This window comes from Sagittula salina (assembly GCF_017813235.1).
GTDB classification, from domain to species: domain Bacteria; phylum Pseudomonadota; class Alphaproteobacteria; order Rhodobacterales; family Rhodobacteraceae; genus Sagittula; species Sagittula salina.
In genome coordinates, this window is sequence record NZ_JAGISH010000002.1 from 281,665 (window position 1) to 337,457 (window position 55,793).

General features: G+C 65.2%; 58 protein-coding genes and 1 pseudogene (2 of these 59 only partly in view). 48 read left to right on the top strand and 11 right to left on the bottom strand.

Features of this window, described 5'->3' with window-relative positions; genetic code table 11:
- From J5474_RS05290 to hflX, 5 genes are all read left to right on the top strand, one after another.
- On the top strand, positions 1-149 hold the 3' portion of the coding sequence (locus tag J5474_RS05290; RefSeq protein ID WP_209359757.1) for a hypothetical protein. Its footprint begins 466 nt before the window's first position; the window shows 149 of its 615 coding nt (coding positions 467-615); its start codon lies off the left edge, out of view; its stop codon occupies positions 147-149.
- Positions 150-297: 148 nt separating this feature from the next.
- Positions 298-1,674: a Trk system potassium transporter TrkA gene (gene trkA, locus J5474_RS05295; RefSeq protein WP_209359758.1), complete on the top strand. Its 1,377-nt coding sequence runs from the start codon at positions 298-300 to the stop codon at positions 1,672-1,674.
- Positions 1,674-3,182, top strand: coding sequence for a TrkH family potassium uptake protein (locus J5474_RS05300; protein ID WP_209359759.1), 1,509 nt, complete (start codon positions 1,674-1,676; stop codon positions 3,180-3,182). The genes trkA and J5474_RS05300 overlap by 1 nt, the downstream gene beginning before the upstream one ends.
- Positions 3,183-3,331: 149 nt before the next feature.
- The gene (gene hfq / locus J5474_RS05305) at positions 3,332-3,568 is read left to right on the top strand and encodes an RNA chaperone Hfq (RefSeq protein WP_005860899.1); all 237 of its coding nucleotides are present in this window, start codon (positions 3,332-3,334) and stop codon (positions 3,566-3,568) included.
- Positions 3,569-3,585: 17 nt separating this feature from the next.
- The gene (gene hflX / locus J5474_RS05310) at positions 3,586-4,839 is read left to right on the top strand and encodes a GTPase HflX (RefSeq protein WP_342454009.1); all 1,254 of its coding nucleotides are present in this window, start codon (positions 3,586-3,588) and stop codon (positions 4,837-4,839) included.
- A gap of 286 nt (positions 4,840-5,125) precedes the next feature.
- On the opposite strand, the gene J5474_RS05315 is transcribed toward hflX, so the two are convergent.
- Both J5474_RS05315 and J5474_RS05320 read right to left on the bottom strand, forming a co-directional pair.
- Positions 5,126-6,007: a phosphotransferase gene (locus tag J5474_RS05315; protein WP_209359760.1), complete on the bottom strand. Its 882-nt coding sequence runs from the start codon at positions 6,005-6,007 to the stop codon at positions 5,126-5,128.
- Positions 6,004-8,472, bottom strand: a complete 2,469-nt coding sequence (locus J5474_RS05320) for a penicillin acylase family protein (protein ID WP_209359761.1) — start codon at positions 8,470-8,472, stop codon at positions 6,004-6,006. The genes J5474_RS05315 and J5474_RS05320 overlap by 4 nt, the downstream gene beginning before the upstream one ends.
- A 98-nt stretch (positions 8,473-8,570) precedes the next feature.
- On the opposite strand from J5474_RS05320, the gene J5474_RS05325 reads away from it, so the two are divergent.
- Positions 8,571-9,446 carry an NAD(P)-dependent oxidoreductase gene (locus tag J5474_RS05325; RefSeq protein WP_209359762.1) on the top strand — a complete coding sequence of 292 codons (876 nt, stop codon included), beginning with the start codon at positions 8,571-8,573 and terminating at the stop codon, positions 9,444-9,446.
- A 258-nt stretch (positions 9,447-9,704) separates the two neighbouring features.
- On the opposite strand, the gene moaA is transcribed toward J5474_RS05325, so the two are convergent.
- A complete protein-coding gene (moaA, locus tag J5474_RS05330; RefSeq protein WP_209359763.1) occupies positions 9,705-10,712 on the bottom strand; it encodes a GTP 3',8-cyclase MoaA in 1,008 nt (335 codons plus the stop codon).
- Positions 10,713-10,816: 104 nt separating this feature from the next.
- Here moaA and J5474_RS05335 point away from each other — a divergent pair, with 104 nt between their 5' ends.
- Positions 10,817-11,311, top strand: coding sequence for a hypothetical protein (locus J5474_RS05335; protein WP_209359764.1), 495 nt, complete (start codon positions 10,817-10,819; stop codon positions 11,309-11,311).
- Between the two features lie 190 nt (positions 11,312-11,501).
- Here the strand turns inward: J5474_RS05335 and J5474_RS05340 are convergent, their stop codons facing one another.
- The 4 genes from J5474_RS05340 to glmU all read right to left on the bottom strand — a co-directional run bounded on the left by J5474_RS05340 (position 11,502) and on the right by glmU (position 16,055).
- Positions 11,502-12,197 carry a DNA alkylation repair protein gene (locus tag J5474_RS05340; RefSeq protein ID WP_245216249.1) on the bottom strand — a complete coding sequence of 232 codons (696 nt, stop codon included), beginning with the start codon at positions 12,195-12,197 and terminating at the stop codon, positions 11,502-11,504.
- Positions 12,198-12,207: 10 nt separating this feature from the next.
- Positions 12,208-12,705: a DUF2569 family protein gene (locus J5474_RS05345; protein ID WP_209359765.1), complete on the bottom strand. Its 498-nt coding sequence runs from the start codon at positions 12,703-12,705 to the stop codon at positions 12,208-12,210.
- 170 nt (positions 12,706-12,875) lie between these two features.
- On the bottom strand, positions 12,876-14,693 hold the full coding sequence (glmS, locus tag J5474_RS05350) for a glutamine--fructose-6-phosphate transaminase (isomerizing) (RefSeq protein ID WP_209359766.1): 1,818 nt from the start codon (positions 14,691-14,693) through the stop codon (positions 12,876-12,878).
- A gap of 15 nt (positions 14,694-14,708) precedes the next feature.
- Entirely contained in the window at positions 14,709-16,055 is a 1,347-nt protein-coding gene (gene glmU / locus J5474_RS05355) for a bifunctional UDP-N-acetylglucosamine diphosphorylase/glucosamine-1-phosphate N-acetyltransferase GlmU (RefSeq protein WP_209359767.1), read from the bottom strand.
- Between the two features lie 145 nt (positions 16,056-16,200).
- Between glmU and J5474_RS05360 the strand changes: the two genes are divergently transcribed.
- Positions 16,201-16,884: an HAD hydrolase-like protein gene (locus J5474_RS05360; protein WP_209359768.1), complete on the top strand. Its 684-nt coding sequence runs from the start codon at positions 16,201-16,203 to the stop codon at positions 16,882-16,884.
- Between the two features lie 134 nt (positions 16,885-17,018).
- Positions 17,019-18,239, top strand: coding sequence for a DegT/DnrJ/EryC1/StrS family aminotransferase (locus tag J5474_RS05365; protein ID WP_209359769.1), 1,221 nt, complete (start codon positions 17,019-17,021; stop codon positions 18,237-18,239).
- A 3-nt stretch (positions 18,240-18,242) separates the two neighbouring features.
- On the opposite strand, the gene J5474_RS05370 is transcribed toward J5474_RS05365, so the two are convergent.
- From J5474_RS05370 to J5474_RS05380, 3 genes are all read right to left on the bottom strand, one after another.
- Entirely contained in the window at positions 18,243-19,871 is a 1,629-nt protein-coding gene (locus tag J5474_RS05370; RefSeq protein ID WP_209359770.1) for a tetratricopeptide repeat-containing sulfotransferase family protein, read from the bottom strand.
- A 174-nt stretch (positions 19,872-20,045) separates the two neighbouring features.
- Positions 20,046-20,441 carry a response regulator gene (locus J5474_RS05375; RefSeq protein ID WP_209359771.1) on the bottom strand — a complete coding sequence of 132 codons (396 nt, stop codon included), beginning with the start codon at positions 20,439-20,441 and terminating at the stop codon, positions 20,046-20,048.
- 63 nt (positions 20,442-20,504) lie between these two features.
- Complete coding sequence (locus J5474_RS05380) at positions 20,505-21,869, bottom strand: sensor histidine kinase (protein ID WP_209359772.1); 1,365 nt, start codon at positions 21,867-21,869, stop codon at positions 20,505-20,507.
- A 193-nt stretch (positions 21,870-22,062) separates the two neighbouring features.
- Here J5474_RS05380 and J5474_RS05385 point away from each other — a divergent pair, with 193 nt between their 5' ends.
- From J5474_RS05385 to J5474_RS05450, 14 genes are all read left to right on the top strand, one after another.
- Positions 22,063-23,223: an isovaleryl-CoA dehydrogenase gene (locus tag J5474_RS05385; protein WP_209359773.1), complete on the top strand. Its 1,161-nt coding sequence runs from the start codon at positions 22,063-22,065 to the stop codon at positions 23,221-23,223.
- Between the two features lie 124 nt (positions 23,224-23,347).
- Complete coding sequence (locus J5474_RS05390; protein ID WP_209359774.1) at positions 23,348-23,626, top strand: hypothetical protein; 279 nt, start codon at positions 23,348-23,350, stop codon at positions 23,624-23,626.
- A 19-nt stretch (positions 23,627-23,645) separates the two neighbouring features.
- Positions 23,646-24,146 carry a lysozyme inhibitor LprI family protein gene (locus tag J5474_RS05395; protein ID WP_209359775.1) on the top strand — a complete coding sequence of 167 codons (501 nt, stop codon included), beginning with the start codon at positions 23,646-23,648 and terminating at the stop codon, positions 24,144-24,146.
- The gene (locus J5474_RS05400) at positions 24,146-25,717 is read left to right on the top strand and encodes an AMP-binding protein (protein ID WP_209359776.1); all 1,572 of its coding nucleotides are present in this window, start codon (positions 24,146-24,148) and stop codon (positions 25,715-25,717) included. Before J5474_RS05395 ends, J5474_RS05400 begins: the two co-directional genes overlap by 1 nt.
- On the top strand, positions 25,714-26,331 hold the full coding sequence (locus J5474_RS05405; protein WP_209359777.1) for a hypothetical protein: 618 nt from the start codon (positions 25,714-25,716) through the stop codon (positions 26,329-26,331). Before J5474_RS05400 ends, J5474_RS05405 begins: the two co-directional genes overlap by 4 nt.
- 69 nt (positions 26,332-26,400) lie before the next feature.
- A complete protein-coding gene (locus J5474_RS05410; RefSeq protein WP_209359778.1) occupies positions 26,401-26,790 on the top strand; it encodes a hypothetical protein in 390 nt (129 codons plus the stop codon).
- A 34-nt stretch (positions 26,791-26,824) separates the two neighbouring features.
- Positions 26,825-28,438 carry a carboxyl transferase domain-containing protein gene (locus J5474_RS05415; RefSeq protein ID WP_209359779.1) on the top strand — a complete coding sequence of 538 codons (1,614 nt, stop codon included), beginning with the start codon at positions 26,825-26,827 and terminating at the stop codon, positions 28,436-28,438.
- A gap of 297 nt (positions 28,439-28,735) precedes the next feature.
- Complete coding sequence (locus tag J5474_RS05420) at positions 28,736-29,404, top strand: ASCH domain-containing protein (RefSeq protein ID WP_209359780.1); 669 nt, start codon at positions 28,736-28,738, stop codon at positions 29,402-29,404.
- Positions 29,404-31,344 (top strand): ATP-binding protein, encoded by a 1,941-nt coding sequence (locus tag J5474_RS05425; protein ID WP_209359781.1) that lies wholly within the window; start codon positions 29,404-29,406, stop codon positions 31,342-31,344. Before J5474_RS05420 ends, J5474_RS05425 begins: the two co-directional genes overlap by 1 nt.
- Positions 31,341-31,613: a hypothetical protein gene (locus J5474_RS05430; protein ID WP_209359782.1), complete on the top strand. Its 273-nt coding sequence runs from the start codon at positions 31,341-31,343 to the stop codon at positions 31,611-31,613. Before J5474_RS05425 ends, J5474_RS05430 begins: the two co-directional genes overlap by 4 nt.
- On the top strand, positions 31,610-32,290 hold the full coding sequence (locus J5474_RS05435) for a glutathione S-transferase family protein (protein ID WP_209359783.1): 681 nt from the start codon (positions 31,610-31,612) through the stop codon (positions 32,288-32,290). The genes J5474_RS05430 and J5474_RS05435 overlap by 4 nt, the downstream gene beginning before the upstream one ends.
- Positions 32,291-32,503: 213 nt before the next feature.
- Positions 32,504-33,355 (top strand): hydroxymethylglutaryl-CoA lyase, encoded by an 852-nt coding sequence (locus J5474_RS05440; RefSeq protein ID WP_209359784.1) that lies wholly within the window; start codon positions 32,504-32,506, stop codon positions 33,353-33,355.
- Positions 33,352-33,849 (top strand): P-loop nucleotide/nucleoside kinase family protein, encoded by a 498-nt coding sequence (locus tag J5474_RS05445; protein ID WP_209359785.1) that lies wholly within the window; start codon positions 33,352-33,354, stop codon positions 33,847-33,849. Before J5474_RS05440 ends, J5474_RS05445 begins: the two co-directional genes overlap by 4 nt.
- Complete coding sequence (locus J5474_RS05450; RefSeq protein ID WP_209359786.1) at positions 33,849-34,631, top strand: crotonase/enoyl-CoA hydratase family protein; 783 nt, start codon at positions 33,849-33,851, stop codon at positions 34,629-34,631. Before J5474_RS05445 ends, J5474_RS05450 begins: the two co-directional genes overlap by 1 nt.
- Positions 34,632-35,269: 638 nt before the next feature.
- On the opposite strand, the gene J5474_RS05455 is transcribed toward J5474_RS05450, so the two are convergent.
- On the bottom strand, positions 35,270-36,025 hold the full coding sequence (locus J5474_RS05455) for a MauE/DoxX family redox-associated membrane protein (RefSeq protein WP_209359787.1): 756 nt from the start codon (positions 36,023-36,025) through the stop codon (positions 35,270-35,272).
- 370 nt (positions 36,026-36,395) lie between these two features.
- Here J5474_RS05455 and J5474_RS05460 point away from each other — a divergent pair, with 370 nt between their 5' ends.
- From J5474_RS05460 to J5474_RS05580, 25 genes and pseudogenes are all read left to right on the top strand, one after another.
- Positions 36,396-36,761, top strand: coding sequence for an NADH-quinone oxidoreductase subunit A (locus J5474_RS05460; RefSeq protein WP_209359788.1), 366 nt, complete (start codon positions 36,396-36,398; stop codon positions 36,759-36,761).
- A complete protein-coding gene (locus J5474_RS05465) occupies positions 36,752-37,369 on the top strand; it encodes a NuoB/complex I 20 kDa subunit family protein (protein WP_245216250.1) in 618 nt (205 codons plus the stop codon). The genes J5474_RS05460 and J5474_RS05465 overlap by 10 nt, the downstream gene beginning before the upstream one ends.
- A gap of 12 nt (positions 37,370-37,381) precedes the next feature.
- The gene (locus J5474_RS05470) at positions 37,382-37,573 is read left to right on the top strand and encodes a YodC family protein (protein WP_209359789.1); all 192 of its coding nucleotides are present in this window, start codon (positions 37,382-37,384) and stop codon (positions 37,571-37,573) included.
- A complete protein-coding gene (locus J5474_RS05475; protein ID WP_209359790.1) occupies positions 37,570-38,169 on the top strand; it encodes an NADH-quinone oxidoreductase subunit C in 600 nt (199 codons plus the stop codon). Before J5474_RS05470 ends, J5474_RS05475 begins: the two co-directional genes overlap by 4 nt.
- Before the next feature lie 98 nt (positions 38,170-38,267).
- Positions 38,268-38,753: a hypothetical protein gene (locus J5474_RS05480; protein WP_209359791.1), complete on the top strand. Its 486-nt coding sequence runs from the start codon at positions 38,268-38,270 to the stop codon at positions 38,751-38,753.
- 2 nt (positions 38,754-38,755) lie between these two features.
- Entirely contained in the window at positions 38,756-39,976 is a 1,221-nt protein-coding gene (locus tag J5474_RS05485) for an NADH-quinone oxidoreductase subunit D (protein ID WP_209359792.1), read from the top strand.
- Positions 39,977-40,075: 99 nt separating this feature from the next.
- Entirely contained in the window at positions 40,076-40,408 is a 333-nt protein-coding gene (locus J5474_RS05490) for a hypothetical protein (RefSeq protein ID WP_209359793.1), read from the top strand.
- 49 nt (positions 40,409-40,457) lie between these two features.
- Positions 40,458-41,171: pseudogene (gene nuoE, locus J5474_RS05495) on the top strand (NADH-quinone oxidoreductase subunit NuoE); the annotation flags it as partial.
- 207 nt (positions 41,172-41,378) lie between these two features.
- Positions 41,379-42,509 (top strand): hypothetical protein, encoded by a 1,131-nt coding sequence (locus tag J5474_RS05500; protein ID WP_209359795.1) that lies wholly within the window; start codon positions 41,379-41,381, stop codon positions 42,507-42,509.
- 168 nt (positions 42,510-42,677) lie between these two features.
- Positions 42,678-43,328 (top strand): hypothetical protein, encoded by a 651-nt coding sequence (locus J5474_RS05505; protein WP_209359796.1) that lies wholly within the window; start codon positions 42,678-42,680, stop codon positions 43,326-43,328.
- A gap of 20 nt (positions 43,329-43,348) precedes the next feature.
- Positions 43,349-43,567, top strand: a complete 219-nt coding sequence (locus J5474_RS05510; RefSeq protein ID WP_209359797.1) for a DUF5337 domain-containing protein — start codon at positions 43,349-43,351, stop codon at positions 43,565-43,567.
- A gap of 3 nt (positions 43,568-43,570) precedes the next feature.
- Entirely contained in the window at positions 43,571-44,869 is a 1,299-nt protein-coding gene (gene nuoF / locus J5474_RS05515) for an NADH-quinone oxidoreductase subunit NuoF (RefSeq protein ID WP_209359798.1), read from the top strand.
- 259 nt (positions 44,870-45,128) lie between these two features.
- Positions 45,129-45,578, top strand: coding sequence for a hypothetical protein (locus J5474_RS05520; protein WP_245216251.1), 450 nt, complete (start codon positions 45,129-45,131; stop codon positions 45,576-45,578).
- A 132-nt stretch (positions 45,579-45,710) separates the two neighbouring features.
- Positions 45,711-46,103, top strand: coding sequence for a DUF5333 domain-containing protein (locus J5474_RS05525; protein ID WP_209359799.1), 393 nt, complete (start codon positions 45,711-45,713; stop codon positions 46,101-46,103).
- 277 nt (positions 46,104-46,380) lie between these two features.
- Positions 46,381-48,390, top strand: coding sequence for an NADH-quinone oxidoreductase subunit NuoG (gene nuoG / locus J5474_RS05530; RefSeq protein WP_209359800.1), 2,010 nt, complete (start codon positions 46,381-46,383; stop codon positions 48,388-48,390).
- Entirely contained in the window at positions 48,391-48,783 is a 393-nt protein-coding gene (locus tag J5474_RS05535; protein ID WP_425342858.1) for a hypothetical protein, read from the top strand.
- A 7-nt stretch (positions 48,784-48,790) separates the two neighbouring features.
- Positions 48,791-49,828 carry an NADH-quinone oxidoreductase subunit NuoH gene (nuoH, locus tag J5474_RS05540; protein WP_209359801.1) on the top strand — a complete coding sequence of 346 codons (1,038 nt, stop codon included), beginning with the start codon at positions 48,791-48,793 and terminating at the stop codon, positions 49,826-49,828.
- 117 nt (positions 49,829-49,945) lie between these two features.
- Positions 49,946-50,296 carry a hypothetical protein gene (locus J5474_RS05545; protein ID WP_209359802.1) on the top strand — a complete coding sequence of 117 codons (351 nt, stop codon included), beginning with the start codon at positions 49,946-49,948 and terminating at the stop codon, positions 50,294-50,296.
- Positions 50,297-50,791, top strand: a complete 495-nt coding sequence (nuoI, locus tag J5474_RS05550) for an NADH-quinone oxidoreductase subunit NuoI (protein ID WP_209359803.1) — start codon at positions 50,297-50,299, stop codon at positions 50,789-50,791.
- A gap of 133 nt (positions 50,792-50,924) precedes the next feature.
- A complete protein-coding gene (locus J5474_RS05555; protein WP_209359804.1) occupies positions 50,925-51,329 on the top strand; it encodes a carboxymuconolactone decarboxylase family protein in 405 nt (134 codons plus the stop codon).
- Entirely contained in the window at positions 51,326-51,928 is a 603-nt protein-coding gene (locus tag J5474_RS05560) for an NADH-quinone oxidoreductase subunit J (protein ID WP_209359805.1), read from the top strand. Before J5474_RS05555 ends, J5474_RS05560 begins: the two co-directional genes overlap by 4 nt.
- Before the next feature lie 76 nt (positions 51,929-52,004).
- Complete coding sequence (locus tag J5474_RS05565) at positions 52,005-52,199, top strand: hypothetical protein (RefSeq protein WP_209359806.1); 195 nt, start codon at positions 52,005-52,007, stop codon at positions 52,197-52,199.
- Between the two features lie 160 nt (positions 52,200-52,359).
- Complete coding sequence (nuoK, locus tag J5474_RS05570; RefSeq protein WP_209359807.1) at positions 52,360-52,665, top strand: NADH-quinone oxidoreductase subunit NuoK; 306 nt, start codon at positions 52,360-52,362, stop codon at positions 52,663-52,665.
- Positions 52,666-52,669: 4 nt separating this feature from the next.
- Complete coding sequence (nuoL, locus tag J5474_RS05575) at positions 52,670-54,790, top strand: NADH-quinone oxidoreductase subunit L (protein WP_209359808.1); 2,121 nt, start codon at positions 52,670-52,672, stop codon at positions 54,788-54,790.
- On the top strand, positions 54,790-55,793 hold the 5' portion of the coding sequence (locus tag J5474_RS05580) for an NADH-quinone oxidoreductase subunit M (RefSeq protein ID WP_209359809.1). Its footprint extends 568 nt past the window's final position; 1,004 of the gene's 1,572 nt are visible here — the first part of the coding sequence; it begins with the start codon at positions 54,790-54,792; its stop codon lies off the right edge, out of view. Before nuoL ends, J5474_RS05580 begins: the two co-directional genes overlap by 1 nt.

Below are 55,793 nucleotides of genomic sequence, written 5' to 3' on the forward strand. Positions count from 1 at the left end.
ACGGCATCGTGTTGGATCCGTGGCGGCAGGGGATGGGGCGGCTGTGGTGGTCCGGAACAATGGACGACCCGCGCTACAGTTGGGACGCGCGCGAGGATGTCTTTGCCTGGAAACGAGAGTGGAAGGTGCGGGTGGCAGAAGACCGGTGACGCCGCGCGCCTCACGATTTTTCTGCGAAAAATCGGACGCCGACGGCGGGGCCTAGCGGGGACCGATCGAGGCGCTTTGCGTTGACGGCACCGGGTCCGCGTGCCATGCCGGTGGCACGATCCGCGGGCAGGTCTGGGAAAGGCATCCATGAAGGTCATCATCTGTGGGGCAGGGCAGGTCGGCTGGCAGATCGCGCGCCACCTGTCGGGCGAACGCAACGACGTCACGGTCGTGGACAACAATCCCGATCTGGTGCGGCGCGCCACCGACACGCTGGACGTGCAGGGCATCGCGGGCTTTGCCTCCTACCCGGACGTTCTGGACCGCGCGGGCGCCCGCGACGCGGACATGATCATCGCCGCGACCTACTCGGACGAGGTCAACATGGTCACCTGTCAGGTGGCGCATTCGATCTTTTCCGTGCCGCGCAAGATCGCCCGCCTGCGGGCGCAAAGCTACCTGACCGCGATCTATTCCGACCTCTACCGGCGCGAACATCTGCCCATCGATGTGGTGATCTCGCCCGAACGCGAGGTGGCGGAGGCGGCCCTGCAGCGGCTGTCGGCCCCGGTGGCCTTCGATACGGAAACGTTCCTTGACGGTGCCGCGCAATTGATGGGGCTGTCCATCGACGAGGATTGCCCCATCGTCAATACGCCGCTGCGCCAGCTTACCGACCTGTTCTCCACGCTGCGTGCCGTGGTCGTGGGTGTGCGCCGGGAGGGGACGCTGTTCGCCCCTGAAAGCGGCGACCAGCTGTTCGTCGGCGACAGTGCCTATGTCATGGTGCATTCCGAGGACGTGCGCCGCACGCTTGAGATCTTTGGCAAACAGGTGCGCAAGCTGGAACGCGTGGTCATCGTCGGCGGTGGCAACGTCGGCCTTGCCGTGGCGCGGCGGCTGGAGAAGCGGTCCGAACGGGTGCGCGCCAAGGTGATCGAACGCGACCGAAAGGTGGCGGAACACGCGGCCGAGGCGCTGGAGCGAACCATCGTGCTGCATGGCGACGGGCTGGACCAGTCGCTACAGACAGAGGCCGGGATCGAGCGCGCGGATGCCGCGCTATGCGTTACCGACGACGATAAGGTGAACATGCTGGCCGCAGTGCGGGCGAAGGCCGCCGGTTGTCCCATGGTAATCGCGCTGATCAACGATCCCACGCTGGTGCCGCTGATGGAACCGCTGGGCATCGACGCCTACATCAACCCGCGTTCCACCACCGTGTCGTCGATCCTGCGCCACATCCGGCACGGCAAGGTGCGCATGGTCTATTCCATTGGCGACGCGGAGGCGGAGGTGATCGAGGCCGAGGTGCTGTCGACCTCGCCCATCGCGGGCGCTCTGATCCGCGACATCGATTTCCCCGAAGGCGTCCTGGTCGGCGCGGTCAAGCGCGGCAAGACGGTCATGAAGCCCACCGGCGGTCTGCGGGTCGAGGATGGCGACCTCGTGGTGCTGTTCGCGCTTTCGGGCGACGTGCCGGAAGTGGAGCGCCTGCTTCAGGTCTCCATCGATTTCTTCTGATGCACGCGCTCGCCCGCCAGCCGCTGTTCCTGACGCTGACGGGGCTGACCTCCGTCGCCATGCTGCTGCCCGCCGCAGTGGGTCTCGCGCTTGAGGAATTCCACGATTCGCGGTCTTTCTTCTATGCCGGGGTGATCGGCATGGTGCTCACCGTGCTGGTGGCGATTTCGCTGGCGAACCGGCAGCACAACACCAGCGCGCTCAGACAGTTGCTGGCGCTTGCGGCGGGCTTTGTCTTTCTGCCGGTCTACATGGCGATCCCCTTTCAGGAGGCCGTGCGCACGACCACCTTCGCCAGTGCCTATTTCGAGATGGTGTCGTCCTTCACCACCACCGGCGCCACGCTGTTCGACCCGGCGCGGCTGTCGGTGGCGGAACACCTCTGGCGGGCCGAGGTCGGCTGGCTGGGCGGAATGCTCATGTGGGTGGCGGCCTCCGCCATCATGGCGCCGCTGGCGCTTGGCGGGTTCGAGGTGACGGCGTCGGGCGAGCCGGGGCAGGCGGTGCTGTCGGGTGTGGCCGCCTCGGAACGCTCCGATCCCCAAAGCCGCCTTTGGCGCAGCGTAGAGGCGTTGGTGCCGCTTTATGTGGGGCTAACGCTGGCGCTGACCGTGATGTTGATGGTGGCGGGCGATCCGCCGCTGATCGCGCTGACCCATGCCATGGCGGTGCTTTCGACTTCGGGCATATCGCCCATTGGCGGGGTGGAATCGGCGCCCTCCGGCATCTGGGGAGAGATCATCCTTTTCCTGTTCCTCGCCTTCGCCCTGTCGCGCCAGACCTTCTCCAACGATACGCGGCAGACGCAGGGATTGTGGTACGATCCCGAATTCCGACTGGGCCTGCTGATCGTCGTCATCGTTCCGCTGGCGCTATTCCTGCGCCACTGGGCGGCGGCCTTCGAGGTGGGCGAGGAGCAGAACTGGCTGGCCGGTCTGCGCGCGCTCTGGGGGGCACTGTTCACGGCGGCTAGCTTTTTGACGACCAACGGTTTCATCAGCTCGGAATGGGACACGGCGCAATTCTGGTCGGGGCTGTCCACGCCGGGGATCATCCTGATGGGGCTGGCGCTGCTGGGCGGCGGTGTCGCGACCACGGCGGGCGGCGTAAAGCTGCTGCGGGTCTACGCGCTGTACCAGAACGGCACGCGCGAGATCGAGCGGCTGGTGCACCCTTCCTCTGTCGGCGGGGCTGGACTGCTGGGGCGCCGGCTGCGCAAGGAGGGGGCCTTCATCGCATGGGTGTTCTTCATGCTGTTCGCGGTGACGCTGTCGGGGCTGACCATGGTTCTGGGACTTTACGGTCTGAATTTCGAGCATTCCACCGTGCTGACCATTGCCACGCTAGCCAATACCGGACCGCTGATCGAGGTCGCCCCGGAGGCCGCCATCGATCTCAATGCGCATGTCTGGCACGCAAAGCTGCTGCTCTGCGGTGCGATGGTTCTGGGGCGGCTCGAACTGCTGGCGGTCATTGTCATGCTGAGCCCGGACAGCTGGCGCGGTTGAGGCCGCGGGCCCGGTTTCTCGGCACAAGCGCAACACCACCTTGAGAAAGCGTTATTTTACGACTGGAAACTCGCTGGCGCGCACGACATACTCCATTTCGCGTGGGCGGCCCCGAGGGACGGGCCAAAGGCAAGAACAAAGGCAAACCAATGGCTTCCGACAGACAAAACCTCCAGGACGCATTCCTGAACCATGTGCGCAAGACGAAGGTCCCGGTGACCGTCTTCCTTATCAACGGCGTGAAATTGCAGGGCGTCATCACTTGGTTCGACAACTTTTGCGTGCTTTTGCGCCGTGACGGCCAGTCACAGTTGGTGTACAAGCACGCGATCTCGACGATCATGCCGGGACAGCCAATCAACTTGTACGACGGTGAAGACAACTGAAGGAACACGCAACGCCAGTGACCCGCGCATGGGTCCTGCATCCCGACATGAAGGGGCCGGGCCCGCGGCGTGATGCCGGGCTCGCCCTCGAAGAGGCCGTCTCGCTGGCGGTCGCTCTCCCGAACCTAGAGGTGGCGGGGAGCACGGTTGTGCCGCTGCGCGACCCGCATCCGGGCCATCTTTTCGGCACCGGAAAGATCAAGGAACTCAAGGACCTTTTCCACGATAACGAGGTCGAACTGGTGCTGGTGGACGGTCCCGTCACGCCGGTGCAGCAACGCAATCTCGAAAAGGAATGGAAGGTCAAGCTGCTCGACCGGACCGGGCTGATCCTCGAAATCTTCTCTGACCGGGCGGCGACGCGAGAAGGCGTGCTGCAGGTGGAAATGGCTGCGCTCAGCTACCAGCGCACGCGGCTGGTGCGGGCGTGGACACACCTGGAACGGCAGCGCGGCGGGCTCGGCTTCGTCGGCGGTCCCGGCGAAACCCAGATCGAAGCTGACAGGCGCGCCATCGACGAACAGCTGGTCCGCCTGAAGCGGCAACTGGAAAAGGTCGTCAAGACGCGCGAGTTGCACCGCAAGGCGCGGGCCAAGGTGCCCTATCCGATCGTCGCGCTGGTGGGCTATACAAACGCCGGAAAATCGACGCTGTTCAACCGTCTGACCGGGGCGGAAGTGTTGGCGAAGGACATGCTTTTCGCCACGCTGGACCCGACCATGCGGGCGGTGAGGCTGCCCACCGGGGCGGATGTGATCCTGTCGGACACCGTGGGCTTCATCTCCGATCTGCCGACTGAACTGGTGGCCGCCTTCCGCGCCACGCTGGAGGAGGTTCTGGCTGCGGACGTGATCGTGCACGTGCGCGATATCTCGCACCCCGAAAGCGAGGCGCAGGCCCGTGACGTGGCGACGATCCTCGATAGCCTCGGCGTGGACGAGGACACGCCGCAGCTGGAGCTGTGGAACAAGATCGACCGGCTCGACGACGAGGCACAGTCGGCGCTGTTGGCGCGGGCGGACCGGGACGCAGGAATCCATGCCGTCTCGGCGCTGACAGGGGCGGGGTTGGACGGCTTCCTCGAAGCTGTGACCGAGGCGCTGGGAGAGGTGCGCGCCCGCGAAGAGGTCCGGCTGGGCTACGGTCAGGGCAAGGCGCGGGCCTGGCTCTTTGAGAAGGGGCTGGTCGAGGCGGAGGTGCAGGACGAAGACGGCTATCTTCTGACCGTCGAGTGGTCCGCCCGAGACCGGGAACGGTTCGCGAAACTTTAAGAAATGCCACGATTGACAGCGCGCGGCGGGGTCTTCCCGGCGCGCGTTACTTTGTGTCGCGCGATGTGTGGTGTATGCCTGCGGGAGCGTCGCAGGGCGGAGCGGCTGCTACGGGCGATATCTGCAATAGCGGTCCGGGTGACATACGGGGCACGGGAAGGGGCGCTGCCCCATCGCACCGGCGGAGCGATTCCCCGCGGTATTTTGGAACCAAAGAAGCAGGGGGCGGGTGCCGGGCCGGAGGGACCCAGGGAGGCATAGGGAGGTCAACGCGGGTCGGCGGACGTCAGAGGATAAGGGCATCGCTGTCGAGCAGATGCCTTGCCATGGCGAGGCGGATGGCCTGGCGTTGACTGGGGCTCCCCGGGGTGTTGGCCCAGACCCATGTGCTGAAACACCGTTGCAGGAAGAGGCGCACCGGCGCTGCGGTGTGGCGGTCGCCATAGGCGGCCCGCAGGGGCGCGAGGTCGGGTTCGGCATCCGGGGATGCGAGGGTGAGCAGGTCCAGCGCCAGGGTGAAGAGGTCGCGCAGGGGTTCGTCCTCATGCGTATTTTCGAAGTCGATGCCCCATGTGATGCGGCCATCGTGGAGCAGATTGGAGAGCGTCATGTCACGGTGGGTGACGGCGCGCGTGGCCTTCTGCCGGCGGGCGGACGCGGCGAGGGATTCCGTCCGCTCAAGGCTATGCTGGAACGCTGTCGGATCTGGAATGGACCGGGCACCGTTGGCGACCTCATCCGACAGCCGGTGTAGCCATGCGACATGCCCTCCCGGGCGGAAGGGGAACTTGCGCAGGGTGGGCGCGTGGAAGGCGCGCAGCCAATCTCCGGCGAGGGTGGGAATGTGCCGGTCGCCCTGCCGCCAGAGGGTGGCGAGATCGGGACCTGACAACCGGGGCATGACCAGTGTCGTCGCACGCCGGAAGAGGATCGCGGGGGCGCGGTTTGTGCCTGTCAGTTGGTCTGACACCTCTGATTGACGCCGCGCCTGAGCGTCGGCCCGCGTGGCGAACTCGGGCGCGTAGACTTTCAGCACGAGGGTTTCCGTGGCAAGGAGCTGCGCCTGCGCGGGCGGGCGTTCGGGAAAGAGTGGCGTGGGCGCGTCGGAAAGGTCCATCGCCCGCAGTGCGGCGCGGGCTTCGACTTCCGCCACCGCGCGGGAGATCATGGCTTGACGAGGCGCGTGATGCCGGTGGCCGCCGCCTTTGCCAGATTGATGTCCAGCGACATGGGGATGTATTCGCCGCGCCGCCAGAGTTGGCCGAGGTCGTCGTAGTGCCGGGACAGCGGGTGGCCGGATTGGCCCGTGGAAGTGATGAAGACCGAACTGTCCGGGTCGGCGAAATCGTAGACCCCGCGGTAGGTGGCTGCGTGCACATTGGCAAAGGGTTCGGGGCCGGTGCCCTTCGTACGGCCGCGCAACAGGGTGAAGTCGCCGCCGGAGGTGTTCTGGCGGATATTCACCAGTGAGCGCACAATGGGCAGGTCGCCCAGCACCGTATGTTTGTGAATCGCCACGTGGGCGTCGCCCCACCGCAGGGATTCAAGCTGCGTGCCATAGGTTTCCGCGATCCAGACCAGCGCGTCGTCCAGCGCGAGACGGGCGATGTCGGAGCAGCTTTCGATGCGGGCGGAGCGGATCACGTCGCACCATGCTGCAGCACCGTCCACATTGCGGAAGACGCGTTCGATAAAGAGGGGTTCGACGTGGTCGAACTCTGTGGCGAGGCGGCCGAGATCGTCCTGGATCAGCCGTTCTTGAAGAAACCGCAGCCATGCGGCGTAGATCAGCGGTTCGGGCATGTGTTCGTTCATCTCGCCGTTCCAGTCGGCAAGCAGGGCAAGCGCCTTCTGACGCTGGCGTTCCGGCGTTCCTTCGGGGGCGGCCTCTGCGGTGTACCAGAGATCGCGGCCGATGAGCGGGAGTAGCGTGCGGGCGGCCTGCGACACGGTGTCGAGCTGCGCTTCGATAAAGCTGTCGCGGGTGTGCACCTTGCGGCCCATCATCAGCGTCTTCCAGCGCTGAACACGCTGGCTGTCGCCCCAGTCAAAGGAGACGTGCAGCGGAAAAGGCCGGTCGATGATCTTGTTATTGGTGTTGCCGACGATGCCGCCGGGCGGCGCCACAAAGGAGGGGTTGGCGGAGAATGGCAGGGTACCCTGCCAGCGGTTCCCAGCGATCCAGCCGGGCGAAGGCAGGCGACCCTGCGACTGGTGCGCGGGGTCGCGTTTCGGCATGGCGCCGATCAGTTGCAGGGCGATTGTGTTGCGGTCGACCACGGTCAGGTTCTGCGAGGGCGCGACATAGGCCTCTGACGCCTTCAGGGCCTGCGGCACGTCCTGCGCCATCATCAACCCCACGGCGGCGGACATGGAGGTGTCGGCGGGCGACAGCGCGGTCCAGCCCAGCGACATCACGTGCCCCGGGGGCGTGACCGTGTCGAGGTCGAACTGCGAACCGGGCAGTACGGGGCCATTGTCGGTGAAGCGCAGGGTAATGGTGATCGGTGTCTCGTCCCGGATACCGATGATCGATTTGCGCGTGGTGAAACGCTTCCACCCGGTGGGGGTGCGGTATTCCTCCGGGTTGTCGGGGTTGAGTCGCTCGACAAAGAGATCCTGATCGTCGAGGTAGGATGATGTCAGACCCCAACCCAGCTTCTCGGACCGGCCCAGCATGACGGCGGGAGTGCCGGGGATCGTACCGCCGATGACGCCGCCCGATTGCAGTTGCAGGCGCGCAAGGTACCAGGTGGAGGGCGCGGTCAGCCCGAGGTGCGGGTCGTTGGCCAGCAGAGTCCCCCGCGAGGCGGAGCGGTCGGGCGCCGCTGCCCATGCGTTGGACGCTCCGGCAAAGCCGCGTCCTGGCGGGATGTCCAGAAACAGGTCCTGTTCGGTGCGGCTCTGGGCATATTTCGGCAAGTTGCTGTCGGGGAAGAGAGCCGCGTAGTCCGGCAGGGTGGCGATGCCTTCTCCGGGGATGTCGGGCAGGATGTCCGAAAGGCGCTGTTCATCGTCCAGCAGCAGGGAGGTACGGGCCCGCAGCACTTCTTCTCCGAGCGCTCCGGACAATTGCAACGCCATGAGTTTCACGATGGCGATGGAATCGGCGGGTTGCCACGGGGCGATGGCGGCGTCGAAGAGGAAGAACTCGGGCGCGCCGCGCCCAAGCGCGTCGGCGTTGATCTCCTTGATATAGGCATTGACCCCGGCGGCGTAGGCCTCCAGCGCATCGAGTGTGCGGGCATCCTGATGCTCGACCGAGGCGACGGCCAGTGGGTAGAGGTCGAGCCGCCGCAGCAGCGTGTCGGTGCGCACGGTGCGCGACCCGAAAATCTCCGACAGCCGGCCCTGCGCGGTGCGCCGCAAAAGCGTCATCTGCCAGAGCCGGTCCTGCGCATGCACGTAACCCAGCCCAAAGAAGGCGTCGCGGTCCGAAAGCGCCATGATATGCGGCACGGCATTGTTATCGCGCACGATTTCGATGTCGGCGGTGATACCCGGTGTGGCGCGGGTCTTGTCGTACTCGGGCAGGGAACTCAGAGCGAGGTGCCGCGCAAGGAAGAAGGCCAGCACGGACAGGATGAGGGCGGCACTTGTCAGTCTGACAAGCCAGCGGAACAGTCCGGGCATTTCCCTCTCCGTCCTTATGAGCTAGGTGGGAGGGGACTTAACTTGCGGGCGCCTGAAAGCCAAGGGCCGGGCGGACCGCGTTTGCGGGAGGGCAGCATATGGCAAAGGTGGCGTTTCTGGGGCTGGGCGTGATGGGGTATCCCATGGCGGGGCACCTTGCGAAGGCGGGCCACGAGGTGACCGTTTACAACCGCACGACGGCCAAGGCAGAGCAGTGGGTGGCGGAGTTCGGCGGATCGCTGGGCAAGACCCCGCGCGAAGCGGCCCAGGGCGCGGAATACGTGCTGTCCTGTGTCGGCAACGACGACGATCTGCGGTCCGTCTGTCTTGGCGAGGACGGTGCATTCGCCGGCATGTCTGGCGGGATCTTTGTCGATCACACCACGGTTTCCGCTCAGGTCACGCGGGAGCTGTCCGAGGAGGCGGCAAAGGTGGGCATCGGCTTCATCGACGCGCCGGTGTCCGGCGGCCAGGCCGGGGCGGAGAACGGTCAGCTGGTGGTGATGTGTGGCGGCGACGAGGCGACCTACGACAAGGCCGCCCCGGTCATCGACGCGTTTTCGAAGCTGTGCAAGCGACTGGGCCCCTCGGGCGCGGGGCAACTGACCAAGATGGTCAATCAGATCTGCATTGCGGGGCTGGTGCAGGGGCTGTCGGAAGGTCTCCACTTCGCCGAGAAGGCCGGGCTGGACGGGCGCGCGGTCGTTGAGGTCATCGGCGGCGGCGCGGCGGGGTCCTGGCAGATGGTCAACCGCCACGCGACGATGCTGGACGGCCATTTCGAGCATGGCTTTGCCACAGACTGGATGCGCAAGGATCTGGGGATCTGCCTGAAAACGGCCGAAGAAAACGGCGCTTCGCTGCCGGTAACGGCTTTGGTCGACCAGTTCTACAAGGACGTGCAGAACATGGGCGGCGGCCGCTGGGACACCTCCTCGCTGTTCGCGCGCCTTCGGAAACTCTCGACTGAGTGAGACGGTCCTAACTTGACTCTCATGGTCGGCGACGCGGGACGACATCGTCCCGCGTTTGTTCAGCAATCCGAGCTATTTGGTTCGAATTAATGAAAGCCAAAATGCGGCTTGCCTTGGGTAACAGCTCGGTCATAGCCGATTGTATGACAGCGCAGGGCCGCGACAAGCGACGCCAACGCGCAGATTAAGGATTTCTTCGGGTCAGCAACGGCGCCCGCGCGTCCTGAACACCGCTGCGCTGCACCGCTTGTCCCCGGTTCAGCCGCCGGTGTGGCTCATGTGGCGCGAGACGCGGCCGTCAACCGTCTGCCGCGAATAGTCGAAATCATGGCCCTTCGGTTTCAGCCGGATGGCGGCGCGGATGGCCTCCTCCAGCGCCTCGTCGCTGTCTGGGTGGTTGCGCAGCGCCGCGCGAAGGTCGGCGTTGTCTTCCTGTCCAAGGCACATGAACAACTCGCCGGTGCAGGTCAGACGCACGCGGTTGCAGCTTTCGCAAAAGTTGTGCGTGAGCGGCGTGATGAATCCGATCTTCTGTCCCGTCTCCTCCAGCCGCACGTAGCGGGCGGGGCCGCCGGTACGTTCCGGCAGGTCGGTGAGTGTATAATGTTCGGACAGGCGGGCGCGCAGATCGTCGAGTTTCCAGTACTGGCCAAGCCGGTCTTCGTTGCCGATGTCGCCCATGGGCATGACCTCGATCCAGGTCAGGTCCATGTCGCGCGACGCGCACCACTCGGTCAGTGCTAGCAGCTCATCGTCGTTGAACCCCTTCAGCGCGACGGTGTTGATCTTCACCCTGAGGCCCGCACGCTGCGCCGCGTCGATCCCGCGCAGCACCTGCGGTAGCCGGCCCCAGCGAGTAATATCGGCGAACTTCTTCTCGTCGAGCGTATCAAGAGAGATATTCACCCGTCGCACGCCGGCGGCGTAAAGGTCGCCGGCAAAGCGTTCCAGCTGCGAGCCGTTGGTGGTCAGCGTCAGCTCCTTCAGCGCGCCCGCGTCGAGGTGCCGTGACATCCGCTGGAAGAAGGTGAGGATATCCCGCCGCACCAGCGGTTCACCGCCGGTAATGCGCAGCTTTTCCACCCCGAGTCCGACGAAGGTCGAACACATGCGATCGAGTTCCTCGAGCGTGAGCAACTCTTTCTTCGGCAGGAAGGTCATGTTCTCCGACATGCAATAGACGCAGCGAAAGTCGCATCGGTCGGTGACGGAGACCCGAAGATAGGAAATCGGGCGCTGGAACGGGTCGATAAGCGGCGTTGTCATGCCGGCAAGGTAGGCCTGAGCGGGATCATGAGCAAGGCCCCGCGCGCGATTGTGTCCCAATACCGCAAACGTATATGGAGGGGGAAAGATCAAGGGAGGCGCAAATGCGTGCTGTAGGGATGATGGGCGCGGTGGCGCTGGTGCTGGCGGGATGCGGCGATACCGGGCTGTTCAAGCCACGCGCGCCCGAGACTGAGGTGCAGGAGACCACGGACGGGCAGGCGCGGCCGCAGGCGCGGCCGGCGGGAGCGGCGGTAAAACCGCCGTCGGGCGCACGTACCGCAGAGCAGTTCGACACCACCACCGCCGAGGAACGCAAAGCCGCCGCCGCGGCCGCGAAGCCTGTGGGCGAACAGGCGTTGGGGGATACCGTTGCGAGCCTCGGGGATCCGGCAAGGCCCGGATTCTGGCTGGAGACTCCGCTGGTCACCTCCGCCCAGAAGGGCCGGGTGGAATACAAAGGCAAGTCGTCACAGGTCGACCTGATCCCGATCGGCGGACCCAGGACGGCAGGCAGCCGTATCTCCCTCGCTGCAATGCGGTTGATCGAGGCGCCGCTGACCGACCTGCCGACGATCAAGGTCTATGCGGGCGGCTGATCGGCCTTCTGCACGGCCTGCCGGCCACGCGCTGCCCGAACTGAAGGCCGACCGCGCCTGTCTTATTCTTGGGGAAATACTCAGCTGCGACGGCACCGCTGGCGGTCGGCCCGAAATTTGGCCGCAAATTCCTTTGCGCGCCTGACGGATCGGGTCGTTCGCGGAGGACGCGGTGCCGGTCCGGAACCGCTCAGAGGTATTTCGCGGCTTCCTTGCGCGCGAATCCCTTCATCGTCTCTCCGTGCGCGGAAAGGAACGCCCTCACCCGCGCGGCGTCGTGTTTCGACAGGTCGCGCAGCCACCACGCCATGGCTTTCTGAATGAACCGCTGCCGATCCATGGTGGAGGTCGCGGCCCAGCCGAGCACGCGTTCGCGTGCTGCCAGTTGATCCGGTGAGGGGAAGTTCAGATGCGCCAACGGCAAGGTAATCACAAACGCCGCGCGTTTCGTCCAGAGGTGGTCGGAAGCGATCCACGCTTCGATCGCATCGAGTCTCGAGAGGTCTGCCATGACCCGGCGCCCTCCGGCAGAACAGGCGTGATCCGCGATCGCCCAGCCGTCGAACTGCGGCACCCAGGTTTCGATCATCTGCCAGGTGGCCTGCTCTGCCTCCGGCGGGCGGATGCGCGCTTGGGTCAGCAGTTTGGCGGCGGCGATTCGGGCTTCGTGCACGTCGCTTTGCCAGAGTGCGTCGGCGAGCGGCAGGCGCTCCTCAGACGAGAGAGCGGCACGCCATGATTTGACGAGCGCGTTCACCTCCGGCAGGGCTGTGCCGTAGTATACGCGACCGGCCTTGTGGTAGGCGGCCATGCCGGGCGCGCGCTCTGGGTCGCCGGCGGCACGAAGCGCGGCAAGGGCGGCTTCCGGGGTCACAGTGTCGGTCATGGGGGCCCGTTCATCGGATAAAGGTGCAGCGCGCACGGTCGGACAGGAAGAGGTAGGGGGCCCAGAGACCCAGCGCGATAGCGAGACCCACAACCGTTTTCAGCATCGCGTCGTCAAAGACCGGGGCCCTGGGCAACAGCGACTTCACCACGACGTAATCAAGCATGAGATAAACCGCCGAGAGGCCGGTCACGAGGAGGTAGCTGCGTGGAAGATGGCGGCTGTGGCAGAAGAACAGCACGGCGAGCCAGATCAGCACCGGCACCATCAGAACGTGGTAGCCCAGTTCGGTCAGCAGGACGCCCCGCCACATGGGGTGGAAATCCGGGCTGCCCGGCGTGGTGAGCGCACCGTAGAACCCGGAGGCGAAATTGTCCTGCCAGACACCCAGCAGGTTCAGCGCGGCATTGACCGGCGCCAGCACCATGCCGACGGCCAGCACGATCAGCCAGCCGCCGATGCCGCAGGGAAGCGCCTGCGCGCCAAGCGTGGTGTCTTCGGTCGTCATGGCGCGCAGGGTATGGGCAAGCTGCCTGCGGGAAAAGCGGAAAACCGCCGCTGACGTAGGGGGCGGCGCGGTTTTCCCGCGAACTCCCGACGCTTTGGCCGGTTCTCCGGGACAGGTGGTCCGTTGGGGCCGCGGGCTCCGGGGCGCGGACCCGCCGCCCGGGCCGTGGATCACTCCACGGTGACGGACTTCGCGAGGTTGCGCGGCTGGTCCACGTCGGTGCCTTTTGCCACCGCCGTGTGGTAGGCCAGAAGCTGCGCGGGCAACGCGTAGAGGATCGGCGCCAGAAGGTCCGGCACCTCAGGCATCTGGATGACTTTCCAGGCCTCCGCACCGGCGCTTTCGGCCCCTGCCGCATCGGTGATCAGCACGACCTTGCCGCCGCGCGCCATGACCTCCTGCATATTCGAAACCGTCTTTTCGAAGAGACCGTCGCGCGGCGCCAGCACCACCACCGGTACGTGCTGATCAATCAGCGCGATGGGTCCGTGTTTCAGCTCTCCGGATGCATAGGCTTCGGCGTGGATGTAGCTGATTTCCTTCAGCTTCAACGCGCCCTCGTGGGCCAGCGGGTACATCGCGCCGCGCCCGAGAAAGAGGATGTCCCGCGCTTCTGCCAACTCTTGGGCGACCGCCTCGATGTGCTGGTCGCGGCCCAGCGCGGTATTCAACACGCCGGGCAGCGCGCGCAACTGTGCGAGAACCTTGTCGCGCGCCTCGGGCGTCAGGTGGCCGCGCTGTTCGGCGGCCTTCAGCGCCAGCAACAGCAGGACGGTCAGCTGGCAGGTAAAGGCCTTGGTCGAGGCGACCCCGATTTCCACGCCTGCGTGGATCGGCAGGGCGAGGTCGCTTTCACGCGCGATCGAGCTTTCCGGCACGTTGACCACGCCGTAAAGCGCCGTGGCCTTGTCCCGGCAGTAGCGCAGTGCCGCCAGCGTGTCGGCGGTTTCGCCGGATTGCGAGATGAAGAGCGCGGCGGTGCGCGGCGGGATTGGCGGTTCGCGGTAGCGGAATTCGGACGCCACGTCCACGTCGACCGGCAGGCGGGCGATCTGCTCGAACCAGTACTTTGCCGTGAAGCCGGCAAGGTATGCCGTACCGCAAGCGGTGATCGTCAGCCGGTCCAGCGCGGCAAAGTCGATGCCTGGCCCGGGCAACGCAATGCCGTCCTGAGTAAGGTAGGCGTTCAGCGTGTCGGACAGGACAGAGGGCTGCTCGGCGATTTCCTTCGCCATGAAGTGTTTGTGCCCGCCTTTGTCGACGCGCGCCGCATCCATGGAAATGGTGCGGACCTCACGCGTGACGGCGCGGCCTTCTGCGTCGCGGATCGTGGCGCCAGTGCGGGTCAGCACGGCACGGTCGCCTTCTTCGAGGTAGGTGATGCGGTTGGTCATCGGCGCCAGTGCGATCGCGTCACTGCCCAGGTACATCTCTCCATCGCCATGGCCCACGGCCAGCGGGCTGCCCTTGCGGGCGCCGACCATCAGATCCTCTTCGCCATCGAACAGGAAGGCCAGCGCAAAGGCACCCTCCAACTTGTCGATGGTGGCAAAGGCCGCCTCGACAGGCGCCATGCCGGTGTCGAGATGGTGCTGTGCCAGCATGGCGATTGTTTCGGTATCGGTGTCCGTATGCGGGGTCAGCCCATGGCGGGCCAGTTCCGCGCGCAGGTCCTTGTAGTTCTCCACGATGCCGTTGTGCACCACGGCCACGGGACCGGAGCGATGCGGGTGGGCGTTGCCCTCCGTCGGCGCGCCATGGGTCGCCCAGCGGGTATGGCCGATGCCCGACTTGCCCGCCAGCGGGTCGTGCACCAGCAGATCCGAAAGGTTTACCAGCTTGCCTACCGCACGGCGGCGGTCAAGCCGCCCTTCGTTGACGGTGGCGATGCCGGCGCTGTCATAGCCGCGATACTCGAGGCGGCGCAACGCCTCGACCAGGGCGGGGGCAACCTCGTGGGTGCCCAGAATACCAACTATTCCGCACATAATTCGAAATCCCCGTTATTTCTGCTGTTTGGCCTTCTTCGCCTTCAGCATGCTAAAAAGCTTGGCTGCAAATCCGTCCTTCACCACCATCTGCGCGCGTTCCAGCGCCAATGCGCCGGGGGGCACGTCCTGCGTGATGGTGGAGCCCGAGCCGGTCATCGCGCCGTCACCGATGGTGACCGGGGCGACCAGCATGGTGTCCGACCCGATAAAGGCGTTCTTTCCGATCACGGTGCGGTGCTTGAAGACTCCATCGTAGTTGCAGGTGATGGTGCCCGCGCCGATATTGGTCTTCTCGCCGATTTCGGCGTCACCGATATAGGTCAGGTGGTTGGCCTTCACGCCCTCGTGCAGCACGGCGTTCTTCACTTCGACGAAATTGCCGACGTGCACGTCCTCCGCCAGTTCTGCACCGGGGCGCAGACGGGCGTAGGGGCCGACGATGGCGCCTCGGCTGACGTGGCAACCCTCAAGGTGAGAAAACGCACGGATCCGCGCGCCGGATTCCACCGTGACACCGGGGCCGAAGACGACGTTCTGCTCGATCTCGCTGTCGCGGCCGATAACGGTATCCCACGCGAAATGCACGGTCTCGGGGGCTGCGAGGGTAATGCCGGTCTCCAGCGCCTCCGCCCGCGCCTTCGCCTGAAAGGCGGCCTCGGCGGCGGCAAGATCGGCGCGCGAGTTGACGCCCAGCGTTTCGGTTTCGGCACAGCGAACGACTGTGGCCGACAGCCCCTTTGCCCGCGCCAGCCCCACAATATCGGTCAGGTAGTATTCACCGGAGGCATTGGCGTTGCCGACTTCTGCGATCAGTGCCTCCAGCGTGGCCTTGTCGGCAGCGATGACGCCAGAGTTGCACAGGGTGATGGCGCGCTGCGCCTCCGTGGCATCCTTGTATTCGACGATCTCCCGCAGGGCGTCGCCCTCGGTCACGAGGCGGCCGTAGCGGCCCGGATCGGCGGCCTCGAAGCCCAGCACCACCACGTCGTGTCTCGCGCGGGCCTCGGCCATTGCCGCCAGCGTCTCCTCGGTGACGAACGGCGTGTCGCCATAAAGCACGATGGCATCACCGTCGAAGTCGTCAAGCGCCGGGAATGCCTGCGCCACCGCATGGGCGGTGCCCAGCTGCTCCTGCTGCACCACGACCTGTACGGTGTCGTCGAAATCCTTCGCGCTGGCCTCGACCTCCGCCGCGCCGTGGCCCGCGACGACGACGCTTGCCACGGGTTCCAGCGCCTGACCTGTGCGCAGCGCGTGCCAGAGCATGGGGGCGTGGGCAATGCGGTGGAGCACCTTGGGCAGGTCCGAGTTCATCCGCGTGCCCTTGCCGGCGGCAAGGACGATCAGGGCAACTGGCATGGGAGCATTCCGGTTTGTTCTTCGTTCGGGGCCGTTTTATAGGTTTGCCACAACATGACAAGGCGGGGCCTGTCACGCCCGGTTTCAGTCTGTGACATTGGTGATGACGCGCCGCCTGAAGGGCGCGCAAGACGAAGGAGTTGCCATGACAGGCTGCGTAGTATTCGACCTTGACGGGACGCTGGCGGACACCAGCGGTGATCTCGTGGCGGCGGCCAACGCCTGCTTCGAGGCAATGGATCTGTCCTCCGAAACGCTGGCGCTGGCGCGGCTGGATGCCCTGCGGGACGCGGGTGTGGCGCTGCGCGGTGGCAAGAGAATGCTGACCGTTGGACTGGAGCGCGCCGGCCTGTTCACGCCAGAGCGCGTAGAACAATGGTACCAGCCGCTGCTCGAATGTTATGGCGGCGCACTCGACGTGCATACGCGGATGTACCCCGGTGCGGTGGAGGCGGTGAACAGACTGCGCCGGGACGGACACAAGGTGTCGGTTTGCACCAACAAGCCCGAGGCGCTGGCCGAGCGTGTGCTGACCAGCCTCGGCGTGCGCGATCTTTTCGGCGCGCTGGTCGGAGCGGACACACTGCCTACGCGCAAGCCCGACGTCGCGCCCTTCTGGGCGGCGGTTGACCGTGCTGGCGGCGCGCGGGACCGGTCGGTGCTGGTGGGTGACAGCGACACCGACCGCAACACTGCCGCCGCGGCGGGTCGCCCCTGCATCCTCGTCACTTTCGCCCCCGAGGGCCAGGCGGTTAGGAACCTGTCTCCCGAGGCTACTATCGACCACTTCGATGACCTGCCCGAAAAGGTACGCCGCCTGTTGGGCTGAGTGTCCCGACTTCTTCTTGGTCCAAGTACTCCCGGGGTCCGGGGTGGAACCCCGGCGCGCGCCGCTGGCGGGCGCGGGTCCGCGCAAAAGCGTTCCGCATTGACCTCCTGCAGTGAACCGCGCCAGATATGCCCATGCCAGATACCGCCATCCCCGAGACCACCACGCCCGAGACCTTCACCGGCAGCTTCACCCAGCAGGAACCGATCCCCGAAGAGGGCATCGCGGCTGCGCTCTCCGTGCTGCGCCACGGTCGCCTGCACCGTTACAACACCGTCCCTGGCGAAACCGCCGAAGCCGCACTGCTGGAGCGGGATTTCGCGGCCCTGATGGGGGCGAAATACTGCCTCGCGGTGGCCTCGGGTGGCTACGCGCTCGGGTGCGCATTGCGCGCCGTGGGGGTGGGACCCGGCGACCGCGTGCTGACAAACGCCTTCACCCTCGCACCTGTGCCGGGGGCCATTGCCAGTCTCGGGGCCCGACCGGTCTTTGTCGGCGTCACCGAAGGCCTGGTTATAGACCTCGACGATCTGGAGGCCAGGGCGAGCGAGGCGCGTGTGCTGATGCTCAGCCATATGCGTGGGCATCTGTGCGACATGGACCGTCTCATGGCGATCTGCAATGCCGCCCGGATCACGGTGATCGAGGATTGCGCCCATACAATGGGGGCCGCCTGGAATGGCGTGCCCTCGGGGCGGCACGGGCGGGTGGGGTGTTACTCCATGCAGACCTACAAGCACGTGAATTCCGGCGAGGGCGGCCTGCTGGTCACCGACGACGAAGAGGTGGCCGCCCGCGCAATCCTGTTGTCGGGCTCCTACATGCTGTATGATCGCCACCCCGCGGCGCCGGCGCCCGAGGTCTTTGAGCGGGTGAAATACGACACGCCCAATGTATCGGGACGCATGGACAACCTGCGCGCTGCCTTGCTGCGTCCGCAGCTGCGGACGCTGGCGGCGCAGGTCGACCGCTGGAACGCGCGCTATCGGGTGGTGGAGGACGGGCTGCGCAATGTTCCCGGCCTGACGGTCGTGCCCCGCGACCCGCGCGCGGCCTGCGTCGGTTCCTCCATTCAGTTCCTGCTGCTCGACTGGCCGGCAAAGAAGGTGCGCGCCGTGCTCGACCGCTGCGCCGCGCGCGGCGTGGAGCTGAAATGGTTCGGCGCGGCAAGGCCGTCGGGCTTTACCTCGCGCTACGACAGCTGGCGGTATGCGCCGTCGCAGCCCATGCCGCAGACTGACCGGATCCTGCGCGCTATCGTGGACATGCGCCTGCCGCTGACCTTCTCCGAAGACGATTGCGCGCTGATTGCCCGCATCATTCGCGCGGAGGTGGGCGCGGTCCACCAGTCCTGATGCTCAGAGAAGCCCCAGCGCGCCGAGCCGCTCCTTCAGCGGCGCGAGGTGGTCGGCATAAGCCCGCCAGTCTTCGTCCGCGCCGCGATAGATGCCGCCGCGAACCTGCATGGAACTGGCAGTGGCCACCACGCCCTTGCGTGGGGCGGGCAACCGGCAGGCCTCGTCCCAGGGCAGGCCAATGAAATCGAGCGCGGCGCGCAACGTGGCTTCCGGGTCTTCGGTCAGTGCGGCGTAGGACAGGCGGTGCAGCGGGAGGCCCTCGGCCTCCTGAAGGGCGAGGACCTCGGCAAACAGCGCCTGCGCCTCTGCGATGTCGTTCAGGTCATAGGCAAAACCGTTGCCACCCTTTGGGAAACACTGCCGGAACAGCGACCAGCCCAGCGCCATGGGATCGCGTTGCAACGCCACCACCCGAGCCTCGGGCAGCAGCGCCTGCACCAGCGGCAACAGCGTGAAGTTCAGCGGCATCTTGTCAATGACGAAGGGCGCGCCGGAGGCCTGCGCCAGCGCGCGGCGGTACCCGTCGCGCAGCGCGGCGAAGTCTTGGGGTGCGGGCGTGCCCGTCATCACGGCGGAAAGGAGGTGCGCGCGCAGGTAGGTGCATTCACCAGCGCTGCCCACCTGTGGGTGGGCTGACAGCAGTGTTTCCGCCAAAGTCGTCCCGGAGCGCGGCAGGCCGACGACGAGGATCGGCACCGGCGTGTCGCATGCAGCGTCGATCTTGGTGCCTGGCTCTGGAAGGGCCAGGCGTTCGCGCAAGCGTGCGGCTTCCGTCTGGTAGCGATCGACGGAAAGGCCGTAGGAAGATTTCTTCAGCGCATTGCCCTGCGCGTAGTGGCGAAAGGCTTCTTGCGGACGGCGGAGGTCGGCCATGGCCTTGCCGAGGGCGAAATGCAGTTCCAGTTCCTCGAAGGGCGTCAGTCTTTCGCCTTTGCTGCCCGACTTTGCGAGGCGCTGCATCCGGGCGATATGCGGGTCCTTGCGGTCGCTGTAATGGGTGAGCTCCGACAGGGCGCGATGGGCGGCGCCATTGGTGGGTTGCAGTTTCACCAGCCGGGCAAAGAGCCGTCGCGCGGTGTCGCGGTCGCCGCGCACATGCGCCGCCACGGCAGCTAGGCGTATCGCCTGCGGGTCGTCCGGGCGCGCCTCTGCGGCGGCTCCGGCGGGGGCGGCGAGTTCGTCTAAGGCGCCCATGTCGTAGAGCACGCGGGCGAGTTCGGCATAGAGTGCCATGTGGTCCGGGGCACGGGTCAGTGCCTCCGTATAGGCATCGCGCGCCTCCGAAAGGCGGCCCAGTTGCGCCAGTGCAAGCGCCTGTGCGCGCCACGGCAGGGCGGCGCGTGGCAGCCGTGTGCCCAAAGCACGGGCCATGGATAGCGCGACCTCCGGCTGACCCGCGTTCAGCGCGGCCTCCAGTCGGCGCACCTCTGCGGCCGGTGGGCGCGGGTCAAGGCCGGGCAGCGCAAGGGGCAATAGCGCGTGGCGAAGAGCGAAGGCGCGGGGGTCGAAGCGGTCCCCGGGGGGGAGCGTACCAATCCCGCCACGCAGGCCGTCGAGGTCGTCCGCAGCCCGCCGCGCTTCTAGCGCATCGAGTGTGGTTTCGTCCTGCCGTGATTCCGCCTCGGCCATCTGGTGCCCCCGTTTTCCAGTCCGGTTCGCCTGACCGGTTCGGGCCGGTCCCTCCGGCGTCTTGTCGCCCGGGCGCGCGGGCAAGGCAAGTGGGGCAGGTCTGGCAGGACAGGGAAGCGCAAAGCGCTATCGGTAAAGGACTGGCGGAAAAGGCTGGCGGGGCGCTCGTGGGCGTCAGCCCCCAGCGCCGAGCCGGGTGTCGATTTCCTGCAGGTTTTTCAGCGTCAGGGGTTTGTGCAGGAAATCGCGCACTACCCTGAAACTGCGGGCGCGGGCCTCGTCCTCCGCCCGGGTGGAGGTGGACAACATCACCACGGCGTAACGCACGAAGGCGTCGCCATGTGCCTCTGTCGCGGCCTCGAGGAATTCGAACCCGTTCATGCCCGGCATGTTGATGTCGAGCAGGATCACGTCCAGCGCCGGACATTCGGGCTGGGCGAGCGTGTCCAGCGCGTCCTCGGCGGACAGGCACTGGTGCAGTGTCCCGACAAGGCCGGAGCGGGTGATGAGCCGTTTGTAGAGTTTCTGGTCGATGGGCTCGTCATCGATGGTCATGAGGTGTTGGATCATGGCGGATTGCCTCCTGGGTGGTGCGCCTTGCGCCAAAGGGGGGAAGCGGGGCAGGCAGTCATTTCAGGTCGCCTTCAGGGTCACGGTGAAGGTCGTACCCTGTCCGGGTGTGCTGGTGACGGCGATATTGCCACCATGTGCATGTGCGATACGCAGCGAAATCGGCAGGCCGAGGCCGGAGCCTTCGTATTCATCGCGGCGCTGCAGGCGGCCAAAGAGGCCGAAGATCTTTTCCTGCTGGTCCTCCGGGATGCCTATGCCGTTGTCGCGGACGGCAAAGGCGACGCGGCCGGGCTCCGCTTCCACCTGAAAGATCTCGATCAGGGGCGGGATGTCGGGGCGGCGGAACTTCAGTGCGTTCTGCAGCAGGTTCTGCACCAGGTTGCGGATCTGCGGCGGGTTTGCTGAGAAAGAGGGCAGGGATCGGCGCTGCACCTTCGCCCCGGAGGCGTGGATTTCCGCCCGAAGCATGGCCAGCACGTCGTCCACCATCGTATCGAGCGCAACCTCCGCACGGGGGAGGTCCGAGTCGAGGGCTCGGGTATAGCTGAGCAGATCTTCGACAAGCGTGGACATACGGCGCAGCGTGGTGTCGAGATCGTCGAGCAGTTCCGCGGGTTCCTCTTTCAGGGTGCCGTCGAGGTCCTCGCGCAGGGCGCCGACCAGCATCGCGGCGGTGTTCGCGGGGGATTTCAGGTCATGAGAAATGGCATAGCTGATCTCCGCCTGCTCGCGGTTGACCTGCCGCACGTGGGCAAGGCTGTCAGACAGTTCCCGGCGGTAGCGACGCTCCACCTCGAGTAGGTGCTTCTGAGTCTCAAAGACGACGTGCTGCTCCCGCATCCGTGCATTGTAGGATTGTTCCCGCAAAAGGAGGGTGATGAGTACGAGCATCGCGGAAAGCGAGGCCAGGAGTCCCTGCCGCAGGGGGCGTGCCTCGTCCTCCAGATGCTGGGTGAGGCGCTGCGTGAGATGGTCGAGATTGGTGCGCGCGGCTCCGTCCGGCAGCCGCGCCATTGCGTCGGCCTGGTCGATGGTGGTCGAATCATAGTGGAAACCGGTCAGAGCCTCAATGTTGTCGCGATAGCGCTGCAGGGTCGATCGGTAGGTGTGAAGCGTGAGGGTGATCCCCTCCGCGCGGGCCATCTGTTCCAGCCGATCGATGGCGGCGTTGGCGGCGGTGAAATCCGCGCGAGCAAGGTCCAGGTAGGCGGGTTCGAGCGGACGCAGGACCGCGTTCTTGAAGTTGTGGATGAAGCCTGTGTAGCCGGTGGCCTGTTCCAGCGCCACGATGGTCGAGGCCAGTTCCGCCTGCAGCGCGGTGGTTTCGTCGTGGCGGTGCCACAGCCATGCGGAGGACGCGCCGGTGCTGGCGATGCCAGCCAGCATCGCGAGACTGATGACAATGTTTCTCTTGCGTCTGGGCATTCCGGCAGGCTGTCTCTGTCCGAGTGGGACTTGGCGTGCCGCAGACTGCGCGCAAAGCTGTTAAGAAAGACTTGTTCCGGGCGGGGAGCCGTGGGGAAAGCATTGACGAAAGTTTGTTTCAGCCGTTTAATGAACGAATGTTCAATAAATGCGGTGCCATCGGTGCCAAGGCGTGAGATGGGGAGGAGAGACCATGTTTCTGGCCAGCATGAAGTTCGACCTTGGTGAGGAAGTCGAGAGCCTGCGGGACATGGTCCATCGCTGGGCGCAGGACCGGGTGGCGCCCATGGCGGCGGAGATCGACCGCAGCAATGAATTCCCCGCCGCGCTCTGGCGCGAGATGGGGGAGCTCGGCTTGCTGGGCGTCACAGTGGAGGAGGACTACGGCGGCGTCGGGATGGGTTATCTGGCGCATACCGTCGCGGTAGAGGAGATCGCGCGCGCCTCGGCCTCTGTCGCGCTGTCCTATGGCGCGCACGCGAACCTGTGCGTGAACCAGATCCGGCTCAATGGCACCGAGGAGCAGAAGCACCGATACCTGCCGGGGTTGATCTCGGGCGAGAACGTCGGCGCGCTCGCCATGTCCGAACCTTCGGCCGGTTCCGACGTGGTGTCGATGAAGCTGCGCGCCGAGAAGCGCAACGACCGCTACGTGCTCAATGGCAACAAATACTGGATCACCAATGGTCCCGACGCCGACACACTGGTGGTCTATGCCAAGACCGATCCGGATGCGGGCGCCAGGGGGATCACCGCCTTTCTGATCGAGAAGTCGATGACCGGCTTTTCGACCTCGCCGCATTTCGACAAGCTCGGGATGCGTGGGTCCAACACGGCGGAGTTGATCTTTGACGACGTGGAGGTGCCCTTCGAGAACGTCCTCGGCGAGGAGGGGAAAGGGGTCCGCGTGCTGATGTCGGGACTGGACTATGAACGCGTGGTGCTGGCCGGGATCGGGCTGGGGATCATGGCGGCCTGCATGGATGAGGTCATGCCCTACCTGCGAGACCGCCACCAGTTCGGCAAGCCGATCGGGTCATTCCAGCTGATGCAGGGCAAGATCGCCGATATGTACACGGCGATGAATTCAGCCCGTGCCTATGTCTACGAGGTCGCCAAGGCCTGCGACCGGGGCGACGTGACCCGGCAGGATGCGGCGGCCTGCTGTCTTTATGCTTCCGAGCAGGCCATGGTGCAGGCACATCAGGCGGTGCAGGCGCTGGGCGGCGCCGGTTTCCTGAACGACGCACCGGTGGCGCGGATATTCCGCGACGCCAAGTTGATGGAGATCGGCGCGGGCACGTCGGAGATCCGGCGGATGCTGGTCGGTCGAGAGTTGATGGGAACCATGTGACCCGGGTCGCGTGATGCGCCCGGTTTTCAGGGGTCAAGTTCATGTGCGGGAGGCCCGGTTCGCAGGCCCGGTTCGCAGGCCCGGTTGGGAGGCGTGGTTCGGAGGCCCGGTTCGGAGGATAGTGATGCCGCGCTGGCTCTGGTGGGTGCTGTTGGGACTTTTCGTGCTGGTGGGGGCGCTGATCGCCTTCCGGCTGGGCTTCATCGACGCGCATCTGACCGAGAGCGATGCCATCGCGCATTACGCCGGACGTTACGCCGAGCAGACGGGCGGCGCGGTGGGCGACTGCACGGCAGCACCGGGAGGTGCCACCTGGCTGGTACTGCGCTGCGAACGGGATGGGGTGGTGCGGGTGTATGGAATCAACCGCTTCGGCGGGCTTGTGTCGGAGGCGGGGAAGTGACCGCGAGGGAGGAAAAGCAATGAAGACCTATGAGATCTGTCTGTTGGCCAATCTGGTGGCCTGGCTACCGGGGGCGGTACTGGCGCAGGACGTGGTGTTCTCACCTGCGGCGACGGAGCAATGTCTCGCGCAGGCTCCGGGGTCGGAGGCGTCCTGTATCGGTGCTTCGGCAGAGCGCTGCATGACCGAGACCCAGGGCGGGCAATCGACCTATGGCATGAGCGCTTGCCTCGACGCGGAAGCGGGCTACTGGGACGACCGCCTGAATGCCGCCTACCGTGCGCGAATGCGCGAGGCGAAGCAGGCGGACGCCGACGCCAAGGCGGGCGGCTGGACCCCGCCGCAGCAGGAGGACGCACTGCGCGCCATGCAACGCGCGTGGATCGCTTTCCGTGACGCGCGTTGCAGTTACGCGGCCTCGCTCTGGTCTGGCGGCACCGGGGCGGGCCCGGCCGCAGTCGGCTGCTTCATGCAGACGACGGGCGAACAGGCACTCTACCTCGAGAACGCGGGGTTCTGATGCTGGAGCGCGCACCCTCATACGAAGCGCTGGCCGCCGGGTTCCGCTGGGAGATTCCCGCGCGGCTGAACATGGCGGCGCAGGTCTGCGACACATGGGCCGCGCGCGAACCGGAACGGCTGGCGATCCTGGATTTGTCCGAAGGGAAGGAGCGTGTGTCTTACGGGGCGCTCTATGCGCTGTCGCGGCAGGTCGAGGCGGCGCTGCGCGGGCGCGGTGTCGGGCCGGGCGACCGGGTCGGTGTATTGTTGTCGCAGCAGGCGTTGTGCGCGGCGGCGCATATCGCGGCATGGCGGATGGGCGCGATCAGCGTGCCGCTGTTCAAGCTTTTCCGGGAGGACGCACTGCGCTCGCGGCTGGACGATTCCGGCGCCCATGTGGTGGTGACGGACATCGAAGGGGCCGGGATACTGGCACCGTTCGACGTGGTCACGGTCATGGCTTCCGATCTGGGAAAAGAGAGCGACGCGCCCCCGGCGGACACGGCGGCGGAAACGCCGGCGGTGCTGATCTACACCTCCGGCACCACCGGCAAACCCAAGGGTGCGCTGCATGGCCACCGGGTGCTAACGGGGCACCTGCCGGGCGTGGAGATGAGCCACGACTTCCTTGGAACCGAAGGAGATATGCTCTGGACGCCCGCCGACTGGGCCTGGATCGGCGGGCTTTTCGACGTGCTGATGCCCGGTCTGGCGCTGGGCGTCCCGGTGGTCGCCTGGCGGGGGGCAAAGTTTTCGCCGAAAACTTTGCAGGCGCTCGTGGCGGAGGGGGTGCGCAATGTCTTCCTGCCGCCCACGGTGCTGCGGATGCTTAAGTCCGAGGAAGTGGCCGTGCGCGGCCTGCGCTCGGTCGCTTCCGGTGGTGAGCCGCTGGGCGCGGAAATGCTGGCATGGGGACGCCGCAACCTCGGCGTCACGATCAACGAGTTCTACGGCCAGACCGAGTGCAACATGGTGGCCTCCTCCTGCGGGGCGCTTTTCGAGGCGCGCCCCGGCTGTATTGGCCGTGCCGTGCCGGGGTTCGACGTGGCGGTGATCGGACCCGACGGCCAGCCCTGCGACGGCGAAGGCGACATCGCGGTGCGTCGGGGCGCAGCGTCGATGATGCTGGAATACTGGCGCAACCCGCAGGCCACAGCCGAAAAGTTTCGCGGCGACTGGCTGCTGACCGGGGATCGCGGCATGATGGAACCATCTCCCGAAGCGACGGGCGGGTATGGCGGCGGCGCATTCATCCGCTTTGTCGGGCGCGACGATGACGTGATCACGTCGTCGGGCTACCGCATCGGCCCGTCTGAGATCGAGGATTGCCTGATGACCCACCCGGCGGTGGCGACGGTGGGCGTGGTCGGCAAACGGGACCCGCTGCGCACGGAGATTGTCAAAGCCTATGTCGTTGTGAAACCCGGGGTGGCGGTGGACGCGGTCGCGTTGCAGGATTGGGTGAAGGCGCGGCTGGCAGGCCACAGCTATCCGCGCGAAGTGGCTTTCGTGGAAGCTTTGCCCATGACCGTAACCGGAAAGGTAATCCGTAGGGAGCTGAAGCGCATGGCGGCGGAGGAGGCGTCATGAGGCTTGTGGTTTTGGCTATCGTTGCATCGATCGGTGCGGGCGGGGCGTCGGCGAAGGACACGACAGAGACGTTCACGCCTTTGCCGAGCTTTGGGGAATGCATGGACGGAGAGGCCGCGCGGTTCGAACGTGCGTTGCGACGCTTGTGCGAGATGCCGGAGGATCAGGAATTCGAGATCGGCGACACGCGCGGAACGGGCTACTGCGGCTCCGTCGGTTTCGTCCTATGCGACCGCAAAGGCGCGCTGGACAAGGTAGAGGCCTGCCAGCTGGCCTTGGCCGCCGAGCAAGACATGCTGGCCGAGCGCATTCGCGCCACGCTGCCCGCGCCAGAAGATGTGACAGGCCGGGGCGGCGATTTCGAGCAGGCGCTTTACCCACGGGTACACGCCATGGCGATGGGCTTGTCGGCAGGACCGGACTGTGACGGTGACATTCCCCAGCGGCGAACGTGGTGCATCGCGTGGGAGGCGAACAACCGTCTGCGCGATGCGGTGCTGGCGTGGCAGTTGGCGCGCTATCTTGATGCTGTGGAGACGGCGGTCGTTGCGGGTTGGGCCGAGGTGCCGCCGCCAAAACGCCCGCAGGCGCGGGACGGGCACGAGGATGACTGACAGCTTGAGGGGATCGCATCGAAGCGGGGCGGTTTGGAACCGGAAGAGACAGGGCAGGAGGGGCCGGGGATGACGGACATGACGTCACGGCTGGCGGACCGGCGGTGCCCCGAGTGCGGCGCGCTGCAATCGCTCTACGTGGGGCGGTCGGGCAGCAAGCGCGTCTGGCAACGTGGAGGCACGGATGTGTTGCCCTGTCCGGGCTGTGGCCTGTCCCTGCGGCTGGCCGAGGACCGGCGCGACCCTAACGGAGTGAAGGCCGGGATTTTGATGGTTCTGGGCATGGGCGGCGCGCTGGCCGGGGTGCTCTGGCTTGTGACCGTACTGGATCTGGGCGCGCTGGCGCTGGGAGTGTTGCTGCTGGTGGTGGTGATTGCCGGAATGCTGGGCGGCATGCTGTGGAACGGCCACGCGGCGCGCCGTCGGACCGTCGAGGTGGTTCGCGAGGACGGGACTTGAGGCGCGGCGCGGAGGACTTGAAGGAGATGGGGACATGAGGCTGCAATCGCAGGTTCTGAGTGGATCGGAGGCCTTCAAGGCCAACCGCGCGGCGCACCTTGAGGCGCTGCAGGTCGTGGCGGAGGCCGCGGCGCAGGCGACCGAGGGCGGTGGCGCGAAATCGCGGGATCGGCATCTGTCGCGTGGCAAGATGCTGCCTCGCGACCGGGTTGCGGGGCTTCTGGACGCAGGAAGTCCCTTCCTCGAAGTGGGGGCGCTGGCGGCGCATGGCCTGTACGACGGTGCCGCACCCTGCGCCGGGGTAATCGCGGGGATCGGCGTTGTCGAGGGGCGGCAGGTCATGGTGATCTGCAACGACGCCACCGTGAAGGGCGGCACCTACTACCCGATGACGGTGAAGAAGCACCTGCGCGCGCAGGAAATCGCCGAGGAATGCCGTCTGCCCTGCGTCTACCTTGTCGATTCCGGCGGCGCGAACCTGCCCAATCAGGACGAGGTGTTTCCGGATCGCGACCACTTTGGTCGCATCTTCTACAATCAGGCGCGAATGAGCGCGAAGGGGATCGCACAGATTGCGGTGGTCATGGGGTCCTGCACGGCGGGCGGGGCCTATGTGCCTGCAATGTCCGACGTATCCATCATCGTAAAGGAGCAGGGAACGATCTTTCTCGCCGGGCCGCCGTTGGTAAAGGCGGCGACGGGCGAGGTGGTTTCTGCCGAGGATCTGGGCGGCGGGGACGTGCATACCCGGCTCTCCGGGGTGGCGGATTACCTTGCTGAGGATGATGCGCACGCGCTGGCGCTGGCTCGGCGGGCGGTCGGATCGCTGGGTGGCTCGGCTGGCCCGGGGGCGCGAATTGTCGCGATAGATACCGGCGAGGCACCGGCCTGTGACCCGGAAGAGATCTTTGGCGTGGTGCCGGCCGATCTGCGCACACCCTATGACATTCGCGAGGTGATCGCGCGGATTGTGGACGGTTCTTACTTCGACGAGTTCAAGGCGCGTTTCGGCGAGACTCTGGTCTGCGGTTTCGCGCAGGTGTGCGGCATGGACATCGGCATTATCGCCAACAACGGGGTGTTGTTCTCGGAGAGCGCCTCCAAGGGGGCGCATTTCGTAGAGCTGTGCTCGCAGCGCCGTATTCCGCTGGTTTTCCTGCAGAACATCACCGGTTTCATGGTGGGGCGTAAATACGAAAACGAGGGCATCGCGCGGCACGGTGCGAAAATGGTGACCGCCGTGGCAACGACCTCGGTTCCGAAGGTGACGATGCTGGTCGGCGGGTCGTTCGGGGCGGGGAACTATGGCATGGCGGGGCGGGCGTATCAGCCGCGGTTCCTGTGGACATGGCCGAACAGCCGGATTTCCGTCATGGGCGGACCGCAGGCGGCGGGCGTTCTGGCGACGGTGAAGCGGGATGCGATCGCGCGCGCGGGCGGCACATGGACCGAGGAGGAGGAAGCCGCCTTCAAGCGCCCGACACTGGAGATGTTCGAACGCCAGTCGCACCCGCTCTATGCCTCTGCGCGGCTGTGGGACGATGGGATCATCGACCCGCGGAAATCCCGGGAGGTTCTGGCGCTGTCGCTGCGCGCCGCACTGAATGCCCCGGTGGAGGAGACCCGCTTTGGCGTCTTCAGGATGTAACGCAGGCGTGCGTTTCGGCGCCTGCATGCGGTGGCCAGGCGTGCGGTCCGGGGCATGTCGGAGAATCGTACTGGAAAGTATGCCTGCCGCGAGTTTGGGATCGAGAAGGGGGCTCTGCCCCCGTCTCCCGTTCCGGGAGACTCCCCCGAGGTATTTGGAAACCGAAGAAGCACGCGATTTGCCTTGGTTCGGGCGGGCCGGAGCAGGTCGGAGCGGGCCGGAGCGGGCCGCAAGGGGGTGAAACGCGGCCGGAGCGCATCTATGCCGGGGGCTGGCAGCATTGAAGGAGCGAAGCGGATGAGTCGCAAGAGCCTGCAGGAGATCATCGACGCGAACCCGGAAGCGGAGACATTCCGGTACGGCGATTCGGAAACGCTGTGCCGGGAGATCCTGGCGCTGGTGCGTTCAGGCAAAAAGACCGCGACGGTCGAGGCCATGCGGGTCTACAGCGGCAAGGGCGCCGATGCACTGCCCGAGGTGGGGCGCCGCGACGTGGCGCTGGAGTGGGACGGGCGGCCCGCGCTGATGGTGGAGACGGTCGAGGTCTCCGTCCGCCGGTTCGACGAAATGGACGAAGGTTTCGTGGCCATGCAGGGCGAGTTCCGCGACCTCGCGCATTGGCGCAAGGCATATCGAGCGTATTTCTCGCGCTCGGGCGGCGTGTCGGAGGATATGGAGATCATGTGCGAACGCTTTCGCGTGGTCGAGGATTACGCCAGGCCCGCGGCAGGGGCGGGACCACAGGGCCGAGGTGGCGCGCCGAAGGGTTGCGCGCCGAAGGGTGGCGGGCCGGAGCGGTGCAGGGTCCCGGAACAGGCGACGGCCGAGATGCCGGGCCGGGGCCAGGCCCGAAAGAGCGGGCCGAAGCCCGGGAGCAGACCTGGAAATCGCCCGGGGCGGGGTAGCGGCGCGGGACGGGGCCGAGGGCCGGGCGGAAAACCCGGAACCGGGAGAGGAGAACGGTGATGTTTGACACGATACTGGTGGCGAACCGGGGGGAGATCGCAGTCCGCGTCATGCGCACGGCCCGCGCCATGGGGCTTCGCTGCGTGGCGGTATATTCGGAGGCCGACGCGGGTGCGTTGCACGTAGAAATGGCTGATGCTGCGGTGTGCCTCGGTGGCGCGTCCCCCGCAGAGAGTTACCTGCGCAGCGACAGGATCATCGCCGCCGCGCTTGAGACCGGGGCGGGGGCGATCCATCCCGGTTACGGCTTCCTGTCCGAGAACCCCGACTTTGTCCGGGATGTGGAGGCGGCGGGGCTGGTCTTTGTCGGCCCGGACGAGCGTGCGATCCGGGCGATGGGCCTGAAGGATGCCGCCAAGCGACTGATGGACGAGGCCGGCGTGCCGGTGGTGCCGGGCTACATGGGTGAGGACCAGGACCCCGGTCACCTTGAGGTCGAGGCTGCGAAGGTCGGCTACCCGGTGCTGATCAAGGCGGTCGCGGGCGGCGGCGGCAAGGGGATGCGGCTGGTGGAGCGGCCGGAGGACTTCGTCGACGCGCTGGAGCGGGCAAAGGCCGAGGCGCGCGGCGCCTTCGGCAATGACGCGGTGTTGATCGAGAAATACATCCAGCGCCCGCGCCACATCGAGGTGCAGGTCTTTGGCGATGGCACCCGCGCGGTGCACCTGTTCGAGCGGGACTGTTCACTGCAGCGCCGCCACCAGAAGGTTATCGAGGAAGCCCCCGCGCCCGGCATGACGGCCGCGATGCGCGCGGCCATGGGGGCGGCGGCGGTGCGCGCGGCAGAGGCCATCGGCTATCGCGGCGCGGGAACGGTGGAATTCATCGTCGACAGCGCGGACGGGATGCGCGAGGACGGCTTCTGGTTCATGGAGATGAACACCCGCCTGCAGGTGGAACACCCTGTGACGGAGGAAATCTGCGGCGTCGATCTGGTCCAATGGCAGTTGCGCGTCGCGGCGGGGGAACCCTTGCCCTGCACGCAGGAGGATCTGACGATCACGGGCCACGCCTTCGAGGCGCGGCTTTATGCCGAAGACGTGCCGGCGGGTTTCCTGCCCGCGACGGGGCGGCTGGCGGAACTGGCGTTCCCCGAGGGGGTGCGGGCGGAAACGGGTGTGCGCAAGGGCGACGTGATCAGCCCGCATTACGATCCGATGATCGCAAAGCTGGTGGTGCATGGGCCATCGCGGGCGGTGGCGCTCCGGCGTCTTGCGGCGGGGCTGAAGGCCACGCGTGTGGCGGGGACGGTGACCAACCTCGCCTTTCTTGGTGCGCTGGCGGAGCACGAGGGGTTTGCGCGGGGTGCTGTCGATACCGGGCTGATCGGTCGCGATCTGGACACGCTCGTGCAGCCGCCGGCGGTTACGCCGGGTCATTGGGCCGAAGCGGCGCTGGCGGCGCTCCGCCTGTTGGAGGCGGAGGGCTGGCAGACGGGTTTCGCCCTCTGGGGTGCGCTCAGGCGGCAGGTCGTTCTGGCACAGGGCGAGGAGCAGCACGCAATCTGGGTGACGGTGCAGGGTCCGGGCGAAGTTGTCGTCGAGGTGGATGGCGACACGGTCGCCTGCCGGCGTGGTGCCGCGGGCTGGACATTTGACGGGCGGCCGGGCGGCGGGGTTTTTGTCGGTGACGGTACGGTCACGGTCTTTGCCGGTTACGGGATTCCGTTCGAGGTGGTGGATCCGCTGGCTCAGGTCGGAGAGGCCGCGGCGGCTGGGGCCACGCTGGCACCGATGCCGGGACGCGTGGTGTCGGTCCATGTCTACAAGGGGCAGGCTGTCAGCGCGGGCGACCGTCTGGCGGTGCTGGAAGCGATGAAGATGGAGCATACCCTCACCGCCGCCGCTGACGGGGTGGTGGCCGAGGTCATGGTGCGCGAGGGCGATCAGCTGGAGGCAGGCGCCGTTCTGGTGATGCTGAAGGCGCTGGCGGAGGCGTGACTTTTTCCGAACTGCCCGAAGGCGCGCGTGTGATGTTGTGCCCGGAGGTGGCGGCGGACCTGCGCCGCGCCTCGATGGTGGCAGCCGATCTGGACCGGACGTGTAGCGTCTGGTGCGGGGCCTGCCGGTTCGAGAGCGCGCAGGCGGGGCGGCTGGCTGACTTGCTCAAGGTCTGGCCGATGCTGGCGGTGCAGGAGGTCCCCGAGATGGGACAGATGTATGAACGCGACGAAAGCGGACAGTGGATGCTGAGGGAGAAACTGACATGATGAGACTGCATCACGTGCAATACGGACGCTCGTTCCGTGTGCTCTGGCTATTGGAGGAAATCGGGGCGGATCGTTTCGGTGGGCTCGATGTGGTGGAACACCGTATCGGCACGAAGGAAATGGGCGAAAGTGCGCTGCGGCACGTTTCCCCCGCTGTGCGCATTCCGGCGATCGAGTGGGACGCCCCAGACGGGCGGCTGGAAATGAGCGAGTCCGGCGCCATTGTGGAATACCTCGTGGAGTGCTTTGCCCCGGAGCTGGGCCGTGCGCCCGGTTCGGCGGAGCGGGCGAAGTACCTGCAATGGATACACTACTCGGAAACGCAGGCGAGCCTGATCGAAAACCTGAACCTGCAGATGGTCTTTCTCCGGCCGCCGGCGACCCCCTCTGCAGTGGTGGTCAAACTGCAGGTTGCGCGGCTTAAGCAGACTCTGCGCGGACTGGAAGCGGCCCTGCCCGAAGAGGGATGGCTGCTTCCTGGCGGATTCTCGGCCGCGGACATCATGATGGGGTTCAACCTCTTCGCGGCGCCATATTTCGTCCGGCTGGAGGATTTCCCGAGGGTCTCTGCCTACAAGGCACGGATGGAGGCGCGCCCCGCCTACAGGCGCGCGGTGGAGCGTGAGGGGCCGCAGAGATTCTACGCGCAGGATTTCTATCCGGTGCCGGAGGCGTGATCCGAATGAGCGCGCTGGCGCGCGCGCAGGGTATCTCGGGGTCCGCCTTCGGCGACCGCTCGGGAACGCCTGCGGCGGGAGTATCGCGACCAGTTAGACGCAGGAGCGCGACTTCCTGCTTCTTCTGGGGCGAAATCCTTTGGGCGAGTCGCAGCCTGCTGCGATGGAGGCGGAGCCCCTGGCCACGTTCAGGATTTGCAAAAGGGTTTGAGAATGGGACGGGTCGAAATCTTTGAGGTAGGACCACGGGATGGTCTGCAGAACGAAGCGCGGATGATCCCGGTCGCGGAGAAGGTGGCCCTGGTGGATTGCCTTTCCGACGCGGGGTTCCGGCGGATTGAATGTGCGTCTTTCGTCAGTCCGAAATGGGTGCCGCAGATGGCGGATTCGGCCGAAGTGCTGGCGGGCATCCGGCGGGTCGCGGGTGTTTCCTATGCAGCGCTGACGCCGAATATCATGGGCTTTCAAAGGGCGATGGCGGCGCGCGCGGACGAGGTAGCGGTGTTCGGTGCGGCGTCGGAGGGATTTTCACAGGCCAATATCAATGCCTCCGTCGAGGAGGGGCTAGCGCGGTTCGTCCCGGTTTGCGAGGCCGCCCGGGAGGCGGGCGTACCTGTTCGCGGATATGTCTCCTGTGTTGTGGAGTGCCCCTACGACGGCGCGGTGGCGCCCGACGCCGTGGCCCGCGTGGTGGCGCGGCTCCGGGACATGGGGTGTTACGAGGTTTCGCTGGGCGACACCATCGGACGTGGACGGCCGGATGCTGTGGACGCCATGCTGGAGGCGGTGCTGGAGGAAATCCCAGCCGCGCATCTGGCAGGGCATTTCCACGACACCGGTGGACGCGCGTTGGACAACATCGCCGTCGCGCTGGCGCGCGGGCTTCGGGTCTTTGATGCTGCTGTGGGCGGTCTGGGCGGATGCCCCTACGCGCCGGGTGCCGCAGGCAACGTAGCGACCGAAGCGGTGTACGATTACGTTACGGCAAAGGGCTATGACACCGGGCTGGATCGCGCGGTGCTGGTGCAGGCGGCGGCGATGGCGCGCAGGATGCGCGGCGGGTGAGGGGGCTGATCGTCCTTTCTGGCCTACCCGGCGTGGGCAAGAGCACGGTGGCGGAGGTGCTATGCGACGAGACCGGCGCGCTCTGGCTGCGGGCGGATGCCATCGAGCAGGCCATGCGCGAAAGTCACATGGACTGTGCCGACCTTGCCGACGGCGGCTACGCGGCAATGAGGGTGGTGGCGGGCGAAGCGCTGTCGCGCGGCCTGCCTGTGGTGATCGACTGCGTCAATCCGTTGGCGGTCACGCGCCAGCCGTGGAAGACGCTGGCGCCCGCATCGGGGGGCCTTTGCGTCGAGCTGTTCTGCTCTGACGCAGCGGAGCATCGGCGCCGGGTGGAGATGCGCCACACAGATATCGCGGGCTTCGCCCTGCCGGACTGGGCGGCGGTTCAGGCGCGCGTCTGGGAACCCTGGGACGGCGCGCTGCGGCTGGATACCATGCGCCCGGTGGGCGAAACCGTGGCGGAGATACTGAAGAAGGCGGGAGAGGGATGATGCAGGAAGTCAGGCTGGAACAGGACGCTGGCGGCGTGGCGCGGATCGTGCTGGCGCGCGCGGAAAAGCACAACGCCATGTCGGCGCGCATGATGGGAGAACTGGTGGAGGCCGCCGAAACGGTGGCGGAGGATGAAAGCATCCGGGTCGTGGTGCTGGCGGCGGATGGCGGTACTTTCTGCGCAGGCGGCGATCTCGCATGGATGCGCGAGCAATTCGAGGCAGACCGGACGACTCGCGTTCGGGAATCCTCGCGCATCGCGCGGGCTCTGGGGGCGCTTTACGCGCTGCCGCAGCCGCTGATCGGCATGGTGCACGGCAATGCCTTTGGCGGGGGCCTCGGGCTTATTTCGGTCTGCGACGTGGCGGTGGGGGTGCGGACGGCCCGCTTTGCCCTGACGGAGGTGAAGCTGGGGCTGATCCCGGCCAATATCGGGCCTTACGTGGTGCACCGGCTTGGCGGCGCGCGGGCGGCGTCGATATTCATGAACGGGCGGGTGTTTACTGGCGATGAGGCGATGGCGCTTGGTCTCCTGACCCGCGCGGTCGAGGCGGAGGCGCTGGAAGAAGCCGTGGAGGCGGAGGTCGCGCCCTACCTGCAGTGTGCCCCGGGGGCGGTGCGCGATGCCAAACGGCTGCTGCGCGACCTTGCGGGAGAGGTGAGCGGAGAGGATGTGGACATGGCCATCGACGCGCTTGCCGACCGTTGGGAAACGGCGGAAGCGCGCGAAGGGATCGCGGCTTTTTTCGAGAAGCGCCGCGCGCCGTGGGTCGAGAGTTGATGCCGGAGCGCCTGATGGTCAGGTGCCGATCAGGGGCTGAATGTTGATCCAGGAAAGATTCGAGTTCTGTCGGGAGCTGCTGGATCAGGCCGATCTCCAGCGTGGCGGGGCTTCGGCCAGCCCGAAGAAGAACAGTAGCCCATAGTCCTGCCTGTGTCCGGTATGGCTGGGTCCCAACCTGCGTCCGGGCTGTCGCGGATAGCGGCAGGGATCGGTCGTCTGGCCGCCACCCATCCTGAAAACCGACGGCCTGGGGTTCGATACAGTGAAAGGCTGTAGGCTATGGGGGGCTGCCGGTCTCCCGCCGTAGTGTCAGCCCCCCGGCAGAGCGCACGGCGCCGGGCGAGGATTTGCCTGACGAGGGCCGGCGGTCCCTCCGTCAGCGCTGGCGAGGCAGTATGACGGCACGATTCCACGCTTCACAAGACGGCTCTTTGGTTCAAATCCGGTGATCGGTGCGCCAGGTCTTGGAGGGGCTGGAAGGAGGGGGCATGTCCGAACCAGCTTCTTGGATTTTCCCGGTCGCCTGCCGTGGCGCTCTTTTCTTCCATTCCGGCCTGATAAGCGGGCTGCCCCCGCGCGTCCAAAGGCCGCGATCGCTCATCCTCAACGCTGACTGCTCCCTCAGAACTGCCCCCTCAGTACACCGAGGCCAGCATCCAGAACCCCATGCCCACCATCACGAGGTTTTCCGTCAGGGAAACGAAACCGAGCGGCACGTCCGAGGCGCCGCCCATGCAGGCGCATCTCAGGTCTCGTTTGTCGACATAAACGGCCTTGATTACCGAGATCGCTCCGACGCCGCCAATAAACAGCGCAACAGTGCCTGACAGCAGCGGCAAAACGCCTGCCAGCATCAGAATGGCGGCGGCAGCTTCGAGGTATGGGTAGAGGTAAGCGTAGAAAACCTTGCGCCGGGCCAGCAGATCGTAGTTCAGGAACATGGTCGAGAAGCTTTCAACGTCGCGCAGTTTCTGCACGGCAAGAAGTGCCATGCCAGAGGCGAGGATCGTGCGCAGTGTCGCTGCGGTACCGAACCCCGCAGCGTGGCCCACGGCCAGCCCCATCAGTAGTGCCATGCCAAAGACCGCGATCACCGGGGCGTATGTCTTTTCCTTATCGCCCTGCGGCGTCTGGCCGAAATGCCGCTGCAGCGCGTCATGACCACCGATACGCGCGCCGTCGATGTAGGTCTGCGGCGTGGTCTCCACCCCGTGTTCCGCCTTGAAACGGTCGGTGGCCTCGCGGCTTTGCAGCAAGTGATCGTCGACTTCGTAGCCATTGTGTTCAAGCAGGGCCTTCGACTTCAGGCCGAAGGGGCAAAGGTGGTCGGGCGTGGCCATGCGATACAGGCTGGCATGGCGGATATGGCGGGTATGTGCATCGCGTGGCATGGGGCGTCCTTTCGGCGGAGGTCCTTTTCGGCTGGCTGCAAAACGCACCGCAAGGACCGCCGGTTCCGGCCTTGAAATGTGCCGGCCTGCCGGGCGCGACCACGTACCGCGCCCCGCTTTACGCCAGGTCGCCCGGGCGCCGTGCGAGACCACGGCAGACCTCCGGCGGCGAAAAACCTTATCAACTCAAGGGCTACGGGGATGGATCGACCTGCACCCTCGAAAGGAAGCCGTTTGTTATCAATCTTTTGAATATCAAGCCCGCTTGTTGACCCCGCCTGCGCACGCGGATAAGTCACCTTCAGACCAACGTCGCGGGCTGCCGGATACGGGGACTCGCGCCGCGCCCCCAGTTTTCGAGGAGCTGCTCGTGGAAGACATGCTGCGGGAATACCTGCCTATCCTGGTCTTTCTGGCGATCGCCGTCGTCATTGGCCTTGTTTTCATCTTCGCCGCGATCCTGATCGCCGTGCGCAATCCGGATCCGGAGAAGGTTTCGGCCTATGAGTGCGGGTTCAACGCCTTCGATGACGCGCGGATGAAATTCGACGTGCGATTCTACCTCGTCTCGATCCTCTTCATCATCTTCGACCTGGAAATCGCCATGCTGTTTCCCTGGGCCGTCGCGTTCCGTGATCTTAGCGACGTCGCCTTCTGGGGGATGATGGTGTTCCTCGGTGTGCTGACGGCGGGCTTTGCCTACGAGTGGAAGAAGGGAGCCCTGGAATGGGAGTGACCGGAGACAAACCGATGGTGACGGAAGTTCGCGGCGAAGGATACCAGACGCCCCGCGTCAAGAGCGGGCCTTCGGCGCTGGCGCCCTATGGTCAAAACACCGCTGGCGGCGACCGCGAGCACGCAACGCAGCTTCTGAACGCGGAACTGGCGGACAAGGGCTTCCTGCTGACCTCCACCGAGGACATCATCAACTGGGCGCGCACCGGATCGCTGCACTGGATGACCTTCGGGCTGGCCTGCTGCGCGGTGGAGATGATGCATACCTCCATGCCGCGCTACGACGTGGAACGGTTTGGCATCGCCCCCCGGGCTTCCCCTCGGCAGTCCGACCTGATGATCGTCGCGGGTACGCTGACCAACAAGATGGCCCCGGCTCTGCGCAAGGTCTACGACCAGATGCCGGAGCCGCGCTACGTGATCTCCATGGGATCCTGCGCAAACGGCGGCGGCTACTACCATTACTCCTACTCGGTGGTACGCGGCTGCGACCGCATCGTGCCCGTCGATGTCTACGTGCCCGGCTGCCCGCCTACGGCCGAGGCGCTGCTTTACGGCCTGCTGGCGCTGCAGAAGAAGATGCGGCGCACCGGCACGCTGGCGCGCTGAGGAGGGACGGAAATGGCAGAACTGTACCCTGGTGACGTGGTCGAGCTTGCCTCCGGCGGTGCCCGGATGACGGTGGAGACGGTCGGCCAGAGCGACCAGAACCCCGCTCTGATCGCGGCGCAATGCGTCTGGTTCGAGGAAGCCGCGGGTGAAGTGCGCCGCGCGGTGATCGCCGCCGACGCCCTGAGAAAGGTTGAAGCATGATCGACGCGCTGAACGAACTGGGCGGCCATATCGCGCTGAAGCGGCCCGACTGCGTGCTGGCCCACGACGTGACCCACGGCGAGTTGAACATCGACGTGGCGCCCGCCAATATCCGCGGGCTGGTGGATTTCCTGAAGACCGACCAGACCTGCCGCTTCTCCTCGCTGGTGGACATCACCGCCGTCGACTACCCGGAGCGGGCAAAACGGTTTGACGTGGTCTACCACTTCCTGTCGATGTACCAGAACCACCGCATCCGCCTGCGGGTCTCGATCCGCGAGGACGAGATGGTGCCCTCGATCACCGCCGTGCATCCCAGCGCGAACTGGTTCGAGCGCGAGGTCTTCGACATGTTCGGCATCCTGTTCTCGGGCCACCCGGACCTGCGCCGGATCCTGACGGACTACGGCTTCCGAGGCTACCCGCTGCGCAAGGACTTCCCCACGACGGGCTACACCGAGGTGCGGTACGACGAGGAGCAGAAGCGGGTCGTCTACGAACCGGTGAGCCTGGTGCAGGAATACCGCCAGTTCGACTTCATGTCGCCCTGGGAAGGTGCGCAATACGTGCTGCCCGGCGACGAGAAGCAGGGCTGATGCGGCTGGCGCGCCCCTTCGATGGCGCGCCGCCGCGAGCGCGAGAGACGACAGCCGGGCCGCAGCGCCCGGCACAAGGACGAAAGGTACGAGGCGACGTGAGCTTCGACACGGATTTTGAGGCGCTGGAGCGCGAGGGCTGGGAGCCCGAGAAGGCCATCGCCACGCTGGAAAGCGGCGATGAGTGGGTGGCATGGGCCAACGACCTGCTGCCCGAGATGATCGACCTCTCGGATGCGCTGGTCTGTACCGGTTTCTTTGCCGAGGATGGCACTGCGCGTGGGCTGATCTGGGACTTGCTTGATCAGGTCGTGGCGCGTGGCGACGACGATTTCACGTCGCGGGCCTTCGCCTTTGTGCTGAACTGCGCCGAGAGCGGGGAATACGCGCTGGAGATGCCCGCGCTGATCGCCTTCCTGTGCAAGGTGGCGCAGCCGGGCACCGGGGCGATGGATCTGGACGAACTGGCAGCGCGGCTGCCCGATGCGATGGTCGAGGCGCGGGCGAACCTGTTCGCGCAGCACTACGGTCACGACGGACTGGCGATCCTGCGCGACGCCAAGTCTGGCAGAAGGAGGCACTGACGATGGACGGCTCCAAGGGTTTTGACGACGCGCTGACGGGCGAACAGAAGATCCGCAACTTCAACATCAACTTCGGCCCGCAGCACCCGGCGGCGCACGGGGTGCTGCGCCTCGTGCTGGAGCTGGACGGCGAGATCGTCGAACGCTGCGACCCGCACATCGGCCTGCTGCACCGCGGCACCGAGAAGCTGATGGAATCGCGGACGTATCTTCAGAATCTGCCGTACTTCGACCGTCTCGACTACGTGGCGCCTATGAACCAGGAACACGCCTGGTGCCTCGCCATCGAAAAGCTGACCGGAGTCGAGGTGCCGCGCCGCGCCTCGCTGATCCGTGTACTCTATTCGGAAATCGGCCGGGTACTGAACCACCTGCTGAACGTGACCACGCAGGCCATGGACGTGGGCGCGCTGACGCCGCCGCTCTGGGGGTTCGAGGAGCGCGAGAAGCTCATGGTCTTTTACGAGCGTGCCTGCGGGGCGCGCCTGCACGCGGCCTATTTCCGCCCCGGTGGTGTCCATCAGGACCTGCCTCCGGCGCTGATCGACGATATCGAGACATGGGCCCATGAATTCCCCCGTATGCTCGATGACATCGACGGGCTTCTGACGGAAAACCGGATATTCAAGCAGCGTAACGCCGATATCGGCGTCGTGACGGAGCAGGACATTCAGGACTGGGGATTCTCCGGCGTCATGGTACGCGGCTCCGGACTCGCTTGGGACCTGCGCCGCGCGCAGCCTTACGAATGCTACGACGAGTTCGACTTCAAGATTCCGGTGGGCAAGAACGGCGACTGCTATGACCGCTACCTCTGCCGAATGGCGGAGATGCGCGAATCTACGAGCATCATCCTGCAGGCCATCGAGAAACTGCGCGCCCCTGAGGGGCAGGGCGACGTGCTGGCGCGTGGAAAGATCACCCCGCCGACGCGCCGCGATATGAAAACTTCGATGGAGAGCCTGATCCACCACTTCAAGCTTTACACCGAGGGGTTCCACGTCCCGGAGGGCGAGGTCTACGCCGCCGTAGAGGCCCCGAAGGGTGAATTCGGCGTCTACCTCGTGGCCGACGGGACGAACAAGCCTTACCGGGCAAAGCTGCGCGCACCGGGTTTCCTGCACCTGCAGGCGATGGACCATGTGGCATCCGGTCACCAGCTGGCGGACGTCGCGGCGATCATTGGTACCATGGATGTGGTTTTCGGGGAAATCGATCGCTGAGGCGGATCTGAGCAGGCAGGCCCGCGCGGCCCGATCCGGGCGCCATGCGGTGACGCTGTCCGAGGGTCGAGACGCGGCCCGTTTCGAAGGAAGACGACGATGAAGACACTGTTTCTGACGCTGCCGGTTCTAGCGGTCGCGGGCTGCGTGGAGCTGGGCATGACACCAAAAGACACTACGCCGGAAATGCTTGCCACCTGGGACGCGGCCGTGGCTTCGGTCGGATGCTCTCTGGTCACGGAAGCGGATTACCTGCCGGTGGAACTGCAGACCGGCCTGCCACGCGAAAAGATCATCGAGATCGCCCAGTACAAGGTGGCCCGCAAGGAGGCTGTGTCCTTGCCAAGCGGCGGTGTCCGTTCGGTGGTGGGCGTCTGCACGCCTCCCGCTGAACCCGAGGGCGCCCCGGTGGCTGCCACGGTCGCGGGCTGAGGATTTACGCGCGCGGCCATCGCGCCGCGCCAGTTGAGGGACGACGAACATGCTGCGCAGGTTGCACCACGAACAGCCCGAGAGCTTTGCCTTCACCGAAGGCAACCTCGCCTGGGCGAAGGAGCAGATCACCAAGTATCCCGCGGGCCGCCAGGCTTCGGCGATCATCCCGCTGTTGTGGCGGGCGCAGGAACAGGAAGGCTGGCTGACGCGCCCGGCGATCGAACACATCGCTGACATGCTGGGCATGGCCTACATCCGCGCGCTGGAAGTTGCGACCTTCTATTTCATGTTCCAGCTGCAGCCGGTGGGCTCGGTCGCGCATGTGCAGATCTGCGGCACGACGTCCTGCATGATCTGCGGCGCGGAGGACCTGATCGCGGTCTGCCGCGAGAAGATTGCCGACAAGCCGCACATCCTGTCGGCGGACGGTAAGTTCTCCTGGGAGGAGGTCGAGTGCCTCGGGTCCTGCACGAATGCTCCGATGGCGCAGATCGGCAAGGATTACTACGAGGATCTGACGGTCGAATCTCTGGGTGATCTGCTGGATCGTCTGGCGAGGGGCGAGGTGCCGCAGGTCGGCCCGCAAAACGGCCGCATGGGGTCGGAACCGAAGGGCGGCGCGACCACGCTGACCGAGTTCGTGAATGCTTCGATCAAGATGAACGCCAGCGCGCAACTGGCGCATGATATCGGCGACACAGTCAAGCGCATCGACGGTACCGAAGTGGCGCTGCGCGCGCCCTGGAACGACCAGTCCGGCACTCGCGGGGCCTGAGGGCGCCACGCTCCGCTCCGGCGGATCGACATTTACGTACCCTTTTCGGGCGCCCGTCGCGATTGCGGCGGGCGTCGTTCTTTCGTCGGTGCCCGCGACTCCGCAATTGCCTCTCGGCCTGACTCCGGCAACAGTATGAGGAAACAGAAAGGCTTGCCTTACGGCAGGCACCAAGACGGGAGAAGGGTCGACATGCGGATTGATGGCAACTGTGCGGTGAAGTGCTGGGGGATGGCTGCGGTGGCGGCCCTGCTGGTTTTCCTTCTGGTTTTGGAACAAGGGTTCGGCGCCGCATTGGTATTGGCGGTGTTGGCGCTGGTGCTTCTGGGGTTGCTGTTCAACTGGCTGTTCTGCGGCCCGCTGCCGGTATCGCGCGGCATGACGCCGCCGGTCACTGATTCTGACAGGGGCGATCACACGCCTGCGGTGACCAACTCTGCCGTGCCCGCTATGGATGCCAGTGTCAGCGCGCGGGCAGCAGGCGCAGGGACCAGCGCCGCCGCCGGTGCAGCAGCAGCGGGTGCCACGGTTGCCGCGGCAGAGGCCGAGACCGCCCCGGAGGAACCGGAGGCGGCCCGGCCCGGACCTGTCGCCACCGAAACCGCTCCCGATCAGGCGGAGGCCGATGTCTCCAAGGCAGATTCTGCGATGGTCGGGGCAGGCACCGTCTCGGGCACTCCGGCCCCGGAGGAGACCGGAAGCGAGACCAGTACGCCCACCGGAGCGACTACTGCACCGGTCCTGAAGCCGTCGACTCCCCTGGCGGGACAGGCGGAACTGGCGGACCGCAAGGGGTCGTGGCGCTACAGCAAGGACGGTCCGGGGGCAGGGGCGGCGGCATCTACCGCAGAGATCGGAGATGACGTCCCAACTCCGGCCCCAACTCCGGCCCCAACTCCGGCCCCAACTCTGGCCCCGACCGCAGCCCCCGCGGAATCCGCAGCGGTGGCGACGACGGCGGGTGACCCTGTGCCTGCGGACCTCGGTCCGGCAGACTACGACGGCAACGGCGTGATGGAAGGCACTGGCGAGGGCGAACAGCCGCCGCTGCTGGATGGTCCGCGCAATGGCCAGGCGGATAACCTTAAGGAGATCAAGGGTATCGGCCCAAAGCTGGAGAAGGTGTGCCATTCTCTGGGCGTCTACCATTTCGACCAGATCGCGGCCTGGACCGATCAGGAAGTGGCTTGGGCCAATGCAAACATGACCGGGTTTCGCGGTCGAGTGACCCGCGACAACTGGGTGGAACAGGCCAAGGTTCTCGCTGCCGGGGGCGAGACGGACTTTTCCAAGCGCGTGGACAAAGGCGGCGTCTACGAGTGAAATCCCGTGCAGCGGGGCGTGCAATAGCGCCCCGCGACACCCCTGCGGCTTGCACATGGCCTCTGGTTGTGTCAGGCGTGGGATAGCACTGTTGGGGAGGAACGGCGCTTTTCAGGCACGCGTGGAGGCGACTGCCCGCCGCGCGTCTATTGAGCGAGGACGTAACCCATGGCGAACCCCATGAAAGCATTCACCCCCGATTATTCGCCCGTCGTGAAGATGATGGCGATGCAGACCCGGTTCGCGATCGCGACGAGCCAAAGCATGATGAGACTGGCCATGTTGCCTTGGGCAGGGATGCCGGTGGCAAAGCTGAAGCTACCCGGCATGACGGTGGGCTTCGGTTCGATCTGCAACCCGGCGGGTAGCAAGACAGCGCCGCGTGCACCTGAGACACAAGCACCCAACACAGAAGTGCCGGAGACACAAGCGCCGGAGACACAGGCTCCAGAGTCAAGCGCCACCGTGCTACAGGCCGCCGCGCCGAAAGCCGATGTTCCGGAAGCCGCGGCAGCGTCGCTGGTTCCATCAGCGGAATCGCCGGTGGCGAAGGTCGCTGTCGAGGCCGCCAAAGCCGGGACCGAAGAGCCCCAACTCGCGGCCATGAAGCCGACACCCGCCGCTGCCACCGCAAGCCCCGCCCCGCAGCCGGAATCCCCGAAAACGGAGCAGGAGCCCGCTGCACCCTCGGTGCAAGCATCCGAGGCACCGGCGGTGGCGACGAAACCGGCGCGCAAACCTGCCAGCCGCAGGGCAGCAAAGCCGCGCACGGGACGTCCGTCGACGAAGGCCCCCGCCACGCCGAAAACCCCAGGCTGACGACGGGCTGAACACAGAAAATGGCGAACAAGAACGACCTGAACAGGCACGGGCGCAAGATTGCGTTGATGATTGCCGGGGTAGGTCTGTACTGGATCACCATCACCGCCCTTGGCCAAGCGCTGGACTGGAGCCAGCGCCTGCGCGCATTGTTCGACCTTGTCGCATTGGCGGGGTTTATCTGGGCGGTCTGGATGATATACGGGCTCTGGCGCGCGCGCCAGGATGATGAAGGATAAGAGATGCTTCAGGACCAGGACCGGATCTTCACCAATATCTACGGCATGCATGACCGCACCCTTGAGGGAGCGAAGAAGCGTGGCCATTGGGACGGCACCAAGGACATCATGGCCAAGGGCCGGGACTGGATTGTCGACGAAATGAAGGCCTCTGGCCTGCGCGGTCGCGGGGGTGCTGGTTTCCCGACTGGGTTGAAGTGGTCCTTCATGCCGAAAGAATCGGACGGGCGTCCGGCCTATCTGGTGGTGAACGCTGACGAATCGGAGCCGGGTACCTGCAAGGACCGGGAAATCATGCGCCACGATCCGCACACGCTGATCGAGGGTTGCCTAATCGCCTCCTTCGCGATGCAGGCCCATGCGTGCTACATCTACATCCGGGGCGAATACATCCGGGAGCGCGAGGCGCTGCAGGCGGCCATCGACGAGGCCTACGATGCGGGCCTTTTGGGAAAGAACGCGGCAGGCAGCGGCTGGGACTTCGAACTGTTCGTGCATCACGGCGCCGGCGCCTATATCTGCGGCGAGGAAACCGCCCTGCTGGAAAGCCTCGAAGGTAGGAAGGGCATGCCCAGGATGAAGCCGCCGTTCCCGGCGGGCGCGGGTCTGTATGGTTGCCCGACCACCGTGAACAACGTCGAATCCATCGCCGTGGTTCCGACCATCCTGCGCCGTGGCGCGACTTGGTTCGCGGGCTTCGGGCGCGAGAACAACGCGGGCACCAAGCTGTTCGCAGTCTCCGGCCACGTCAACACACCCTGCGTCGTCGAAGAGGCGATGTCGATCACCTTCGAGGAGTTGATCGACAAGCATTGCGGCGGCATCCGCGGCGGCTGGGATAATCTGAAGGCGGTCATACCGGGCGGGTCCTCCGTTCCCTGCGTGCGCGGGGAAAAGATGAAGGACGCCATCATGGACTTCGATTACCTGCGCGGTGAGCTGGGTTCCGGCCTCGGCACGGCGGCGGTGATCGTGATGGACAACTCCACCGATATCATCAAGGCGATCTGGCGCCTGTCGAAATTCTACAAGCACGAAAGCTGCGGCCAGTGCACGCCCTGCCGCGAAGGTACGGGATGGATGATGCGCGTCATGGACCGTCTGGTGCGCGGCGAGGCGGACCCGGAAGAGATCGACATGCTTTGGGATGTGACCAAGCAGGTCGAGGGCCACACCATTTGTGCGCTCGGCGATGCGGCAGCCTGGCCGATTCAGGGCCTGATCCGCAACTTCCGTGATGAAATCGAGGACCGCATTCGTATTCAGAAGAATGGCCGTGCGGGGCTTGTCGCGGCGGAGTGACCGTCTGACCGTCTGACACGGGAAACATCGAAAGGGCGTCCGCAGCGGCGCCTTTTGCGTATCGGGTTCGGGCTGTTTTCGGCTTCGGTATTCCGGGTCCCTCGCGGGCGCGGTAAAACGAAACGCGGGGCCGCTGACTGAGGTGGGGCCGGGGCGGCGGGTCCCGGCGCATCGCGGCCGGCGATGCTTGACCTGCGCGGCACGGAGGGCGAAGGTGGCGCCGCCTCCCGAGAGGCGAGCAAGGAACAAGGGCAGTCACATGAAGAATACCGCCGGTCTTTTCCGCAAGTCCAACGAGGCAGACGGCGCGCGGCGTGATGGGGGCGTGCGGGCCCGGGCGATGCCGCGTCTCACGACGGCGGACTTCGCAAAGATGGGGCTCCTGCTGGTTTTGGTCGCGATGCTCGCGGGCTGCGGTCTGGGCAAGGGCGTCCGGCGCGAACAGGCGCAGACTTTCGATGGGCAGACCTTCCGTGGCACGGCGAAACCCGTGGGTGACGATCGCACGCAATTCGTGGCCTCCGTCAGCCAGCCGGGAAAGTCGATCGACGGCGCCATCAAGGCTGCTGCCTATCAGGGTACAAAGTATTGCATCCGGACCTATGGTACCTCGGACATCGACTGGTCCGTAGGTCCCGACACGCCGAAGGATCAGCTGACGATCACATCGGACGCGTTGATGCTGACCGGTCAGTGCCGCGATCGGTAAGTGACCGCCGACGGGTGAGGAGCGCGTGACCGGATTCCCGCCGGAAATGCCGGATATTACGGGCGGTTATTGCATAACGGGGGGTACAGTCCCACCTGTGGATCAGCAAACGTTCCACGAAGGAGGCCCCCCATGCGCCTGATTCCCCCGCTCCTGCTCTGCGCTCTGATGGCGACGCCCGTTCTGGCAAAGCCGCCGCTGCGTGAGGTCAAGGAAATCGATGATCAGCTGATGCTGATTCTGGTGGCCAACGAGATTCAGGAAAAATGCGACGAAATCGGCGGTCGCATGATAAAGGGTTTTGCGCATCTCGAACGGCTGAAATCCAAGGCCGCCGGCATGGGCTATTCGCGTGACGAGATCGACGACTACGTGACCTCGAAGGCCGAGAAGAAGCGTATGCGCAACAAGGCCGAGGCATGGCTGGCAAGCCAAGGCGTGAAGGCTGCTGACAAGGCACAGCTTTGTGCATTCGGTCACCAGCAGATTGCCGAAGGAAGCTACGTCGGTTCGCTTCTGCGGTAGGGCGCTTGCGGAGCGGGCGGGGGCGAAAAAATTTTACCTGTCGTCAAGGTTGTGCCCCATAACGCCCTGAAATTCATGCGGCATGCGGCGCGGATGTGATCACACATTCGCGCCTGTGCATCCAAGTGGCGGACCCGCGTCGATTTTTCCCATATTTTCCGCCCGATTTCCGGCCCGCGCTACTGGCGCGTTCGGATTTCGCGCGGTATTACGGCGACCAAGTCGCGCCCCGACTTTTGTCGGTGCGTAGCCATCTGCAATCTGGAGAGGCACCGGCATGTCCGACTTGCGCAAGCTCATCATCGACGGTCAGGAAATCGAGGTGGACGGGGCGATGACCCTGATCCAGGCCTGTGAGGAGGCCGGGATCGAGGTGCCGCGCTTCTGCTACCACGAACGCCTGTCGATCGCCGGCAACTGCCGGATGTGCCTTGTCGAAGTGGTCGGGGGGCCGCCGAAACCTGCGGCGTCTTGCGCGATGCAGGTGCGTGACCTGCGTCCGGGGCGCAACGGCGAACCGCCGGAGGTGAAGACCAATTCGCCCATGGTAAAGAAGGCGCGCGAAGGTGTGATGGAGTTCCTGCTCATCAACCACCCGCTGGATTGCCCGATCTGCGACCAGGGCGGCGAATGCGACCTGCAAGATCAGGCCATGGCCTACGGCGTGGACTTCTCGCGCTTCCGCGAGGCGAAGCGCGCCAGTGAGGATCTCGACCTCGGACCGCTGGTCGAGACGCACATGACGCGCTGCATTTCCTGCACCCGTTGCGTCCGTTTCACGACGGAGATCGCGGGCCTCAACATGATGGGCCAGACCGGGCGCGGTGAGGATGCGGAGATCACTTCCTACCTCAACCAGACGCTCGAATCGAACATGCAGGGTAACATCATCGACCTCTGCCCGGTGGGCGCGCTGGTGTCGAAGCCCTACGCCTTTACCGCCCGTCCCTGGGAGCTGTCGAAGACCGAGACCATCGACGTAATGGACGCCTTGGGGTCGAACATCCGGGTCGACACAAAGGGCCGCGAGGTCATGCGTATCCTGCCGCGAAACAACGACGGCGTGAACGAGGAGTGGATCTCGGACAAGACGCGCTTTGTCTGGGACGGCCTGCGCCGCCAGCGGCTTGACCGCCCCTACGTGCGCAAGGATGGCAAGCTGAAGCCCGCCACCTGGCCGGAGGCGCTGGCCGTCACCGCCGAAAGGATCATGGGCGCGAAAAAGCTTGCCGGCCTGGTGGGTGATCTCGCGTCGGTGGAGGCGATTTACAGCCTCAAGCGGTTGATCGAAGGGCGGGGCGGTGTCGTCGAAAGCCGCACGGATGGCGCCAAGCTGCCGGCGGGTAATAGGTCTGGCTATGTCGGTACGGCGTCCATAGAGGATATCGATACCGCAGAGACGATCCTGCTGATCGGCACCAACCCGCGCGAGGAAGCTCCGGTTCTGAATTCCCGCATCCGGCTGGCTTGGGCGCGCGGCGCCAAGGTCGCGCGCATCGGCGCGCCGGTCGACCTGACTTTCCCGGTGAAGGAACTGGGGGCGGGTCGTGCCGCGTTGGCGGAACTCTCCCGGAAGGACGATGCAGGCGTCGGTGGTGTGGTCATCGTGGGGCAGGGCGCCCTGAACGAGGCCGATGGCACCGCCGTGCTGGGTGCAGCCATGGCGATCGCGGAGGCGGGCGGCTCGAAGCTGATGATCCTGCACACCGCCGCCAGCCGCGTTGGCGCGCTCGACGTGGGCGCTGTCAACGAGCGTGGCATGGACGCCGTGAACGAGGCCGATGTGATCTACAACCTCGGCGCCGACGAGGTGGAAATCGGCGAGGGCGCCTTTGTCATCTACCAAGGCTCCCACGGCGACCGGGGCGCCCACCGTGCCGACGTGATCCTGCCGGGTGCCGCCTACACCGAGGAATCCGGCCTGTTCGTCAACACGGAGGGCCGTCCGCAGCTGGCGCTGCGCGCCGCTTTCGCCCCCGGCGAAGCAAAGGAAAACTGGGCGATCATCCGGGCGCTTTCCGCCGAGCTGGGCGCGAAACTGCCCTGGGATTCGCTGGCGGCCCTGCGTCAGGCACTGATTTCCGAGGTGCCGCATATGGCGCGCCTCGATGAGGTGCCATTGAACCGGTGGCAGCCGCTGGAGGCCGCCGACATGGGCGATGCCAATTTCCGCTACGCGATCAAGGATTTCTGGCTGACCAACCCGATTGCGCGGTCCTCCGAACTGATGGCGGAACTTTCGCGCAACGCCAAGCTGCGCACCCAGGCGCCCATGGCGGCGGAATAAGTGCGCGTGGGCGGGGTTATAGCCTTTCTGGCAATCGGCGCCCTGACGGCCTGCGGCGCACCGCAGGCGGATCAGGACCCGTACAACCCGGCCTATCAGGGCGTGGAAACGCACCTGCTGGATGGGGATCTGGTAAACTTCCGGGTTGCCATGAAAGGCGCACGGGCGTCGCGGGACGTCGATGCCTACGCCGAATGCGCGGCCGCGCAATATGCCCTGATCCGGGGCTACGGCTTTGCCCGTCATGTGCGTACAAATGTATACGAAGAGGGTGGCCTCTGGCGCGGAGATGCGGTTTACACCATCTCGGCCGCGCTGCCCCGCGGGTTGAAAACGATCGACGCAGAGGTGACCGCGATGGCCTGCGCCGAGAACGGAATACCGATGGTGTGAGGACCTGATGGCAAACTTCTTTTCCGACAATCCCTGGGGTATCGCGCTGTGGATCGTTGCAACGATCCTGATGCTGCTCGTTCCGCTTCTGGTCAGCCTTGCGTTCCTGATGTGGGGCGATCGAAAGATCTGGGCGGCAGTGCAGATGCGCCGGGGTCCGAACGTGGTCGGCGTCTTCGGTCTGCTGCAATCCTTTGCGGACTTCCTCAAATACATCGTGAAGGAGGTGGTGGTTCCCGCCGGTGCCGACCGCTTCGTCTTCTTCCTCGCGCCGATGGTCAGCCTCGTCATGGCCTTCATCGCCTGGGCGGTGATTCCCTTTGGTGACGGCTGGGTGATCTCCAACATCAACGTGGCGATCCTCTACGTCTTCGCGATCTCCTCGCTCGAGGTCTACGGCGTGATCATGGGCGGCTGGGCCTCGAACTCCAAATACCCGTTCCTCGGCTCGCTGCGTTCGGCGGCGCAGATGATCTCCTACGAGGTTTCGATCGGTCTCATCATCATCGGTGTGGTCATCTCTTCCGGCTCGCTGAATTTCGGCAGCATCGTCGCCAGCCAGGACGGTATGGGCATCCTTTCGTGGTACTGGTTGCCGCATTTCCCCATGATGATCCTGTTCTTCATCTCGGCGCTGGCCGAAACCAACCGCCCGCCCTTCGACCTGCCGGAGGCGGAATCCGAACTGGTGGCGGGCTACCAGGTGGAGTACTCGTCCACGCCCTTCCTGTTGTTCATGATCGGCGAACTGACCGCCGTGGTCCTGATGTGCGCGTTGGTCTCGCTGTTGTTCCTCGGCGGCTGGCTGTCGCCAGTGGAATTCCTGCCTGATGGCGTCTTCTGGATGTGCATCAAGATGGTCTTCGTCTTCTTCCTCTTCTCGATGGTGAAGGCGATCACTCCCCGCTACCGCTACGACCAGCTGATGCGCCTGGGCTGGAAGGTTTTCCTGCCGATGTCGCTGGCCTGGGTGGTTTTCGTGGCCTTTGCCGCCCGCTTTGAATGGTTCTGGGGCTTTTATACCCGCTGGGCTGTAGGGAGCTGATATGACTTTGGTGCGGAAACACTTTGTTTCTGTCTCCCGCAAGGGGGTGTCGCGCGGCGGTGCTAAGATCTGCGCAGTGGCACGCATGACGTGTGCCTGCGAGATGGGAGAAACCCTATGACCGATCTGAAGAAAGCGATACTCGACGCCAAGTACATCGACATGATCGCGCTAGGCGATTTCGTGGTCCGTGATTGCGGGCTGCCGGACGTCGACGCGGACGGCAACTTGATGCCGCAGGCGAACGAGATCGCCGCCGCGGTGTTCCGCTGGGCCGCCGACATGCGGGCCATGGGGGAGATGCCGACGGCGCAGCCGTCCTCAGTGGCGCAACAGCAGGCGGATGAGGCCGCGCAGGCTTCGCAACCGCTGAACGAATACGACGAACACGGCGATCCTGTGATGGACGCCGCAGAGGCCGAGCGGCTCGAAGCAGCGCGTGAGGCCGTGAAAGAGGAGAGCGCGTAGATGGCTTCCATCGATTACGGGCGGGCGGCGAAGTATTTCCTGCTGGCGGACTTCGTTAAGGGGTTTCAGCTGGGGCTGAAGTACTTCTTTGCCCCCAAGGCCACGCTGAACTACCCGCACGAAAAGGGGCCGTTGTCGCCGCGTTTCCGTGGCGAACACGCCCTGCGGCGCTACCCCAACGGCGAGGAGCGCTGCATTGCCTGCAAACTTTGCGAGGCGATCTGCCCGGCGCAGGCGATCACCATCGACGCGGAGCCGCGTGACGACGGCTCCCGCAGGACGACGCGCTATGACATCGACATGACCAAATGCATCTATTGCGGGTTCTGTCAGGAGGCGTGCCCGGTGGATGCCATTGTCGAGGGGCCGAACTTCGAATTCTCCACCGAGACCCGCGAGGAACTGTTCTACGACAAGGACAGGCTGCTTGCGAATGGCGACCGTTGGGAAGCGGAGATCGCGCGTAACCTCGAACTGGACGCGCCTTACCGATGATCCGTGTCGTGCCCCATAGCGCCGCGCAGGGTCGTCGGCTCCGTCCGGATGCCGGGGCGGCCTGCGTTGACGCGTGCCGGGGTGAACGACGAACGCACCGGAACGATCGCGACACCCGTCAGGAGGCGAGAGCATGACCACCAAGACCCCTTTCGAACTGATGATGGAGCAGGCGCAGGAAATGGCCAAGGCGTTCAATCCTGCGCTGTCCTCCTTCGACCCCAAGGGGTACGAAAAACTCTGGCCGACCATGTCCAAGGACGCCATGGAAATGTTCTTCGGCAAAGGCTTGTCCAAGAGCGGGCTGGATGCCAAGACGCGCCTGTTGTTGACACTTGCGGGGTTGACCATGCAGGGCGCCCAGGCGGAGACGCCGTTTCGCATGACGGTGCGCCACGCACTTGAGGCCGGCGCCACCGAGGAAGAGATCGCGGAGACCATCGCACAGATGTCGATGTTCGCCGGCATACCCGCCATGACCCGCGCCATGGACCTGGCGCGCGGGGTCATGGCCGAAAACAAGGATGACGAGACATGATGGTCTTTGCCTTCTATCTGTTCACCCTCGGCGTGATCGCGGGCGGGCTGTTCACCGTTGTCAGCCGCAATCCCGTGCACTCGGTTCTTTGGCTGATCCTCGCTTTCCTGTCCTCCGCCGGTCTGTTCGTCATGATGGGCGCGGAATTCGTCGCCATGCTCCTGGTCATTGTCTATGTCGGCGCGGTGGCGGTGCTGTTCCTTTTCGTGGTCATGATGCTGGATGTGGATTTCGCGGAATTGAAGGCCGAGATGGCGAAGTATCTGCCGCTGGGCCTGCTGATCGGCCTTGTGATCCTGATGGAACTGGGCATGGCGTTCGGCGCGTGGGAGGCCTCCGAGGTGGCGGCCACGCAGCTGTCGGCGCCGATGCCCGAAGGGGTGGAGAACACCGCCGCGCTGGGTCTGGTGCTTTACGATCAGTATTTCCTTCTGTTCCAGCTGGCGGGGCTGATCCTTCTGGTGGCGATGATCGGTGCCATTGTTCTGACGCTGCGACACCGCAAGGACGTGAAGCGGCAGGACGTTCTGGCCCAGATGTACCGCGATCCGGCGAAGGCCATGGAACTGCGCGACGTTCGCCCGGGACAGGGGCTGTGACGCGACACTGTGCCGGGACCCCCGCCGGGGGCTTCGGATCCTGCGGGGGCTGCCCCCTGCGTCATTCGGAGGTCGCATGAGCGGCGTTTGGGATTTCATCCTCTCTCCGGCGGGGATTGCGCTCTACGCGGGGTTCTGGGTCTTCAAGATCGTCGCCGGGGCCTGGCTGCTCAGCCGGGCGGTAGCGATGCTTCCGGGGCGGGCAAGGATCTGGGCGGAGGAGAAACTCATCCGCCTGCGGCTGCTGAAACGGCCGACCGGCCCTCTCTGAGGGTGGAAGAACACCGGCCCTTGCCGAGGGCAAATGAACACGGCCACGGAAACGTGGGGCAGGGTGGCGGACAGATCCGGCACCCGGGACATGAGGGCCCCGCACAGCGTCGGGGCGGCAAGACCAAAATCGAGCGGGTTTGAAGCCCGGAGGGACACGTATGATCGGATTGGAACATTACCTGACCGTCGCCGCGGTGCTTTTTGTGATCGGCATCTTCGGGCTCTTCCTGAACCGCAAGAACGTGATCATCCTGCTCATGAGCATCGAACTGATGTTGCTGGCAGTGAACATCAACCTCGTGGCCTTTTCGACGCACCTTGGCGATCTGGCCGGGCAGGTCTTCACGCTCTTCGTGCTGACCGTGGCCGCCGCCGAGGCCGCCATCGGTCTCGCGATCCTGGTCTGCTTCTTCCGCAACCGCGGCACCATCGCCGTGGAAGACATCAACGTGATGAAAGGCTGACACGATGGAGTCGATCATTCTCTTTGCGCCCCTCGTGGGCAGCCTGATCGCGGGTTTCGGGTGGAAGTTCATCTCTATCCGTGGCGCGCAGTGGGTCAGTACAGGCCTGCTGTTCCTCGCCTGCTTCTTCTCCTGGGTGGTCTTCTTCAGCCACGGGCCGGAGACGCAGCACATCCAGATCATGCGCTGGATCGAGAGCGGTACGCTCTCGACCGACTGGTCGATCCGTCTGGACCGTCTGACCTCGATCATGCTTATCGTCGTCACGACCGTGTCGTCGCTCGTGCACCTCTATTCTTTCGGCTACATGGCGCATGACGACAACTTCAAGCACGGGGAAGAAAGCTATCGCGCGCGCTTCTTCGCATACCTGTCGTTCTTCACCTTCGCCATGCTTATGCTGGTGACCTCGGACAATCTCGTGCAGATGTTCTTTGGCTGGGAGGGCGTGGGCGTCGCCTCCTACCTGCTGATCGGCTTCTACTACCGCAAGCCTTCAGCGAACGCGGCGGCGATGAAGGCCTTCATCGTCAACCGGGTCGGCGACTTCGGTTTCGCGCTGGGGATCTTCGCGCTGTACATGCTGACCGACAGCGTGCGCTTCGATGACATTTTTGCCGCCGCGCCGGAGATCGCGCAGACGCAGATCAGCTTCCTCTGGGGGACGTGGAACGCGGCCGAAGTCGCTGCCGTACTGTTGTTCATCGGCGCGATGGGCAAGTCGGCGCAGTTGTTCCTGCACACTTGGCTACCCGACGCAATGGAAGGCCCGACCCCGGTTTCGGCGCTGATCCACGCCGCAACCATGGTGACCGCCGGCGTGTTCCTGGTCTGCCGCATGTCGCCGCTGATGGAATACGCGCCGCAGGCGATGGCATTCGTGACCTTCCTCGGGGCCAGCACGGCATTCGTGGCGGCGACCATCGGGTTGGTGCAAAACGACATCAAACGTGTGATCGCCTATTCGACCATGTCGCAGCTGGGGTACATGTTTGTAGCCGCAGGCGTCGGCGTTTACTCGGTCGCCATGTTCCACCTGTTCACGCACGCCTTCTTCAAGGCGATGCTGTTCCTTGGGGCCGGTTCCGTGATCCACGGGATGCATCACGAGCAGGACATGCGGAACTACGGCGGCTTGCGGAAGAAGCTGCCGATGACCTTCTGGGCGATGATGATTGGCACGCTCGCAATCACCGGTGTGGGCATCCCGCTGACCCACATCGGTTTCGCGGGCTTCCTGTCGAAGGACGCCGTGATCGAAAGCGCATGGGCAGGCACGGCGGGCGGCTACGCCTTCTGGATGCTGGTCATCGCGGCGCTCTTTACCTCGTTCTACTCGTGGAGGCTGATGTTCCTCACCTTCTTCGGCAAGCCGCGCGGCGACAAGCACACCCATGAGCACGCCCACGAAAGCCCGCCCGTCATGCTGATCCCGCTGGGAGTTCTTGCTCTGGGGGCGATATTCTCCGGTATGGTCTGGTACGGGTCGTTCTTCGGCGACCACGACAAGCTGAACGGCTTCTTCGGACTGCCTGCGCACCACGTCGAGGTCCCCGATGGTCATGGCGAAGGGGCGGGCGTCGACAGCCACGGCGAGGCCGGTGCCGGGGATCAAAACCCGACCGAAGCCGCGGTTTCGGGCCACGGCGCAATGGCCGCCAGCCACGGCACACCGCAGGGTGCGATCTTCATGGCGGCGGACAACACCGTCATCGACGACGCGCACCACGCGCCCGTCTGGGTGAAGATCTCTCCCTTCATCGCCATGCTGATCGGTCTGATCACCGCCTACTGGTTCTACATCATAAACCCGACGGTGCCGAAGCGTCTGGCCGAGAACCAGCGGCCGCTGTACCTGTTCCTGCTGAACAAGTGGTACTTCGACGAGGTCTATGACTTCCTCTTTGTGGAGCCCTCGAAGAGGCTGGGCCGCATCCTGTGGAAGGGCGGCGACGAGGCGATCATCAAGGGCGGGATCAACGGCCTTGCCCTGGGCATCGTCCCTTGGGTCACCCGTCTCGCCGGTCGCGCGCAGTCCGGCTACATCTTCACCTACGCCTTCGCCATGGTCATCGGGATCGCGGTCCTGATCACATGGATGTCTATCTCCGGAGGGGCACACTGATGTCGAACCTTCTCTCCATCGTCACTTTCCTGCCAGCGCTGGCAGCGCTGATCCTCGCGGTCTTTCTGCGCGGGTCGGACGAGGCGGCGCAGCGCAACGCAAAGTGGCTGGCGCTGATCGCCTCGACGGCAACATTCGTCATCTCGCTTTTCATCCTCGCGCAGTTCGACGCGCAGGACACGGGCTTCCAGATGCTTGAAGAGGGCGAATGGCTGATGGGCCTCAGCTACCGGATGGGCGTGGACGGCATCTCCGTCCTGTTCGTCATGCTGACCACATTCATGATGCCGCTGGTGATCTGGGCGTCCTGGGACGTGAAGCACCGCGTGACCGAATACATGATCGCCTTCCTCATGCTGGAAACGCTCATGCTGGGCGTGTTCATGGCGCTGGATCTCGTGTTGTTCTACGTCTTCTTCGAGGCCGGCCTGATTCCGATGTTCCTGATCATCGGCATCTGGGGCGGCAAGGAGCGCATCTACGCGTCGTTCAAATTCTTCCTCTACACCTTCCTCGGCTCGGTGCTGATGCTGGTGGCGATGATCGCCATGTACGCGGACGCGGGCACCACCTGCATCGGCGGCTGCGAGGTCTCGCTGCTGAACCATACCTTCGGATCGGAGGATTTTTCCGTCCTCGGGATCCACGTGGTGGGCGGTCTGCAGACCATGCTGTTTCTTGCGTTCTTTGCGTCGTTTGCCGTGAAGATGCCGATGTGGCCTGTGCACACGTGGTTGCCCGAAGCCCACGTGCAGGCGCCGACGGCGGGATCGGTCGTGCTGGCGGCCATCCTGCTGAAGATGGGCGGCTATGGCTTCCTGCGCTTCAGCCTCGCGATGTTCCCGGTGGGATCGGATGTGATGGCGAACTTCGTCTTCACCCTGTCGGTTGTGGCGATTATCTACACCAGCCTCGTGGCGCTGGTGCAGGAGGACATGAAAAAGCTCATCGCCTATTCGTCGGTGGCACACATGGGCTACGTGACCATGGGCATCTTCGCCGC

Bases quoted from the DNA above. Each gene is read 5' to 3' on its own strand.
- J5474_RS05465 (WP_245216250.1), top strand. From the start codon at position 36,752: ATGGGAGTGACCGGAGACAAACCGATGGTGACGGAAGTTCGCGGCGAA.
- J5474_RS05405 (WP_209359777.1), top strand. From the start codon at position 25,714: ATGAGGCTTGTGGTTTTGGCTATCGTTGCATCGATCGGTGCGGGCGGG.
- J5474_RS05450 (WP_209359786.1), top strand. From the start codon at position 33,849: ATGCAGGAAGTCAGGCTGGAACAGGACGCTGGCGGCGTGGCGCGGATC.
- moaA (WP_209359763.1), bottom strand. From the start codon at position 10,712: ATGACAACGCCGCTTATCGACCCGTTCCAGCGCCCGATTTCCTATCTT.
- J5474_RS05545 (WP_209359802.1), top strand. From the start codon at position 49,946: ATGACCGATCTGAAGAAAGCGATACTCGACGCCAAGTACATCGACATG.
- nuoG (WP_209359800.1), top strand. From the start codon at position 46,381: ATGTCCGACTTGCGCAAGCTCATCATCGACGGTCAGGAAATCGAGGTG.
- nuoI (WP_209359803.1), top strand. From the start codon at position 50,297: ATGGCTTCCATCGATTACGGGCGGGCGGCGAAGTATTTCCTGCTGGCG.
- J5474_RS05345 (WP_209359765.1), bottom strand. From the start codon at position 12,705: ATGACGACCGAAGACACCACGCTTGGCGCGCAGGCGCTTCCCTGCGGC.
- J5474_RS05485 (WP_209359792.1), top strand. From the start codon at position 38,756: ATGGACGGCTCCAAGGGTTTTGACGACGCGCTGACGGGCGAACAGAAG.
- J5474_RS05320 (WP_209359761.1), bottom strand. From the start codon at position 8,472: ATGCCCGGACTGTTCCGCTGGCTTGTCAGACTGACAAGTGCCGCCCTC.
- J5474_RS05525 (WP_209359799.1), top strand. From the start codon at position 45,711: ATGCGCCTGATTCCCCCGCTCCTGCTCTGCGCTCTGATGGCGACGCCC.
- J5474_RS05365 (WP_209359769.1), top strand. From the start codon at position 17,019: ATGCCAGATACCGCCATCCCCGAGACCACCACGCCCGAGACCTTCACC.
- J5474_RS05360 (WP_209359768.1), top strand. From the start codon at position 16,201: ATGACAGGCTGCGTAGTATTCGACCTTGACGGGACGCTGGCGGACACC.
- J5474_RS05395 (WP_209359775.1), top strand. From the start codon at position 23,646: ATGAAGACCTATGAGATCTGTCTGTTGGCCAATCTGGTGGCCTGGCTA.
- J5474_RS05335 (WP_209359764.1), top strand. From the start codon at position 10,817: ATGCGTGCTGTAGGGATGATGGGCGCGGTGGCGCTGGTGCTGGCGGGA.
- J5474_RS05380 (WP_209359772.1), bottom strand. From the start codon at position 21,869: ATGCCCAGACGCAAGAGAAACATTGTCATCAGTCTCGCGATGCTGGCT.
- J5474_RS05520 (WP_245216251.1), top strand. From the start codon at position 45,129: ATGAAGAATACCGCCGGTCTTTTCCGCAAGTCCAACGAGGCAGACGGC.
- J5474_RS05375 (WP_209359771.1), bottom strand. From the start codon at position 20,441: ATGATCCAACACCTCATGACCATCGATGACGAGCCCATCGACCAGAAA.
- J5474_RS05390 (WP_209359774.1), top strand. From the start codon at position 23,348: ATGCCGCGCTGGCTCTGGTGGGTGCTGTTGGGACTTTTCGTGCTGGTG.
- J5474_RS05510 (WP_209359797.1), top strand. From the start codon at position 43,349: ATGGCGAACAAGAACGACCTGAACAGGCACGGGCGCAAGATTGCGTTG.
- J5474_RS05385 (WP_209359773.1), top strand. From the start codon at position 22,063: ATGTTTCTGGCCAGCATGAAGTTCGACCTTGGTGAGGAAGTCGAGAGC.
- nuoK (WP_209359807.1), top strand. From the start codon at position 52,360: ATGATCGGATTGGAACATTACCTGACCGTCGCCGCGGTGCTTTTTGTG.
- J5474_RS05555 (WP_209359804.1), top strand. From the start codon at position 50,925: ATGACCACCAAGACCCCTTTCGAACTGATGATGGAGCAGGCGCAGGAA.
- J5474_RS05475 (WP_209359790.1), top strand. From the start codon at position 37,570: ATGATCGACGCGCTGAACGAACTGGGCGGCCATATCGCGCTGAAGCGG.
- J5474_RS05370 (WP_209359770.1), bottom strand. From the start codon at position 19,871: ATGGCCGAGGCGGAATCACGGCAGGACGAAACCACACTCGATGCGCTA.
- J5474_RS05565 (WP_209359806.1), top strand. From the start codon at position 52,005: ATGAGCGGCGTTTGGGATTTCATCCTCTCTCCGGCGGGGATTGCGCTC.
- J5474_RS05500 (WP_209359795.1), top strand. From the start codon at position 41,379: ATGCGGATTGATGGCAACTGTGCGGTGAAGTGCTGGGGGATGGCTGCG.
- J5474_RS05435 (WP_209359783.1), top strand. From the start codon at position 31,610: ATGATGAGACTGCATCACGTGCAATACGGACGCTCGTTCCGTGTGCTC.
- J5474_RS05560 (WP_209359805.1), top strand. From the start codon at position 51,326: ATGATGGTCTTTGCCTTCTATCTGTTCACCCTCGGCGTGATCGCGGGC.
- J5474_RS05400 (WP_209359776.1), top strand. From the start codon at position 24,146: ATGCTGGAGCGCGCACCCTCATACGAAGCGCTGGCCGCCGGGTTCCGC.
- J5474_RS05415 (WP_209359779.1), top strand. From the start codon at position 26,825: ATGAGGCTGCAATCGCAGGTTCTGAGTGGATCGGAGGCCTTCAAGGCC.
- J5474_RS05410 (WP_209359778.1), top strand. From the start codon at position 26,401: ATGACGGACATGACGTCACGGCTGGCGGACCGGCGGTGCCCCGAGTGC.
- nuoL (WP_209359808.1), top strand. From the start codon at position 52,670: ATGGAGTCGATCATTCTCTTTGCGCCCCTCGTGGGCAGCCTGATCGCG.
- J5474_RS05505 (WP_209359796.1), top strand. From the start codon at position 42,678: ATGGCGAACCCCATGAAAGCATTCACCCCCGATTATTCGCCCGTCGTG.
- J5474_RS05455 (WP_209359787.1), bottom strand. From the start codon at position 36,025: ATGCCACGCGATGCACATACCCGCCATATCCGCCATGCCAGCCTGTAT.
- J5474_RS05420 (WP_209359780.1), top strand. From the start codon at position 28,736: ATGAGTCGCAAGAGCCTGCAGGAGATCATCGACGCGAACCCGGAAGCG.
- J5474_RS05470 (WP_209359789.1), top strand. From the start codon at position 37,382: ATGGCAGAACTGTACCCTGGTGACGTGGTCGAGCTTGCCTCCGGCGGT.
- J5474_RS05300 (WP_209359759.1), top strand. From the start codon at position 1,674: ATGCACGCGCTCGCCCGCCAGCCGCTGTTCCTGACGCTGACGGGGCTG.
- J5474_RS05325 (WP_209359762.1), top strand. From the start codon at position 8,571: ATGGCAAAGGTGGCGTTTCTGGGGCTGGGCGTGATGGGGTATCCCATG.
- J5474_RS05425 (WP_209359781.1), top strand. From the start codon at position 29,404: ATGTTTGACACGATACTGGTGGCGAACCGGGGGGAGATCGCAGTCCGC.
- glmS (WP_209359766.1), bottom strand. From the start codon at position 14,693: ATGTGCGGAATAGTTGGTATTCTGGGCACCCACGAGGTTGCCCCCGCC.
- trkA (WP_209359758.1), top strand. From the start codon at position 298: ATGAAGGTCATCATCTGTGGGGCAGGGCAGGTCGGCTGGCAGATCGCG.
- glmU (WP_209359767.1), bottom strand. From the start codon at position 16,055: ATGCCAGTTGCCCTGATCGTCCTTGCCGCCGGCAAGGGCACGCGGATG.
- J5474_RS05315 (WP_209359760.1), bottom strand. From the start codon at position 6,007: ATGATCTCCCGCGCGGTGGCGGAAGTCGAAGCCCGCGCCGCACTGCGG.
- hfq (WP_005860899.1), top strand. From the start codon at position 3,332: ATGGCTTCCGACAGACAAAACCTCCAGGACGCATTCCTGAACCATGTG.
- J5474_RS05440 (WP_209359784.1), top strand. From the start codon at position 32,504: ATGGGACGGGTCGAAATCTTTGAGGTAGGACCACGGGATGGTCTGCAG.
- nuoH (WP_209359801.1), top strand. From the start codon at position 48,791: ATGGCAAACTTCTTTTCCGACAATCCCTGGGGTATCGCGCTGTGGATC.
- J5474_RS05490 (WP_209359793.1), top strand. From the start codon at position 40,076: ATGAAGACACTGTTTCTGACGCTGCCGGTTCTAGCGGTCGCGGGCTGC.
- J5474_RS05340 (WP_245216249.1), bottom strand. From the start codon at position 12,197: ATGACCGACACTGTGACCCCGGAAGCCGCCCTTGCCGCGCTTCGTGCC.
- nuoF (WP_209359798.1), top strand. From the start codon at position 43,571: ATGCTTCAGGACCAGGACCGGATCTTCACCAATATCTACGGCATGCAT.